Genomic DNA, 57,671 nt, shown 5'->3' on the forward strand with positions numbered 1-57,671 from the left:
GCGAATACCCGAATATTCAGCACAACCTGAAAGCGCTGGAAGATGTCTGGGATTACAGCTATCAGCACGTGCCGTATTACGGGACCAACACGCCAATCGATGAATGCTACGAGTGCGGCTTTACCGGTGAATTTGAGTGCACCAGCAAAGGCTTTACCTGCCCGAAATGTGGTAACCACGACGCCGCCCGCGTATCGGTCACCCGCCGCGTCTGCGGTTATTTAGGCAGCCCGGACGCTCGTCCGTTTAACGCCGGTAAGCAGGAAGAAGTGAAGCGCCGCGTTAAGCATTTAGGTAACGGGCAGATCGGTTAATTTAGACGATTTTATTGCCCGGCGATGCGACGCTTTTCGGGCCATTATTTCCGCAACGCAATTCACGTCATAGCAAGGCAGCAAATGAGTAAGTCCCGGGGAGCTTACATAAGTAAGTGACTCGGGCGCACGAACGCAGCTATGGCGCGAATTGATAAACGGATGAGAAGCGAAAATGAATTACCATCAGTATTACCCTGTCGACATCGTTAACGGTCCCGGCACTCGCTGCACGCTGTTTGTTTCCGGATGCGTGCATGAATGCCCCGGTTGCTATAACAAAAGCACTTGGCGGCTCAATTCCGGCCAGCCGTTTAGCAAAGAGATGGAAGACAAGATCATTGCCGATCTGAACGACACGCGTATTCACCGTCAGGGGATCTCGCTCTCCGGCGGCGATCCGCTGCATCCACAAAACGTGCCGGATATTCTGCAACTGGTGCAGCGCATTCGCGCTGAGTGTCCGGGAAAAGACATCTGGGTGTGGACAGGCTACAAGCTCGATGAACTCGATGCCGTGCAAATGCAGGTGGTGGATCTCATCAACGTGTTGGTCGATGGCAAATACGTGCAGGATCTCAAAGACCCGGCACTGATCTGGCGCGGAAGCAGCAACCAGGTTGTACATCATTTGCGGTAACGCGGTTCATCAGAGATGCTAACTATTTTTATTCCGATGATATATTATAAATTTAGCCACACACCAGATAAAAATACAATTTATAAACGCCGAGCCAAAAATAACTATTTCACTGATGCGATTATCCCAACTCTCACCACCTATGTCACCGAGGTATTCATTGTATTTTTCAAGTAAATCACCGAATGGAAGACAAAAATACAACAAAAACATAAATGCAGCCCAACTCAACATTGGAGCAATCCAGAAAATAACAAAATGATATGCTTTCATTAATATACCTGTATAGTTCCATATGCAGTTAATGATGATGTCACCTTAATTACTGCATTATGTTCGCTTAAGAGAGCATCTCTTAAGATGCATGTAGTGTGATTTACCAGGAAGAGTAATACATCCATTACTTACTCCCTCATATCCTGCAGGATGTAACCTGAATTGTCCACGTGAAACTGATTCGAAAAATGTGATGTCATCGACCTGCCCATCTTCACGAAAAAGAGCAAACCAGACATCACGATCTGAACCGCTTATTTGTGAAGAAAAATAGTCATAAACCATTGTTCTTATTCCACCAAGAGGACGGCTTACGATATAATATTTCCCAGGCGGTAATGGCCCGATATTTTTTACATTTGTCGAATCTGGGTTATTACGATGTAGCCCCGAGTTTCCTGAATAAGCGGGGAAAAAACCCACGCCCGGACAACTTAGCGTTGAAAGGCTACCACCGTTTAAATAGAACGTACATCTGATCATCTATCATTCCATGAATCAGAAAAAATAATATTCCCGTCACAATGCTTCCACGTTATTTTCTCATAACGTAAAGAGACAGCTTCAATATGATTGTGTTTTTCCATAGCTGGATTTTTACAGTCATGCATCACAGGGCAAACAGAAACAACTTTCACACTCTGAAGAAACATATTAAAACATTCAACCTCCTGGCCTGCATCATTAATTTTATACCATTTAAATTCTGCTGATTTCAGCGTCTGGCCTGTTGCTACTGCTTTATAAAGGTATGGACTTGAATAATCGAACTCTTTTTCAAAGGTTATAGCAGAATGAATTCTTGTTCCGGTTATCTTTCCCGTGTTGTTGTCTGTTGGAAGGAAAAGACCATGACCAAAACCTATAACTTCGATACTCCCCTCACGATTATGAACATCAACACTACCTTTTAAATCAGCACCACCATCATCTTTTAGCCAAAGGTAAGCAGGAATAGCCATAACTAATAAATATCCATTTTATATAATCCATATAAATAACTCTGTTAATAATATAGTGATGTTATCAGATTATTTTTTATTATTGGAGGGGTATTACTCTTCTGGTATCGCATTCAGGCTATCTTATCCCGCCAAACCCCTTATAGTGCGAAGGCTCACCCAACGGCGAAAGTGGAATCAGTTCGAAAACAGGCTTTCCATACAATATTTTTCCATATCCAAACTGAACTCTTTTAACGCTCGAGGATCAAAAACCAGCTCATAGCTCAACCAGACGGACGTTAAGCGTGGCCATTATGCCTCCAGAGAAAAAAGACGTGTAATGCATTACAGTGGCATTACTTTCATTTCTGAAAAACGCCTCTCAAAAACGGCTCACACACTCCATTGCAACCGTTTTGAACTCGCTGAAATTGCGGCATGCGCAGAGTCGCGTCATCGCCCGCTCGCGCAGGAAGGTGACGAAAATATCGTAGATCGCCATCGCTTCTTCGTATTCGCTTTTGCTGATGGCGAGCAGGAATATCACATGCGCCGTTTCATCCCCCCAGGCGATACCCTGCGGGGCAAGGATGGTGTAGACCACCGTTTTCTTTGCCAGCAGACCGAGGGCGTGCGGCAGGGCAATGCTGTCACCCAGCATGGTGCTGACGATGGCCTCACGTTCAACCACCGAATCAAGAAACTCCGCATCGACAAAGCCTTCATCCTGCAACTGGCGACATAAAACGTTGAACAACGTTTGTTGATCCATTGGCTCGTCGATCACACGAAAATGGGCGGCATCGAAGAATTTGTTCAACATCCACGGACGGGTTCTGTCGACCAGCACCAGTTTGCCAATTTGCTCCAGTTGGTAATCGGTAGGGAACGGTGCAATCATCACCACAGGCTTATCTTTTTCACCAACCCGCGCGGTAGAGATGACGAAATCTTCGCTGATACTTTCCCGCTGTTCGTAGTCGCGTAGCGTCACGGTATCGACGATTTCTATCTGCGGATACTTACGCGCCAGCACCGCCTCAATCATCCGCACCATCGCATTTCCAGCATCGCATACCAGCAGAACTTTCGGCTGCCTCTGGTAACCGATGTTGTAACTACGCTCCAGCCCGACGCCAATATGCAGCACAAGGAAGCCAATCTCATTTTCACTGATGGTGTACGGCGTATATTTTCCCCATCCCGAGACGGCGGCCAGCGTCATGTCCCACGCCATCGGGTAGTGCTGTTTAATATTTTCCAGTAGCGGATTGGGGATCATTATCTGGTAACGCACCCGGGTGATCATCGTCTTAATATGCGTCAGCAGGTCAGCATGTAACTGTTTGTCATTCAACAGGTTGTAGTTGTACTGGCTGTTGATAAACCGCAGGATGTAATTGACCAGCGCTTCGTCATCATCCGCATTGATGGCGCTGGGGGCGACCTCTTGTACCTGGCGGGCGGCGATATGCACCTGCAGCCAGTTCTCTTCGGAAACGGTAAGCGGTTTATCCGCCAGTCGGTGCAATACCGCTGCGATTTCCCGCGTGGCCAGGCACACCGATTGCTCGGCTTCTTCTGCGGCAAACTCCGGGAGGGGATACCCTTCGCTAATCCGCCGTACCGCCACCGCGCAGTACAACCGCAAAAACAGCTCACCCTCATCGGTCAGGCGAATGTGAAAACGGGCAAAAATATCCTGCAAAACAGGTTGTAGCTGTTCAGGGATCCCGGCATTTAGTGCCTCTTGCGTCACTAGCGGGTGCTGTGGATCCTGCTGTGCCAGCGTCCATAGCAGATCGGTCAAACAGGCGCGGATCGCCATCTCGCTGCCAAACAGCTTCATACCGTGACGGGGGCGCGTTTCCAGCGTCAGATGATAACGTTGCAGATGCTCGCGCACCTCAGCCATATCGTTTTGCAGCGTCGCGCGGCTGATAAACCATTCATCAGCCAAATCCTCTAGCTTCAGCGAAAAGGCCGACGTCAGAAAACGAACCACCAGCCAGTGCACCCGCTCCTGGCTGGTGCGAGGGATGCGCAGCAACGCGTCTGGTCGCTGCGTTTGCAGGGCATGATAACGTGCCGGGTCGTCAATTTTGAGTTGATAACCGTTACCCCGGCTGAGGACAAACTGCGCGCCGTACTGGGTGAGCAGCGCGTTTAGCGCAGTGATATCCGCCCGTACGGTGCGTGTGGAAACCGACAACCGCTGCGCCAGCTCGTCCTGTGGAAGCGCTTCGTTTTGCAGCATGCCAAACAGCTGCGCTAAACGTTGGTTGGGGAATCGCACGTCAGTTTCCTCATCAGTCAGTTAGCCTACGCAGGCCCGGGTCATCGCCATCAGCTGGCGCACGTCGTCCGGGCGGGTGTTACCACTCACCTTATCAATAATCGAACTATAGATGTGAGGAATGATTTTGCTCACTCCGGCATCCAGGGCGATCTGCAAAATTTCAGTGAAATTATCCAGATCGATACCGCCAGTTGGCTCCAGCCAGAAGTCATGACGGGCGCAAGCCTGGGCGACTGCAATGTATTCCTCACGGCACTTCAGGCCACCCATTGGGAAGTATTTAATCGAGCTCCCCCCCATGTCTTTGAGCAACGCAATCGCGGTTTCTACCGGCACAATGCCGTCTGGCGTCTGGCTGCTCAGCGGACCGGTGGAGATTTTCACCCTGCCCGGTGTGCCAGTTGGCGAGACTAGACCGTTGACCACCGTCTCCTGCTGACCCAGCAGCGCGCGACTGGTCGCCACGCCGGTAAAGACCTGATTAACATGCTGTGGCTGCACCTGACGGGAGATTTCACTGACCATCGCCGACTGGTTTGGATCGCCCGCCCCCAGCCCCACGGAGAGGGCATTGTCGATAAGCGCTGCGTATTCACGCATATCCGCGACCGCGCTTGCGACATCCGGGTAATTTTTTGACAACACACCGACCAGCACGTGTCCTTCCGCCGCCGCGTAAATATCCCGGGCATTTTCTTTGGAGCCCGCCAGCACGTTCAGGCAGACGCGGTCGCGATAAAAGTTAGGGGTCAGTTTCATGCTTTTTTCTCCTGCGAAATCACTTCACCAATTCGACGGGCCACAATCTCCAGTTGCGCGCGATCCACGCTGCGCACATCGGCTTCGATAATGCCTTCGTTAGCTTTGTAACCACGGAAGTAAATCGCGTACTCTCCCTGCTTGAGCGCGTCGACCAGTTCACCTGTGGCGATGCCGGTTGCCGCTTCGTCAAACTTAATTTCCGTGCGCGCGATGTCGCGCCCTGCGCTGTCCCACACCACGCGGGCGCTTACGCCGTGAAGCTGGTTTAACGCATTAATGAACGGCGTCATTTTCTCGACCATCTCCGCGCCGCTCTCTTTCTGCGCGTTCAGATACAGTTCGATGGCGCAGGTCAGGCCAAGAATCCCCTCTTTGCCCACCTTCATCGCCCGGCCAATCCCCGCGGTCTGGCGCTTCACCCACTCAACGTATTGGGTTTTGCCAATCACCAGGCCGCTGGTTGGCCCTTCAATCGCTTTCGCACCGCTATAAATCACCAGATCCGCACCAACCCGGTAGTAGCACTGCAAATCCTCTTCCGCCGCCGCATCCACGATTAGCGGCAGATTATGCGTACGCGCCACCACCGCAGCCTGTTCCACGCTGAGCATACTTTTCTGGACGCAGTGGTGAGATTTGATATACAGAATGGCCGCCGTGCGTGGCGTAATGGCCGCCGCCAGCTGAGCGGCGGAACATTCGTTGGCATAACCCGCTTCCACTAGCTTGCCGCCGCCGAGCGCCACCATGGTGCCAACCGGAGCGCCAAAGTTGACGTTGTGGCCTCTGGGCAGCACGATTTCGTTGTTCTCGATCGGCGCGACGTGCAGGTTCTCCAGCAGCCAGTCGCTGTCCTTAACCAGCACTCCAGCCACTGACAGGGCGATTCCGGCCGAAGCGCAGGAGACGACGGTAGCCCCTTCCACCTCCAGCAATTTCGCAATGTAGTCACCGGTCTTATTGACCAGGTCTTTCATCTCAAAATATTGATTCATCCCCGCCATTGCGGCCTGAACCACTTCTGGTCGTGGCGTAGAAACGCCGAGCGCCGTCATGCGGCCTGAGGTGTTAATCACCTGTTTTAAATTGTATTTCTCAAAAATCGAAGGCATGTTCCGCGCTCCCTTGTTCGGTCATATAGCCCTTGCCCGCACGTATTGCGGCAAGCGGCACCAGCAGTTGTTCAGCCTGCAGGCTGTCGTTTTCTGCATCTACCAGCACGGTTGGCTGGCGCTTAAGCGTAAAGAGGGTTAAATCGGCATCCAGACCAACCTGCAGCCGCCCTTTCTGTTTCAGGCGCAGACCATCGGCGGCATTGGCAGTAACGCACTCAATGACCTGCGGGAGCGACATCCCAATGGCGAGAAATTTCGACATCACATTCGCCAGGGAATACACCGGGCCGCTGATACGGTTGCGACAATAAATATCGGAGCTGATGGTGTGCGGCAAAATGCCCAGACCGATAGCGCGTTTTGCCACCGCAAAGCTCAGGCTGGCGGTGCCATGCCCAACGTCCAGACGCACACCGCGTGAAATCGCCCGCGTCACTGACGCCCGCAGCTCGCCTTGCGGCGTCAGAATGCGGTTCGGCTTACCGTTGTAGCAGTGGGTAATGATGTCGCCCGCGGTCAGGCGTTCGGCGATCTCATCCAGATCCGGCGGATTGTTGCCGATGTGCACCATCAGCGGCAGGTCACCGTTCTGCGCTTGCATCGCTTTGGCGCGCTCCAGCGGCGTAATGCCGTTTTCACCGACCACGCTGCTGCTCATGCGCGCCTTCAGGCCGACGATAAAATCAGGATGGCGCTTCACCGCCTGTCGCACCGCATCGGCGTCAATGTTGGCCATATTAGCCAGCTCGTTCTGGGCGATAAGCCCAACGCGGGAGATATTCAGCAGCGCATACACTTCGGTGGTCGCTTCCCGGGTCAGGGTATAAAAATCATCGATATCATCCGCCCCGGTACTACCCGCATCCACCACCGTGGTAACGCCGGTAGCTATACCGACGCTGTCCGGCTGGTCGTGATAAATCGGGGATTTCGGATAGCAGTGAACGTGGGAATCAATCCAACCTGCGCTGACGTAGTACTCGCCGCCAAGTTCGATGGTTTTCAGCGCCGGGCCATCAACGTCGCCCAACGCCGCAATTTTGCCGTCTTTGAGCGCAATATCGCTCACCGTATCATCAACGAGGCGCGCACGGCGCAGGAGTAAATCAAACATCGCTCTCTCCTTTGCCGGATGGCGGCGCAACCGCCTCATCCGGCCTACAAATCAACAGTTAGCTAATGGCAATCGGGAAGATGGACCCGAGGATCATCGCCCCAAGGATCGCCCCGCCGGTGATCGGTTTCTGCCACAGGTAAAACAGCAGCGCGCCCGCCAGTGAACCGATGCCGATAGGGATAGACGCCGTCATCGCGCTGAGGATAATCAATGGTCCGAGGAAGCGGCCGGAGGCGTTACCGGCCCCCATCATGACATCCGCACCGTAGGTCGAGTCGCTCTGATTGATGGTGAACTTACGCGCCAGAATAATGATGTAGCCAATCGCCAGACCAATCACCAGACCGGTGACCAGCGACGCTGCGAAGTTGGCAACCGGGAAGATAATACCTGCGCCCAACAGCAGCGCCGGAACACCTAACCCGACCCCGGTCTGAATCGCCCCGCCAATATCCAGAATCCCCACCAGCGAACCTTCAATGATGCGGGCAAACAGGAAGCTTGCACCAAATGCCGCCACCGCCCCGTAGGAGCCGGTGTCCATTCCCGCCTTCAGCATCGCCACAAAAGCGACTTCGTTAAATGCGCCAATACCGTACAGGTAGTACATGTGCGTTCCGGCAAATACGCCAGAGGAGAGCAGGCCAACGAAGATCGGGAACGACCAGTCAGCGAACCAAAAACCTTTATTCTGTTCCATGATGGCCTCCGTTATTTGCCGCTGAGCGAGTTGTGGATCAGTTCGAGCCAGTTAGGCACAGTCAGATGGAAGGATTCGATCATCTTCATGTCGAAGCCGCGGAAGAAGCCGCTCAGGACAAACAGCGCGACGATAGCCACCATCATCACTTTAGTGACGTGGTTCCAGCCGCTCTCTTCCACGCCTTTACCGATCAGAATGCCAAGGACCAGACCCGGGACGGCGTTGCCCATAATCAGCTGCGCCGCGCCGCCAAAGACGGTCGCCCAGAAGCCTGATTTTTTACCGGCATCGATCGCCGCCAGCCAGAAGATCACTGGCATCACGGTGTTAACCAGCAGGTTAGCCGCAGGCACCAGCACCTTGACGGCGGTCACCTGCAACGCTTCCGGTACGGATGACGCCGTGAGGTTCAGGAAGGTCACGACGATCATCCCGATAACGCCGCAGGCAATCGCCATGCGCTTGGGATCGTGCAGCGTTTCACCGACGTTGCGGTTTTTAACCATCAGCGCAGCAGCGCCCCAGTTGGGGATGATGCGATGGTCGACGTCCTGAGTGAACGCCCCCGCCGCAACGGAGGAAGCCCAGGCGTTAAAGAAGAAGCCCAGGCCGAACGAGAAGTGAGAAGCCGGATCCCCTTCGCAGGAATTCAGTTCTCCCAGAGTACGAAACGCGCCCATCCCTTGAGTGGTAGGCGCATGAAACATGCGTGCAGCCCCAGCGCCGACACCGACGCCAACCAGGCCGCCGATGATGAGCGATTTTATTAATATTATCAGGAACATAATTATGCCTTTTAATAAAGAATCAGCGTTGCGTAACGAAATCCACCTTGTCGAGATTGATGGCAGTCACGTTGACGGTCACGTCCAGCTCCACGCTGAAGGTGCGTCTTTCCCGGCGCAAAAAGAGGAATAAAAATGCCTCTTTGCGCACCGATTCACGCGCTTGAACAACCTGCACATCCTGTGGCTCAATACGCAGTAAGATATGCGGCGACGCTTTCATCACCGCAGCCTGAACGTGGTTCAGGGCATCGGCAAAGGCGCGCGCTTTGGCCTCGCCCTTGCCAGTGACTCTCACCGTGGTGGTGAATTGTTCTTTCATGCTTAAGCGCCGTGTTTCTTTTGCCACGCCTGTACCAGGCGCTCACCGAGTTCTTCTTTGTCCATAAAACCGAACCCCAGCACGTTGCAACCTTCGTTGATGGCAGTGACCCCTTCATCAACCGAGCGCATGCCGTATTTCGCCTTGTAGCCGTATTTGGTCTGCGCGGTAATCGCACCCGCGCCACCACTGCCGCAAAACGAGATACCAAAGGTGGCGTTTTCCGCTTTCATCACGTCACCCAGCTTCATATCTGCCGCAACGCCCGGCACCACAACCGCACGGCCGCCCGCTTTCTCAACGCCTGCCGCCACTTTCTGGCCTTTACCCAGACGATCGCCAATCACTACGGTAATCTGTTCCATCTTTTGCTCCTTAAAGGTTGTCTTTTGCGACTTCGAAGTGCACCGACAGCAGCCAGGCCTCTTCCTCAGGAAGATTGCCAAACTCAGCGACCACGTCACGGGCAAGCGCCATTGATTCGGCAGAAATTTCATCAAACAAGCTGGCATCGACTTCTGGTAAGGGTTCACCCGTTACCGAGCGGTGCGCCATGGCGCGAACATGCGACGTCAGCATCTGTTCCTGTACAGCGTTGGGAATAATGTGGCGTTCACGCAGCAAGGCATACACCTGCGCCAGCATGCGGTCGGCCAGTTCCACCGATTCCCCCATGTCATTCATTACAGCTCCGTTATTCACTCGTCTTACCCCACTAGTGGCTCTGAGGTTAACTTAGCGGTGGGGGTTAAAAGTTTGTAGCGAGTTGTTTTCCACTTCGAAGTGGAAAGGGGCGCAGCGATAGTGATCTGTGCCGCAAAAAGGGCCGGGACCACGATTAATCACTGGAAGAATGTGATTGAGATCGCAAGAGTGAACAGCAAAATGGAAGGAAATGCGAACAATGAATGGACGATAAAAATGAAAAAATGTGATGGGGATAGCGTTTACTTATGGGATGCAGGGGCGCAACGTCTTATCCGGCCTACGGTTATGCAGGCCGGATAGAGTAGATTAGCGGAACTTCTTGTGGTTTTCGTTGCGCGTTTTTTTCAGGTCTTCCGCAACGGCTTTCGCCTCTTTGACTTTACCTTCGTTCGCCAGTTTAAGCGCGCCGTCAATCTGACCGATCAGCGTGTCAAAGCCGTGGCGGAAATCTTTCATCTCCGCACTGTCCGGGGATTTGCTCTCCAGCTTCGGTGGCGTTCCCTTTTGAGCATCCAGCGCGGCTGCACGCATTTTGGTCAACGCGTCTTTTAGTTCAGTCGCATTGTCCGTTTTTTCGACGATCTTCAGGTTGTCGTTGAGGATCCCCATGTCATCTTCGAGATCGGCTGCAAACGCAGAAGAACCAAGAACCAGCGTTGAAGCCGCGACGATCGCTAACAGGTGTTTACGCATTGCTCACTTCCTTTTTTATTATTAAAAAATTAACGCCTTAACGAGTATCATTGCCCGGCGATTTTCATCTCCGGTAACAATACCGAACCACACTGTATATTACTGCGTGTTTCAATATCGTTGCCTACGGTCACAATATTGCGCCACATCTCTTTTAAGTTACCGGCGATGGTAATTTCACTCACCGGATACTGAATTTCGCCGTTTTCGACCCAAAAACCCGCCGCGCCGCGCGAGTAATCGCCGGTAATGCCGCTAACGCCCTGGCCCATCAGCTCGGTAACCACAAGACCTGTGCCCATCTCTTTGAGCAACTGCTCGAAGCTTAGACCCTGTCCCGGAATTCGCCAGTTGTGGATCCCGCCCGCATGACCGGTGCTCTTCAGTCCCAGCTTACGTGCGGAATAGTTGGTCAGCAGCCATTGGGTCAGCACACCGTCTTTAATAATGTCACGGCGTTCGGTCCGTACGCCTTCGCTGTCGAACGGCGACGACGCCAGCCCTTTCAGCAGGTGCGGATGTTCTTCAATAGTCAGCCATTCCGGCAGAATTTGTTTGCCCAGCGAGTCGAGCAGGAAGGTGGATTTACGGTACACCGAACCACCGGCAATCGCGCCGACCAGATGTCCGAACAGCCCAGTCGCCACTTCGTTGGCAAAAATCACTGGTGCTTTCATGGTGGAAAGTTTACGCGGAGAGAGGCGAGATAAGGTGCGGCGAGCACAGTCTGCCCCCACCCATTCCGGCGTTTGCAGATCGCCCATCGCCCGGCCAATGGTGTAGGCGTAATCACGCTCCATATCGCCATTTTCTTCCGCGATGACGCAGCTGGAAAGAGAATGACGCGTGGAGCAGTAGCCCTGCAGCATCCCGTGGCTGTTACCAAACACTTTGATGCCATAGTGGCTGTTAAAACTGCCGCCTTCGGTATTGGTGATACGCTTGTCGGCCTGTAGCGCCGCCTGTTCCGCGCGGGCTGCCAGTTCGATAGCTTCGTCAGGGGAAACTTCCGCCGGGTGGAACAGATCCAAATCGGGCGCATCAAAGGCCAGCAGTTCTTTATCTGCCACGCCCGCGCACGGGTCCGGTGAGGTGTAACGTGCAATATCCAGCGCGGCCTGCACGGTACGTGCAATCGCCTGCGGGCTTAAATCGGTGGACGATGCGCTGCCCTTACGGTTTTGGTGATAAACCGTAATCCCCAGCGCGCCATCGCTATTGAATTCTACGTTCTCCACTTCACCATAACGGGTGCTGACGCTAATACCCGTGGTCTTGCTCACAGCGACTTCCGCGCCATCCGACTTACCTGACGCTAATTCCAGTGCCGTCGAGACCGCTTCTTCCAGAATCTTACGCTGCGCTTCAACTTGTGAGATTACTTTCATCGCAAATGCCATAATGTAGAGAGAGTTTCTCTGAAGTCTAACAGAGAACCGTTTTTCAGTGCGCATCTTAACTGGTAACATTAGCCTCTTTTTTTAAGGAGCCTGACATGACTAAGCAGCCCGAAGACTGGCTCGACGACGTTCCCGGTGATGACATCGAAGACGAAGACGATGAAATTATCTGGGTTAGTAAAAGTGAAATAAAACGTGACGCCGAGGAGTTAAAACACCTGGGTGTGGAACTGGTGAAACTGGGGAAAAACGCGCTGGATAAAATCCCGCTCGACGCGGATTTACGTGCCGCGATTGAGTTGGCCCAGCGTATTAAGATGGAAGGTCGCCGCCGCCAGCTGCAGCTGATTGGCAAAATGTTGCGCCAGCGCGATGTTGATCCTATCCGTCAGGCGCTGGACAAGCTGAAAAACCGTCACAACCAACAGGTTGTACTGTTTCACAAGCTTGAGCAACTGCGCGATCGCCTGATCGCCGAAGGTGATGATGCGGTAGCGGAAGTGCTGAACCTGTGGCCAAACGCCGATCGCCAGCAGCTTCGTTCTCTGGTTCGCAATGCGAAGAAAGAGCAAGAAGGCAACAAGCCGCCGAAATCAGCACGTCAGATTTTCCAGTATCTGCGTGAACTGGCGGAAAACGAAATCTAATCTCTTCGTCTGCAGAAAGTGCCGGATGATGTAAATACTTCATCCGGCCTGGATTCTGTGCCCTTACTGCTGGGGCTGCATTTCGCCCATAGCGTTCTCTGACTGACTCTCTTCATGCAGATACTGCTTATCTAAAATCTTCACGAACGGTGTATAAATCGCGGTGGCGATAACCAGATTCACGGCCTGTAACACAATGCCTGAAATCCCGGTGGTGAGGAAACCAGAAATAAAGATCGGCGTTGTCCAGGGAATGGAGATACCAGAGGTGGGGGGAACCCAGCCGAGTGCGATAACCACATAAGTAACCGTACACAGCACCATTGGGGTAATGATAAACGGGATAAGCATCAGCGGATTAAGCACGATTGGTAAACCAAAAATAACCGGCTCATTAATGTTAAAAATTGCCGCCGGTGCCGCCAGCCGTGAGAGCTGCTTTAATCGCGTACTTTTGGCAACCATAAAGATGCTAATCAACAGCGCCCCGGTAAAGCCCGTACCGCCGGCAATCAAATAGACATCCCTGAACTGCTGAGTAATGATGTTGGTCGCTACCAGCCCGGCCTGAGTTTGCGCCAGGTTCTGCGCACTGAGCGTTTGCCAGATAGGCCCCATTACGGATGTCATGATAGAGTCGCCATGGATCCCAAAGAACCAGAAGAAACTGATCATCATCTCAGCAATCAGTTGCGATAAGAGGGAATTCCCCAGATACAGCAACGGCTGTTGCAGCATGACGCTGATAAATTTCCCCGGCGTACCAAAAGGCGTGTTCTCAAACAGCACCTTGACGATAATCCAGAACAGTAGCACTAAGAAGATAGGTACCAGCGATTTAAACGACCTGGCAATCTCTGGCGGGACACTCGCAGGCATCTTGATGGTAAAAGCCCTGTTTTCCAGAAACTGAACCACCTTGATGGTGACCACAGTAACGATAATCCCTAAGAACATCGATTCAGAGCTAAAGTCGAGCAGCGCGTAAGCATCGGCGACGATTTCTCCCGATCCTGTCGTAATATGACCAGGCGACATTAAGAAGAAGATCGCCACCGGTAAAATAGCGGAACTTTGGCTGAGATTAAGCTTTTCAACTAACTCCTTTGAGAAGGTGATAATCACCAGCAGCGTCATTAATCCGTAGCTGGCGTTAATCCCGTAATTGAGCTTATCCAGCACGCCGTCCCCTAACAGCGAACTCATAAACTCGTGATAGCCGTTAACAGGAAAGTTGGTTAACAATACGAAAAATGAACCGACAATCAAAAAGGGAATCAGGGCAATAAACGCATTTTTTAGTGCGGTCAGGTAGATGTTTGACGAGATTTTCTCGGCCAGTGGCAACATCTTTTGTTCGAGTAGAGAGGTTATGCTCATGCCCGCTTACCCTATAAGGTTTTTTGTCACGTAATAATTAACCTGCGGGAACTGCTTGATATAGATGGCAGGAACCTGAGTGTGGTGCGCATCGCCGTTAACAATCTCCTGATAAATATCTTTTTTCGCATCGTGGTTGATGATAACAATCACCTTTCCAGCCTTGATGATTTTATTCAGCCCGACGGTAATACCCTCGGTGAGGGTGACATCTCCGGAGAAGTATTTATGGCTGGCGACGTTAATTGTTACGTCATCCAGTTGAGTTTGTAGATAATCCTCATCAAACGGCACGCCCGGCTCGTTTAAGCCGATATGCCCGTTCATTCCCACGCCCAGAATTACATAGTCAAACTCTTCACCGTTGAGCGCGGTTTGGTAATGGGCAATATTTTGTGCCGTAGAGGCAAACGGATTGAAATGGACTAACCGCACCGGATAGGCACATTTGTGCACAAAGTCCTGATTAATCATGTTCAGGCAGCTGCCATCTGATTCGCTGGGCACGTTGACCCACTCATCCAGCGCAAAGAAGGTAAGGCGTTCGGCAAACGGTGTCGCTGCCAGTGCTTCGTAAATCCAGTGAGGCGTGCTACCGGAGGGGATCAGCACGCGAGAATGTGGTTTGAGCGCGGATAGCTCACTAACGACCTGTTCAGCCAGCGCGGCATTGGTATCAAACGTTGTACATTTCATCCGTTTCTTCTCGCTATTAAAGTGATTCAATCTTTTTGGCGAATAAAGGAAGATACTTTTTATTGGCCAGCAGCATCTCTTTGACTAACGCCACACCCGAAGTGTCGCTTGAGCATAATGGGTTGAAAATAAAGCCAGAAATAAGCGCTTGATAATCGCCGGTGGCGGCGGCTTTGACGATCTGCGCTTCATAGTCTTTCATCATGGAAACAATCCCTTTCGCAGGAGATGGGATCTCACCAGTACAAATTGGAATCGGACCATTACGGGTAAGCACACAGTTCACTTCAACTACCGCCTCTTCCGGTAAATTAGTGATAGCACCGCCGTTACGAACGTTGACGGTTTGAATGCTCTTATCGTCGAGGTAAATAGCGCGAATAACGTTCAGCGCGGCGGTGGAATAAAGCGCACCGCCGCGGGCTTCCAGCTCTTTAGGCTTATCCTGAAGCGTAACGTCGCTGTATTTTTTAAACAGTTCGGCTTCGATATTTTTGACGATCTCACCCCGTGATTGCTCGGCTGCTTCCTGCTCGGCCAGCATTTCAGTCGTCTTGAGGTAGTATTTTAAATAGGAAGAGGGGATCAGATTGGTGGCGGCCAGCAGCTCTTTATTAAACTGCTCATTGCTGATGTTTTTAAAGCTCAGTGCATCAACGTCGGCGGCGTTGATTATCTCGATGGCTTCGCGGGTACGGTCGACGCCGTTATGCAAAATTTTGGTAATAAAGTTCATATGGTTGGAGCCTTTGAACTCGACGTATAAATCCTCTACGTTGGCATTCAGCAGCCCGGCCACCTGATGGGTCATATTGACAGGACCATTGCACAGGCCGATGACCCGATTGTTGTGGCTGTATTTGAGTACCGCTTCTGTCACCATGGAAGCTGGATTGGTGAAGTTAATCAGCCAGGCGTTTGGACAAATCGCCTTCATTTCATTCGCTATTTCAATGATGACCGGAATGGTGCGCAGAGCTTTGAACATCCCGCCCGCACCGTTGGTTTCCTGGCCAATAAAACCGTATGACTTCGGCAGTTTTTCATCAACGATTCGGGCATCGATACCACCGACGCGCAGTTGAGTCACCACGAAGTCGGCACCCAGCAGCGCTGTTTTGCGGTCAAAAGTTTGGATGACATCAATTGGTAAATTTGCTTTGGCAAGCATTCTTTTGGTGAGATCGAAAATGATGTTCATTTTCTCTTTACCCATTTCAACGTCGACAAAAGCGATGTGAGAGATGGGAAGCTGGTGGTAGTTTTTAATTACCCCTTCAATCAGTTCTGGCGTATAGCTGCTACCCGCACCTATCACCACGAGTTTTAGTTTTTTCATTAGTCTTCTACTTTTGAATTAAATTTCAACGACACTTTTCTGACATTGGATAAATGGAAAAGCATAATATCTACGATGGCTATCTGTATCGGATAGCTTATATTTTCGAAAGCAGTATCTTTAATAATGGCGTTTTTGTAGATCAAGACTGCATCGGCCTTAAGCGCCAGCGTAGAGTTTTCCCGGCTGGTAATCGCGGCCACCTTGATGCCGTTTTTTCTGGCATTAAAAATTATCTCTTCCAGCATTTCTGACTCACCGCTGTTGGAAACAATCAGCATACAATCGTTAGCGGTCAGAAAGCGGCTGCGGACATTACAGTTGGTGTAGTCTGTTTCATTGAGGATATTAAAGCCCAGCACCATCAAATTATAGCTAACATAGTTCGCCACGCTATCTGATGTACCGTATCCCCAGGTGATAATCGTATTGCAGTCGGACAAAAAATCACAAAAGACTTTGACTTTATTCTCAGACACTCTGGTTAAAGCATCCTGCATTTCTTGTATATATTCGCTAACAAACGCGTTATGGTGCTGCGAGTTTTGCGTTCTGGAGAATACGTCCCGAATGTTGACCTTAAACTCCTGGAAATTATTAAAGCCTAATTTCTTTACCAACTTAGAAATAGATGGCGCGGTAGTATAAACGCGATCTGCCAGTTCATGAATTTTCATTTTATAAACATCAGCAGGATTCTCCTGGCAGAATTTATAAACTCGCAGTTCATTATTGGTTAAATTTTTTCGCATGGAGCGCACCTTTTATTATGTGGCACTTACGCCACATTGGCTCTCGAGGGGATATTAGCAAGGGAAAAGCGGAAATAGATTTTATGATTTAGAAATTAATTTCTGCGATCTGAGTTATAAATTTCCATATGGAGGCTTCCCATTCCGTTGAGAAGTATGACGTAACCAGAAAGCCGGATGGCAACGGAGATCGTGCTCCTGAGAAAGTGCCGGATAACGGTGTAAACACCTTATCCGGCCCACAACGGATCGTAAGCCCGGTAAGCGTAGCACCACCGGGCATTTTTTTACTCTTCTTCTGCCTGGGCTTTCTTCGCCAGGCCATCCAGCAGTTTTTGATGGATGCCACCAAACCCGCCGTTACTCATCACCAGGATGTGATCGCCAGGCTGTGCAGTTTTCACCACCATATCTGCCAGTGCATCCACATCGCCGCTCCAGTGCGCAGGCTGAACGCAGGCTTCAGCGACTTCTGCTACCTGCCACGGAATATGCGGGGGTTGCAGCAGGAACACTTCGTCCGCACGCCCTAACGACGGCGCCAGGTCATCTTTGCACAGGCCCATTTTCATGGTGTTCGAGCGTGGTTCCAGCACCGCGATGATGCGCGCCGTGCCACCTACTTTACCGCGCAGCGCCGCAAGCGTTGCCAGAATGGCCGTTGGGTGATGGGCGAAATCGTCATACACCGTCACGCCATTGGCTTCGCCGCGCAGCTCAAGACGACGACGGGCGTTGATAAACGAGCCCAGCGCATTGGCTGCATCCGCAGGCACGACGCCAACATGGCGCGCGGCAGCAATCGCCATCAGACCGTTGTGCATGTTGTGTTCGCCTACCAGGCCCCACTTCACCACGCCAACATTTTCACCGTCCAGCCACACTTCCCATTCGGATGCATCAGTGGTCAGCTTTTTCGCCTGCCAGTGACCTTGTTCGCCAACCAGCTCTTGTTCGCTCCAGCAGCCCATCGCCATCGTCTGTTTCAGATTGATGTCGTTTTCCGGGTAGATAATGCGTCCCTGGCCCGGCACGATACGCACCAGGTGGTGGAACTGTTTCTGGATCGCTTTCAGATCGTCAAAGATATCAGCGTGATCGAACTCAAGGTTGTTGAGGATCAGCGTACGCGGGCAGTAATGTACGAATTTAGAACGCTTATCGAAGAAGGCGCAATCGTACTCATCCGCTTCAATCACGAAGAAGTCGCTCTCACCCAGGCGCGCGGAAACCTCAAAGTTACCCGGTACGCCGCCGATCACAAAGCCAGGCTTATAGCCGCAGGCTTCGAGGATCCAGGTCGCCATTCCGGCGGTGGTGGTTTTGCCGTGCGTCCCCGCAACCGCCAGTACCCAACGATCGCGAAGCACAAAGTCATGCAACCACTGCGGGCCGGACATGTACGGAATGTTCTTTTCCAGCACTGCTTCCACACACGGATTACCCCGGGTCATGGCATTGCCAATGATCACCAGGTCCGGCTGCGGATCGAGCTGGCTGGCATCGTAACCCTGAATCAGATCAATGCCTTGCTTCTCAAGTAAGGTACTCATCGGCGGATACACATTGGCGTCCGAACCGGTTACTTCATGACCGAGTGAGCGCGCCAGCATCGCCAGACCGCCCATAAAAGTGCCACAAATTCCCAAAATATGAATGCGCATACGTCACTATCCTTTTTTAATCTGGGGGCCATTTTACGCACATGTCCGGCAAGTGAGAAACGCATTTCAGGATATTCCGTAGTTTGCTGGCGCGATTCACCTAAGCGCGGCAATGGAAATATTTGTTAATATTGTTGCGGTCGCTTTACTCCACATAAATTGCAGGGAAAGTGTTATGAAAACGTTAGGTGAATTTATTGTCGAAAAGCAGCACGAGTTTTCTCATGCTACCGGTGAGCTCACTGCTTTGTTGTCGGCAATAAAGCTGGGCGCCAAGATCATCCACCGCGATATCAACAAGGCCGGTCTGGTCGATATCCTTGGTGCCAGCGGTGCTGAGAACGTGCAGGGAGAGGTTCAGCAAAAACTCGATCTGTTCGCGAACGAAAAACTGAAAGCTGCACTGAAGGCGCGCGACATTGTGGCGGGCATTGCCTCGGAAGAAGAAGATGAAATCGTCGTCTTTGAAGGCTGTGAACACGCAAAATATGTTGTGCTGATGGATCCTCTGGATGGCTCATCCAACATCGATGTTAACGTCTCTGTCGGTACGATTTTCTCTATTTATCGCCGCGTAACCCCAGTCGGCACGCCGGTCACGGAAGAGGATTTCCTGCAACCAGGCAACAAGCAGGTTGCTGCGGGCTACGTTGTTTATGGTTCTTCCACCATGCTGGTGTATACCACCGGCTGTGGCGTACACGCCTTCACCTACGATCCTTCTCTGGGCGTATTCTGCCTCAGCCAGGAACGTATGCGCTTCCCGGCGAAAGGCAGCACGTACTCCATTAACGAAGGCAACTACATTAAATTCCCGAACGGTGTGAAGAAGTACATTAAATTCTGCCAGGAAGAAGATAAGTCAACTCAGCGCCCGTACACCTCGCGCTACATTGGCTCTCTGGTTGCGGATTTCCATCGTAATCTGCTCAAAGGCGGGATCTACCTGTACCCAAGCACCGCCAGCCACCCGCAAGGGAAGCTGCGTCTGCTGTACGAATGCAATCCGATGGCCTTCCTGGCCGAGCAGGCGGGCGGCAAAGCGAGCGATGGTAAAGATCGCATTCTGGATATCACCCCGGAAAGCCTGCACCAGCGTCGCTCCTTCTTCGTAGGTAACGACCATATGGTTGAAGATGTAGAACGCTTTATCCGCGAATTCCCGGACGCGTAATACGCTTTGCCGGATGAGACGTGTTAACGCCATCATCCGGCAAATTTATCCCCTACGCCGTTTGTACTTTAAACGCCGCCATTGCTTCGAGCAGCGCATGTGACTGCTCTTCCAGCGAGCGGGTAGCCGCTGAAGATTGCTGTACCAGCGCCGCATTTTGCTGCGCCGTTTCATCCATCTGAATCACCGCGATATTCACCTGCTCAATGCCGCGACTCTGTTCCTGCGACGCGCTGGCAATTTCACGCATCAGTTTGGTCATGCGCATCACTTCATTGGCAATCTCATCCATGGTTTCGCCCGCCTGCTGCGCCAGCTCGCTGCCTTCTCCCACGTGGGTGTGTGAATCGCTGATTAACGTGCGGATCTCTTTTGCCGCCTCGGCGCTGCGGCTGGCCAGATTACGCACTTCACCCGCAACGACCGCAAAGCCCCGCCCTTGCTCACCGGCACGCGCCGCTTCAACAGAAGCATTGAGCGCCAGGATATTGGTCTGGAAAGCAATACCGTCGATTACGCTGAGGATGTCGGCGATTCGGCTGGAACTGCCGGAAATATCGCGCATTTTCTCAATCACATAGCACACCATCTCACTGCCGCGATCGGCGGTATCCGACACCGATTTTGCCAACTGGTGTGCCTGTTCCGCGTTCTGCGCATTCTGTTTCACGGTCGCCGTGAGTTCTTCCATACTGGCGGCGGTCTGCTCCAGCGAAGTGGCTGTCGATTCAGTACGTTGTGCCAGATGCTGGTTCCCGGCCGTCAGCTCACGGCTACCAATATCAATTTGTAAACTGGCATCGCGGACACGCTGTACCGAGTCGCCCAGCGCATGGCGCATTTCATCCATTGCCGCGTTCAGACGGTTGAATTCGGCGCTGGCCGACAGCGCGGCAACCGGCGACAAATCCCCCGTCGCCAAGCGTTCCAGTTGCTCAACCATATTATCCAGCGGCTTGAGAAACTTATTTCGCAGCATGAACCAAATCACCGCCAGCAATGCGAGGGCAGCCAACATCGAGGCGCTCATAATACCGTGGTAAATCAACGAAGTAATGATACGGGTAGAGGCATACAGCCCCATACCGCCGGTCAGCAACAGAAGGAACGTCAGCAGAGACAATAACACCAACAAACTTGATCGAATTGAAAGGGATTTTGGCATCGTTATATTTCCGGTTGTAGGGTTAAAACAGACCTGTACAGAACCTATCGACTACAACCGGAAAAAGTTTAGGTATTTAAATGTTTATTGAAAAATCAGGATGTTACTTTGGTGTTGCCGCCGTCCCCACTCTGGTTACTGGCGAGCTTTGACGATTTTCCCAAAGTACCGTCAGACCGCGCTGTAAGGCAATAAAAATAAACAATAAAATGCCAATCGCGATCTTCGTCCACCAGGAACTTAATGTGCCGTCAAAATTAATGTAGGTCTGGATCAACCCCTGAATGGCGACACCAAACAACGTTCCTAACACCGTACCGACCCCGCCGCTCAACAGGGTTCCGCCAATCACGACTGAGGCAATCGCATCCAGCTCAACGCCGACGCCCGCCAGCGCATAACCCGCCTGGGTGTAAATTGAAAAGACAATGCCGGCAAGCGTCGCAAGCCCGGTCGACAGCATATAGATACGGATGGTCGTGCTGCGGGTTGAGATCCCCATCAGGTTGGCAGAGGTGGCGTTGCCGCCAATCGCGTAAACCTGATTACCAAAGCGCGTACGGTGCGCCAGGAATATGCCAATGACGACTACCGCCAGCATCAGCAATCCCATTGCACTCAGGCGGCCGCCGCCGGGAATTTTCCATGCCAGGCTTGAGAGCATGTCATAAACCGGATGGTTAATTGGGATCGACTCTTCAGACACCAGATAGCTGACGCCGCGCAGGAAGAACATTCCCGCCAGGGTAATAATGAATGCTGGGATCTTCAGCGCATCAATCAGTAACCCCATAAACGCGCCAAACGCGCAGCCCATCAGCAGAATCAGGGGAAACGCCAGCAGCGGAGATATACCCCAGTAGCCAATGGCCTTCGCCAGAAATACGCCGGTAAACGCGATCACCGAGCCAACGGACAGGTCGATCCCGCCAGAGAGAATCACGAAGGTCATGCCCACGGCGATGATGCCCAGAAAAGCGTTATCGGTCAAGATATTGCAGATAACTCTGGTTGAAGCAAAAGCCGGAAACTGTGTCAGGCAGTAGAGGTAACCCAGCACAAACACGCCGAGGGTGATCATCAGCGGTAAATTACGTTTTATCATGACCACGCACTCCTTTTATCAGGCTGATAAAGCGTTGTGATTGCACGACCAGCACACACAACACCACCACGGCTTTGACCACTTGATTTAGTTCTGGCGGGAAGCCCGACAGTAAAATCCCGGTGTTCATGCCCTGAATAATCAATGCCCCGACCACCGACAGCAGCAGATTAAAGCGCCCGCCCATCAGCGAGCCGCCGCCGATGACTACCGCCAGGATGGCATCCAGTTCCAGCCACAATCCGGCGTTATTGGCATCTGCCCCGCGGATATCCGCCGTGACGATAATGCCGGCGATAGCCGCACACAGACCGCTCAGCACATAGGTGAGCATCACGATAATGCGCGTGTTCACCCCGGCGTTTTTTGCCGCACGAATGTTGATGCCTACCGCTTCAATAAACATCCCCAGCGCCGTTTTACGCGTCAGTAGCCAGAACACCACCAGCGTTAGCAGGGCAATGATCACTGGCGTGGGGAACAGTAAGAGCGAGCCGCTGCCAAACCACGACAGTTCGGGCGAATTGAAGGTGACGATTTGCCCGGAGGTGATAAGCTGCGCCACTCCGCGCCCGGCCACCATCAGGATTAGCGTGGCAACGAACGGTTGGATCTTGAGGATTGCCACCAGAATCCCGTTCCATAACCCTGCCAGAATGCCGGAGCCTAAGGCGGCAAGCAGCACCACCGGCAAACTGTGCCCGGCCACCGTCATCGCCGCGGTGGTGGCACCGGCAATGGCCATGACGGCGCCTACGGAAAGGTCGATGCCGCCGGTGGCAATCACCAGCGTCATGCCAATCGCTAACAGCGCCACGGGGGCGGCACGGTTGAGAATATCAATCGGGCTACCGAACAGCCGACCATCTTGCAAAATCACCTGATAAAAGTGCGGCGCGACCAGGCTATCCACCAGCAGCACCAGCAGTAGCGCCACCAGTTGTGGCATGCCCTTTGGCCAGCGGAATCGCCGTTGCGGCGGAGTGGATTGAGGGAGAGATTGAGGCATCACCATAGTCTCCTTAGGCCGCAATGGCGTTCATGATCGCCGGCACGGACAGTTCAGCCAGCGGGATCTCGGCCACCTGTTTGCGATCGCGCATAATAATGACCCGATCGGCATAGCCCACTAACTCTTCCAGTTCGGATGAAATCACCAGCAGCGCCAGACCATCCGCGCACAGCGTTTCGATCAGGCGGATGATCTCGGCATGCGCGCCGACGTCGATCCCACGCGTGGGTTCATCGAGGATCAGGAATTGCGGTTTGGTCAGTAACCAGCGCGAGAGCAATACTTTTTGCTGATTGCCGCCGGAGAGGAATTCGATCGGCTGTTCAGCGTTGGGGGTGCGAATTCCGAGCTGGCGGATAAAACGCTCGGCAATCTCATTTTGTTCTTTCCGCGGAATAGGCCGCAGCCAGCCACGCTGCGCCTGTAATGCCAGAATGATGTTTTCACGCACCGAGGCGGCGGCGATAATGCCATCCGTTTTGCGATCCTCCGGACAGAAGCCGATCCCCAGACACGAAGCCTGATGCGGCGATCGCAAGGTCTGCGCTTTGCCCTTGATCAGCGCACTGCCGCTGTCGGCGGGTTTAATACCGAAGATCACCTCCGCCGTTTCCGTTCGCCCGGATCCCAGCAGTCCAGCGAGACCGACGATCTCACCAGGACGCACCTGTAGATCAAACGGCGCGATGGTGCCTTTCTTGCCAAAGTCGCTAAAGGCCGCCACTGGTTTATCACTCAGCAACGTACGGCCCGCACGCTGTAGTGCATGGGTATCCAGTTCGCGACCCAGCATCATTTTGACCAGTTCGATCTGTGGCAGTTCGCGGGTTTCACGGCAGCCAACGAAGCCGCCGTTACGCAGAACGGTAATGCGATCGCTGACCTGATAGACCTGATCGAGGAAGTGGGTAACGAAGATCAGACTGACGCCCCGATCGCGCAGATGCCGCATCAGGCCGAACAGCATTTCTACCTCCTGGGTATCAAGACTGGCGGTGGGCTCATCGAGGATCAGCACTTTCGCGGAGAGATCGATCGCCCGACAGATGGCGACGATCTGCTGCATCGCCACGGAAAAGCGGTTCAGCGGCTCGCGCACGTCGAGGGAAAAACCGTATGACGCCATCAACTCCGTCGCGCGTTTTTCCATCTGCTTGCGCAGCAGCAGGCCAAAACGCCGCGGTTCACGGCCAATAAACAAGTTATCCGCTACCGACATATTGGGCAGCAGGTTCACTTCCTGATACACGGTACCGATCCCCAACTGCTGGGCATGGGCAGTATTTTTGGGGGAGATAGGCTGGCCTTCGAGCCAGATCGTGCCGCGATCTGCATGGTAAACACCGGTCAGCGCTTTGATTAGCGTCGATTTACCGGCTCCGTTTTCTCCCAGCAGCGCCATAATCTCACCGCGACGCAAGCTGAAATCCACGTTATCCAGCGCTTTGACGCCGGGAAAGAATTTGCTTAATCCTTCGGTGCGGAGGATTTCCTGATGGGGGTCGGTGGTCATGGCATTCCTCCGGTACGAAATCACGGCCTTTTCGTAGGCCTGATAAGCGCAACGCCATCAGGCCTACGGAAGACCGGCAGCAAAACTAGTAGCCCATGTTTTTCTTCTTCTCTAACTCTTCTTTCGCCGTATCCGGCAGATAGAGGATCGACTTGGTAATGGTCAGCTTCTCAGGCATCGTGCCGTCTTTTTTGAATTTCTCCAGCGCGTCGAATGCCGGGCCTGCCATATTCGGCGTCAGCTCGACGCTGGCGTTGGCTTCACCGTCAATCATTGCTTTGTAGATATCCGGTACGCCGTCGATGGAACCGGTCAGAATATCTTTGCCGGGTTTCAGGCCCGCTTCTTTAATCGCCTGGATTGCCCCGATCACCATGTCATCGTTATGGGCGTAAACCATGCAGATGTTCTTGCCATTGTTTTCCGCTTTGATAAAGCTCTCCATCACTTCTTTCCCTTTACTGCGGGTGAAGTCGCCGGACTGTGAGCGGATAATCTTAATGTTTGGTGCGCTGGCGATGGCTTCAGCAAACCCTTTTTTACGATCGATGGCCACGCTGGCCCCGACAGTCCCTTGCAGCTCAACGACGTTACACGGCTTGCCGTTCACTTGTTTAATCAACCAGTCGCCGATCAATTTACCTTCCAGCACGTTGTCGGCGGTGACCGTGGTCATATAGAGAGATTTGTCTTTTACATCGATGGAACGATCGAGCAAAAAGACCGGAATGTCGGCATCTTTAGCTTCTTTTAAAACCGGTTCCCAACCCGTTGCCACGACCGGCGCAATAAAGATGGCGTCAACGCCCTGCGCAACAAATGAGCGAACTGCTTTAATCTGGTTTTCCTGCTTTTGCTGGCCGTCAGCGATTTTCAGCGTAATACCACGCTTTTCAGCCTCGCTTTTCGCAACGTTGGTTTCTGCGGCGCGCCAGCCGGATTCAGAGCCAACTTGCGAAAATCCTACGGTTAAAGGGGCTGCCATTGCCATAGACGACATGGCTGCCGAAACTGCTGTGACTAAAAGTAAGCGCTTCCACATAAGTGCGTCCTCGTAGGGTGATTATTGTTGGTTAATAAACCGTCGCGAAAAAACTATAGACAATTGAGCATGTAACGAATTGCGTTACATCACACTTCAAAAAAGTAAATAAAACGTTAATCACAACTTTGTAATCGCTTTCATCTCGCTATGAAAAATGCGGCTGAAGATATGGATTTTTCTGTCACGAGAGAGGGGTAAAAAGAAGAAAATGAGCGCAGAGAAAGCGAAAACAAGCGGAGACATTCAGCGCGAGTTGGCTATAATACCCGCCACTTGTTTGCCATAGCTTATTTAAAGGAAACAGACATGAGCTTACTCAACGTCCCTGCCGGTAAAGACCTGCCGGAAGATATCTACGTTGTTATCGAGATCCCTGCCAACGCAGATCCGATCAAATACGAAGTTGACAAAGAGAGCGGCGCCCTGTTCGTTGACCGCTTCATGTCCACCGCGATGTTCTATCCGTGCAACTACGGTTACATCAACCACACCCTGTCTCTGGACGGTGACCCGGTAGACGTTCTTGTCCCGACTCCGTACCCGCTGGAGCCAGGTTCAGTGATCCGCTGCCGTCCGGTTGGCGTGCTGAAAATGACTGACGAATCCGGTGAAGATGCGAAACTGGTTGCGGTTCCGCACACTAAGCTGAGCAAAGAATACGATCACATCAAAGATGTGACCGACCTGCCGGAACTGCTGAAAGCGCAGATCACCCACTTCTTCGAACACTACAAAGATCTCGAAGCGGGCAAATGGGTGAAAGTTGACGGTTGGGACAACGCTGAAGCCGCTAAAGCTGAAATCGTTGCTTCTTTCGAGCGCGCGAAGAAGTAAGTTCGCGTTAGCTTAAAACCCTGAACGCCAGTCTCTGGTTAGTAAGGGTTTTTAAATTTCTACGTTCTACCACCTCTCCCCTTCGCTGTTTTCTTTTTGACCTACCAGAATGGGTAGTCACATTTCATTTATCTTAATTGAGAATGATATTAGATCTCATTATCATTCTCAGCATGTAAATAAATGTGAATAAAAGTCAATGAACCTCCACAATGTGAAGTCCCTGAAACGCTATTCCTGCGTGGCACTCGCCACAGCGCTGTTATTTACCAGCCTGTCCAGCGTGGCGCAGACGCTACCTGAGAAAGATTTTCTGACTCGCGATGTCGGTAACGGCGTGTATGAGCTGGCGGTTGATAGCCAGCAGAATGCGCTTTTTGTCGCCTCGTCGCCGTCGTTTGATAAAGATAAAACCAGCGGGCTTATCTATAAACTCGATCTGGAGAAACTCACGACGACTGAAGTCATCGACACCAGCCGTCGTGCCTTTGCCACCGCTCTGGATGAAGAAAACCAGGTGCTGTATGTCGGCAACACGCTGGAAGGTTCAGTAACGCTAGTCGATACCCGCAGCGGTAAAGAGCTGGCGATACTGCAACTGAGCGAAGCCAAAAACTCGAAAGATATTGTTCATACGCGTGAAATGGTGCTCGATAAACAGCACCACCGTCTGTACGTTTCCGGCGTGGCTGAAAAAGGCATAGTCTGGGTGGTGGACACACAAAAGCGCGAGAAAATCGCCACCCTCGAGAACATGGGCCAGTACCCGACCGGCATGGCCGTGGATGCAAATAAGAACCGCCTGTATGTTGTGAATGGCCGAAACGAGCTTATTACGCTGGATACCACCAACCATCAAATTATTAATCGCTTTACCATTGAGCCAGATAAAAAACATTTTTTCCTGAATATTGCCCTGGATGCAAAAAATAACCGCGCATTCCTGACCGATCCGGATTTAGCGGACGTACTGGTTGTTGATCTTAATACCGGTAAGGTTATTGCACCAATTAAGGTTATTAACTCGCTGGCAGTGATATATAACGAAAAACGCCAGGAAGTTTATATCACCCACCGTAATGCTAAACGCATCAGCATTGTGAACAGCAAGACCTATCAGGTAAAACAAAGCATTGAAACCAATGCCTTACCTAACAGTCTGGCGCTCTCGGCAGATGCTAACACCCTGTACGTCAGCGTCAAACAGTCGGAAAAAATGACAGGTGTGAAGCCCGACTACGTGCTGAAAATCGATCTCTCTAAATATTAATAATTAAAAAACTATCTGCACCTTGCAGCTTTTTTGAGCTGCAAGGTGATGTTTTTATTTTTTACTTTTCAGGTGTCTATATTATGAAAACGCGTCAACTTATTACGCTGACAGGGATCGTTGCATTCTCAGGCGGTGTTATTTTCCCCACCCAGGCAGAAGAACTCACCGAGACCTCACGCACTAGCGAAGATGAAATGGTGATCACCGCATCCGGATTCTCGCAGCAAAAACGCGAAGCGCCGGCCACTATTTCAGTTATCGATCGTAACACGCTGGATATTCAGCCGGACCGTAGCATCGGTGAAGCAATTAAAAACCTGCCCGGCGTCTCGGTCACCAACAGCAGCGGCATGAACGCCGGCAGCATTATGATCCGCGGCATGGACCCGTCCTATACCGCTTTTATGGTCAACAGCGTCAAACAAAATACCGGTGAATCTCGCCCTTACGGACATGATATTGGTACTGAAGCCAACTTCTTACCGCCAATGGAGGCCATTGAGCGTATTGAAGTTATCCGTGGGCCGATGTCCTCGCTGTACGGTTCAGACGCCATCGGCGGTGTGGTTAACGTCATTACCAAAAAACCGTACGGCGCAAAAGAGTGGACCACGGCAATTGCTGCCAATACCTGGCTGCAGGAGCACCAGTATTTAGGTAATACCAGCCAGATGAATTTGTTTACCATGGGGCCGATTGTGCCCGATGTTCTCGGCCTTAGCGTGGCGGCCGACTGGCTTGACCGTCGCGATGACGATCGCAATAACTATTTTGGCAAACACAATCGTAAATCCGTTGATATGACATTGGGCCTGGCCGCCAGCGAGAATAACCTGTTCGATCTCAACGTGGTCACCGGTGAGCAGGAAAAAAACCGTACCCAGAAACGCGGTGCGCCGTGGTCATGGCTGTTCGATCGTAACGCCGCCACCCTGACGCATACCGGCTGGTATGCAGACGACACCATCGCGACGACCAACTACATAAACTATGAAAAAGGCCGTTCGAAGTATGTTTATGACGGACAGTCCCCGCAGTATGTGCAGATGGAGAACTACGTCGCCAATTCGCAAACCACTTTCACGCTCGACACCCATAAACTGACCGTTGGGGCGAATTTCACGCGCGAAGAGCTGAATGACCGCTTTGATGTAGCCAACAAAACGCTGCCCGGATCTGACCCGGTGACCAAAATCAGCCGTAACGGTTGGGCATTGTTTGCTGAAGACGGCTGGAGCATTGGCGATTTCATCCTGACCACGTCAGCGAGGATGGACCAGGATGACAATTTTGGCACACATATTACGCCGAAAATGTACGGTAACTGGGCCTTTAGCAATGACTGGGCGCTGAAAGGCGGCGTTTCCGCAGGCTATAAAAAACCGGAGCTGCGCGCGACGTCCAGCAACTTCGTAACCCCTTACGGCTCAACCGTACCTTATCCCTTCCTCACCGTTGGTAACGACGACCTGAAACCTGAACAAAGCGTTAACTCTGAACTGGGCCTCTACTGGACGGGAGATGCGCTATCGCTCGACAGCACCGTCTTCTATACGCAGTTCAAAGACAAAATTGCTGAACAAACGATTTGTGAAACCACGTCGACGAACCAGTGCTCCGTCAACGGCTACAACGCGGATTCCGTCAGTAAATACTTCAACGTCAGCGAGGCGGATGTATACGGTATAGAACTGAATGCCGACTGGCAGATTACCGCCGATGTAAAAGCCAACGCTAACTACACCTGGAACCACAGCGAACAAAAAAGCGGCGTTAACAAAGGCTACGCGCTAAACGATTATCCGCGCCATATGGCGAATCTGTCGCTGAACTGGACGGCAACGCAAAGCCTGGACGTATGGAGTACGGTGAATTATCGCAGCAGTAACCGCAACAGCGGCAATAACTATAAATATGATGACTACACGATGGTGGACGTAGGCCTACGTTATCAGCTCAATAAGCACACGCAACTGATGGCTGGGGTCTACAACGTGCTGGATGAGGATCCGAAACTGACAACCGCGTGGAACGAATCCGCACAGGTGGAAGGACGCCGCTATAACCTCGACGCGCGCGTGGAGTTTTAAATCCAGAATAAAACAACGCCACCCAAGGGTGGCGTGTTCATATCAGTACTGGTCTCGGTCTAACCAGTTACCGCTTTCAATCAGCGTTAAGCCATCAACCGGACGTTGGTACACGTACATCCATGCACTTCCGTACGGCGTTTGAATTAACTGGCGTGCGTATTCACCGCCGCGGGTACGCAGAGCGTCAAGCTCTGCCAGCGTGGCGTTATCAATACGATAAACTTCCCCGTGTACTGTTCCCTCTCCTGGAACGGCGCCTGGATAGTGGCCCAGGCTATACAACTGGTAGTTGTCGATACTGAAATTTCCCAGCAACAGGGCATTGGTCATCCAGTGGCTGTTGCCTTGTTTGGTTCGTAAACTGCCGTAGACAAATATTCGCATTGCTAAAACTCGAACTGATAGAGCAAATCAAGTGCCTGATCTACGCCAGACACTGCTTCCAGATATAGCTTAGGCATCAGACGATAACGTAGCGTGAGTGTCGCTAAGGAGTCAAATATACCCACACCATATTTCACCTGCAGACCTGGCAGTACGTATCCGCTGACAACCACCTGAGATGAATCACCCACCCCTTGTGTGTCCAGTGCCAGATTGCTTACGCCAAATGTCTCCCCGATTTTACCCACAACCTGACCACTTTGTGCAACCCCCAGACCAATAAGCATTGAAGTCATTGCCGCGCTGTCGCTCTGTTCGCTATCCAGTCCTTGTCCGCGTAGCAGGTAGGAAAGCGCCATTTGCTGCGACATCGCCGGGTCGGAGAAGATTTCCGCCTTCGGTTCATCGGCGGAGCCCGTGACGCGAACCCCGGCGATCACGTCGTCTTCGGTGGCTTCCGGGTTACGAATTGCTTCGATGTTGAGTAACGGCTGATCCGGCGGGCCGGAGAACAACAGCTCGCCCTTACGCACAATCAGATCCTGACCATAGGCATGGAAACGCCCGCTCGGAATATTAATTTGTCCGTTCAGCCCCAGCCCCTGCTTATCCTGCACCACTTTCAGATCGCCCGTCAGACGCGCTTTCAAACCAAAGGCGTCAATACGCACGTTGTTACCAACATGGATGTTCAGGTTGCTGTTGATCGGAATACCTGCTGTCTGCGGTTTCTCCGGTTGCAGATTGTTGTTAAGCATGACCATATCGCTGGAAACCCCTACCGCGCTCTCCGGCAGATCGTGTACCACGATACGCGCCCACGGCACATCCACGTTGCCATCGAGGGTAAACAGGCTCGGCGTGGCTTCAAAGACCACGTCCGGCGATACGTCCAGGCGGACCATCGGCGGCACGGTAATACGAACCCTGCTGCCTTTAGCCGCAACGCGCGCCCGCCAGTTGTCTATCTGACTCCAGTCGGCATCGCCGCTCAGGTTAATTTCGCCCTGCTGCGTACGCACCACGCCCGCCAGCGTTGAGCGTGTTCCGGTGAAGTTAACGGCTAACTGGCTTGGCTGCATGTCAAACGGCATAAAGTTACCGTCGATATCCAGACCGCTCAGCTGCAGCTGTCCGAGCAGTTGCGGGCTTTGCACATCGCCGCCCAGACGTAGGTTGGCGTTGATCACCCCTGCCGCTTTTTCACCGCGCGAGAAAATGGGGTTCACCATCGCCAGATTGAAGTTGCGGATGTTGACGTTGCCGCCGAGACTGCGGCGTCCTTGCGGATCCGTCACCTGCACCTGGCCGTCAAACTGCCCGTTGTTGGTCAGGCGAATCAGCCAGCCCAGCTCGGCACGGTTATTGTGCAGGTCGGCGGTCAGATTCAGCGTTTCAAACGCTACAGGGAGCGGCGCATCGTTCACGCTTTGCGTGACCTTCACGTTACGTCCGCTCAGCGTAACCTGCCCCTGCGGCAGCCCCTCTTTGGTGGTGTCCCAGCTCACATCTGCTTTGCCAGTGAAAACGCCGCTGGCCTGGGTTGTATCCGGCATAAACGGTTTTAGCATCGCCAGGTCAAAGCGGTTAAGGTTCACCACCGCGCGTCCTTGTGCACCGGCATCAATGGTTTGCGGTACGCACAGTTCCGCATTCGGGTTGTTCCAGCAGTGCGGCCCAATGCTGATTTTCTGTTCCTGATTGCGATAATCCAGCGCGACAGGGCGGTTAAGGGACCACGGACCGACCGGCGTCTGGAAGCGGGTATCGCTTAACGCACCTTTCCAGCGCTGCTCTTTGCGATCAAAGCTACCTGCCAGGGAGAGCTGCCCGGAGACCGGTTCCCCCTGAATGCGCAGCTGCAGCTCATGCTGCTTTTCGCTACCTTTGGCATTGAGCGTCACCAGGCCAATATTCACGTCAGGCTGTACAATCCGCTCTACGCGAACGTTGAGATTACCAGCGATTTGCTCTGCCGATTTCACGTCGCCTTCGACGCGCACCTGAGCGACGGACAGCTCCTGCCAGCGCAGCCCCCGGGCGGTGATATCCGCCAGCAGTTGTGGCGCTTCAACCGTACCGCGAACTTTTACCAGCCCTTTCGCCGTACCGCCCAGTCCCGGCAGCGCGTTATCCAGGCTCGGGGCATCAATCGTCGCGTCGAGATTGAGGTCTTTGACCCCCAGTTCCCCTTTCACATCCGCGCTGTTGCGTCCCAGTTCCAGATGCAGGCCCGGGATCGTCCACTGCAGGTAGCTGTTACCCTTCAGCGAACCGTGCACATTAACCTTGTTCTGCTTCACGTTGCCGGCCAGCTTCAGCTCGGGCACCTCCATCTGCCAGCTTCCGCCGTACAGACTGCCGCGAGTTTTCACCAGGCCATTCAGTTTTGATGGCCACTCCGGGATCGCTTTCGCCGTGTTGATGCCATCCAGCGTTAGCTCCCCGCGCCAGCTGATCGCCTGCTGCCAGTCCACCAGCGCTTTCAGCTCAGTTTTCCCTTCCAGCGCCGCAACGCTGAGTTTGTCGAGATTGATCTGCTGTTCGTTGCCTTTGGCGTCCAGCGTGATGGTAGCCGGAGGAATATCCTGTCCTTTCACAGCGGTACGCATCGACAGCGTATAGTCGGTCATCTTACCGGTCAGTTTGAGCTTGATGTCATCAGCCTGGAACTGCTTGTCGCCGGTAAACGGCCAGTAAACCTGCTTACTCACCACCTCAAGGTTGAGCGGCAATCCGGCTTCCGCCAGACGCGCCTGCGCCCGCAGGTCCATATCCACCGGACCAGACAGATTTACGCCGACTTCCAGCTGTTCACGCAGCGCGCCGCCGACCTTCAGCTTCACCTTTTCGCCTTTTAACGGATCGACGTTGAGCGTGCTGTTTAACGTAATATCGACCGGCCACGTGTCGGTCAGTTGCGCCGTGCCGCTGGCTTTTACCGTCCCCTGATTCGAGTCGATATCCAGTGCATCGAGTTTCATGTTGCCGTCAATGCTGCTCACTTTCAGCAGCATGTTATGTACCGTTAAATCCGTATCCCCGGTCACGCGCAGCTGCTCGCCGCGAAACGCTTCAATGTTGAGATTGAGCGGCAGATGGACATCGGTCATTTCCGGCAGCACCGGCTTTGAGAACAGATCTTTTAGCGTTTCGCCGAGCGGTTTTTCATCCGGTTGCGGATTTTGAATCTTTGGTTCGACAACCTCTTCCTGCGCCACTTCCGCCACTTTAGGCAGGGCAATCAGCAGCCCCTGTAATGTCGTTGGCTTCAGGGTTAGCGTTTTTTCCTGCCAGTTCAGGCCGGAGGTAAATTCCAGCACCGAAACCGTGGTGTCATCGATTTTGATATTGATGTTGTTCAGCGCCACGCGCGAAAGCGTGATTGGGTAAGGTGTGGAAAGGTTAAGCGGACCGCTCTCTTCCTCTTCAACCGGCGCTGATGGCGGCATCTTTTTGCTGTCGATCGCCACGTTGATATTTTTCAGCGACAGATCGTTGACGCACAGGCTGCTGTCCCACAGGCAGTTAAGCCCCACGGCCAGATGCACTTCGCCAGCATTCACCGCCACGCCAGGTTGGTCATAACGAATATTTTTGAGCGATAAATCCCGCCAGCCGCCGGTGACCTGACCAATCTCCAGCCCCGGAACCCAACGATTCGCCGCTTTGAAGATCAGATGCAGGCCCGAAGTGGTGCCGACGAGGAACGCCACCGTGCCTAACAACAGCAGGATAAAAATCAGCACGCCGAGGCTTATCTTCTTCCATAAACTCATAATTCAGGCCCCAGACCGATGTAAAACTGTAAACCATGTTCATCTTTGTCGCCCACAGGGACAGCAAAGTCGAGCTTGATGGGTCCCACTGGCGATTGCCAGCGTACGCCGACCCCGGCACCGGTTTTGAAATCGCTTCTGCGGATATCGCTGACCGCTTCGCCGCTATCGACAAACATCGCGCCCCACCATTTTCCGGTCACGTTGTACTGATATTCCAGCGAGCCGGTCGCCAGCTTCGAGGCCCCTTTCAGCTTGCCGTCGCTGCCTTCAGGCGAAATAGATTTGTATTTGTAGCCGCGAATGCTGCGATCGCCCCCGGCGAAGAAACGCAGATCCGGCGGTACTTTGTCGAAGTCCCCGGTTTCGATCCAGCCGAGGTTGCCGCGCATCACAAAGCGATGACGATCGTACAGCGTGCGGATCCAGACGTTTTGCGCCTGGAAGACGGAGAAATCAACGTCTGAACCCCAGGCCGTGTTGGAGTAATCGATGGAATAACGTTGGGAGTCGCCCCAGACTGGCATCAGACCGCCGCGCGAGCGCGTCCGGCTGATCATCACGCCCGGATAGAGCAGCATGGTGGTGTTAGTGACGTTACCCTGGGTAAAGTGATCGAGGCTCCAGCGCAGGTTAATCGCGCGCTGCCAGCCGCTGGAAAGATCCCAGTAGCGGGAAACCGCAAGCGTAGTGGAGTCCTGCTCGGTATCGTTTAAATCGGTACGCTTAAAGCCCCCCTGCACCAGGTAATACTGCTCCAGCGGGTTCTTTAATAGCGGCATTTTATAACTGAAATCAAGAACCTGCTCTGGCGCAGAGATGCTGGCGCTGGTGGTCAGGCTGTGGCCATAGGAGTTCATCCACGGCTTTTTCCACGAGGTCTTCACCCGTGGACCGACGTCAGTTGAGTAACCGACCCCGGTTTCGATGGTATTTTCAGTTCGCGGCGACACCACGCCTTTCAGCGGCAGCACTTTGGTTTCACGGGCTTTATCAAATTCCGGTGCGACGACCACGGAATTAAACCATCCGGTCGCCGACAGACGACGGTTCAGTTCGCCCAGATCTTTCGACTCGTACTCTTCACCCTCTTTAAAGGGCACCAGATTTTGCAGGTACTCATCGCGAATTTGCGAGCCTTCAAAAGTGACATGCCCAAAGCGATAGCGTTCACCGCTGTTGTAATCGATATCCCAGAATGCCTGGCGGCGTTCGAGCGCTATTCCAAGCTGGCTTTTATTAAATTCACTGTCGAAATAGCCTTTGCGCAGCGCCACGCTGGTGAGTGATTTTTTGAAGTTATCATAGTCCCCCTGATTCAGCACGGTGCCGATTGCCGGTCGCGTTTTCAGCAGATCCAGGTAATCTTTATCCGTACGTGCGCCACCGCGCAGAATCACTTCGGTGCCGCCAATCAGCACCGGCTCACCAGGGGTCACTTTGGCAATCAACACCTGGCGTCCTTTCGCCGGCGGCGGACGCAGCTCAAAATCAATGGTGGGCTCAAAGTAGCCCAGCGCTTTTAGCCCTTCGCGGATGGCATCATCAACGCGCGCACGAAAGCGTCGGTCTGGAGTGACTTCATCACTTTGAATCGTGGATAGCTGCGCACGGACGTTTTTCTCCAGCGGTCCTGATAATCCCTCGACCTGTAAGCGAACATTCGCTGCGGCGGCGGAGCCACTTAAGCACAGTAATCCCACCCAACATAACTGACGGATATGTGGCACATTTTCTCCTGAATATCCTTTTTTCCCACCCCTGGAAAAAAATACTATGCCGTTCCTCGGCTTAACAAAAAATCAACAATAAGAGTTGAAAAACAGACGACAACCCAAATATTTCTTATGTTTAACTCTAGACGTATTCACGCCGTTTATTGTGGGCAAAGACGCGTCTCGTTACAACCTTAACCCAAATGACTGATTTCGGGAGAACGGCCATGAGTTTATTTGATAGAAAGCATCTTGTTACTCAAGCAGATGCCCTACCTGGACGCAACACCCCGATGCCAGTGGCAACGCTGCATGCGGTTAACCAACATTCGATGACCAACGTGCCCGACGGTATGGAGATAGCATTTTTCGCCATGGGATGTTTCTGGGGCGTTGAACGTTTATTCTGGTCATTACCCGGGGTATACAGCACAGCGGCCGGATATACCGGCGGCTACACCCCTAACCCAACCTATCGGGAAGTGTGTTCCGGCGACACCGGACACGCCGAAGCGGTACGCGTCGTCTATGACCCGCATGTTATCAGCTACGAGCAACTGCTGCAGGTGTTCTGGGAAAATCACGACCCGGCGCAGGGCATGCGTCAGGGGAACGACCAGGGGACGCAGTATCGCTCCGCCATTTACCCGTTAACGCCGGAGCAAACCGTCGCGGCACGGGCAAGCCTTGAGCGTTTTCAGGCAGCAATGACCGCCGCTGGCGACGAGCGCACCATTACAACGGAAATCACTACCGCAACCCCGTTCTACTATGCCGAGGACGACCACCAGCAGTATCTGCATAAAAATCCTTATGGGTACTGTGGCATTGGCGGGATTGGCGTTTGTCTGCCGCCAGAACGTTGATCCGCGATTAGCGCGCTACCGTCACCCGCGCGGCATGGCGCGTTGCGTGGGTAACGGTTCCCCGATCCGTCACCTTTCCCTTCAACAACAGGTTAAACACGGGCGCAGAGGGGCGATTAAGACGGTTCTGCAGCAAATGCACCGCCTCCACGCCCAGTGCCCGACAGGGGATAGTGATACTGGTTACCGCGGCGACGATATGCGCATCCAACTCCTGAACATCCGTCGTCATCAGCGACATCTCACCGGGTATCTCCACGCCACCGTTTTCCAGCACCCGCTGGATGCCCGTCGACATTGATGCCCCGGCGCAGAAAATGACCTCTGGCCACGCTTCACGCGGCGTCTCACGTAGCCAGTGGTCCATCGCACGTTCTGATTCATCCTCAGAAAACCCTTCCGTCACCAGCAGATCACGCCCGGTATCAAACGGTATCTGATATTGTCGGTAGACCTCCTTAATGCCCTCCAGACGCCAGTACAAGGTTTCCCGGCGCAGGCTGGTGACATGGAGAATACGCCGATGCCCCTGATCAAAAAGATATTGCACAGCACGGTTGCCAATTGCCCGGTGATCGGGGGATACCGCATCCAGTAACCCTTCTTTGTCCTGCGAGTTAATCAACACGCAGGGTTTATCCAGCAGTAGCGCCAGTTTATGCACGGTCGGGTCATCAATGCCGATGAGAATAATGGCATTGATATTTTTACTGTTGGCCTTTTCCTGAAAGACCTTTATGTCCGCGCGTTGCTCATCCAGCCCGCAGTAACTCAGATAGACATCATGCGGCGCTATCGCCTCAGCAATTCCGCGCGTCACTTCGAGGTAAAATGCATCGCCACGGGCGGTAAAGGTACGCAACGGGGCGAAAATGGCGATGCCGTTGATCAATAGCCGTCCACTGGACAGCGAGTCCAGAACGCCCAGCCTGCGCGCGCAGCTGACAATCGCATCGCGCGCGTTATCGCTGGTATATGACTTTCCGCTAAGTACTCTCGACACCGTACTCACCGAGTACCCTGTCAGGGCAGCAATTTCGTCCATTTTTAGCTTGCCAGACATTCTGTGACCTCACTCGCAATCAATCTTTGCAATTTTTTGCAAACGTAGTTCATTGACTCTAAAACACTTTTTCAATGACTGGATGAACTTCTTTTTCATCCTGCAACCGTTCTCACAAAATCACATTGTCGATATTCCAGGCGTTTCATATGTTCCGCATATCCCTTCTTTCTCATGAAAAAGGCACGACATGAAAAAAATACGCTTTGGCATTATTGGGGTTGGCAACATTGGTACCGTCCACGCGCGCTACCTGCTGGCCGGAACGGTACAAGAAGCAGCGCTCGCCGCAGTATGCGATAACAATCCTGATCAGCATGCGGCGATCCAACGGCTGGTCGGTGAAGAGGTGACACTGTTCAGCGATGCGCGTGAGATGCTGGAAAGTGGGCTGATCGACGCCGTTATCGTCGCCACACCGCACTATGACCATCCAGGTTTATCGATGATGGCCATGCGTCTTGGCATCCATACGCTGTGCGAGAAGCCTGCTGGGGTCTACACCGCGCAGGTACAAGAGATGAACGCCTGTGCGCGCGAATGCGATGTGGTGTTCGGCTTGATGTACAACCAGCGCCCCAATCCGCTGTATCAGAAAGTTAAAGATCTGATCGACAGTGGCGAACTCGGCGAGCTGCGTCGCTCTAACTGGATCATTACCAACTGGTATCGTTCGCAGAGCTATTACAACTCCGGCGGCTGGCGCGCGACCTGGAAAGGTGAAGGCGGCGGCGTGCTGCTTAATCAGGATCCGCACCAACTCGATTTATGGCAATGGCTGGTCGGCATGCCGGTACGCTTGCGTGCCTTTTGCCAGTTTGGCAAACACCGCCAGATTGAAGTTGAAGATGACGTCACGGCCTACGCGGAATACGCCAACGGCGCGACCGGCGTGTTCATCACCACCGTCGCCGAAACACCCGGCACAAATCGCCTGGAAATTGTCGGCAGCCGGGGAAAAGTGGTAGTGGAAGAAGGCCGCCTGCGCTTCTGGAAACTACGGGAATCCGAAACCGACTTTAACGCCCGCTGGCAAAACGGTTTTGGTGAGCCGGAATGCTGGGAGGTGACTATCCCTACCGAACCAGAATGCAGCGAGCACTATGTCATTACCCGCAATTTCACCGCCGCGATTCTGCACGGCGAGCCGCTGATTGCCCCCGGTCTGGAAGGCATTCGCGGCCTGACGCTTTCCAATGCGATGCACCTCTCTACCTGGACCGATGACTGGGTCGAGCTACCGATCGATGAACAGCGTTACTTCCAGTTGCTCCAACAACGTATCGCCTCTTCAGTGGAAAAAACCACGGCCAGCCGCACGCTGGACGCTTCCGGTAGCTGGTAACGCGCAGGAGAAAATCATGCTGAATATTGCCATTGTTGGAACCGGGAATATCTCCCACAACCACATTCAGGGGTATTTACAGTTCACCGATCGTTGCCGGATTGTCGCCCTGGTTGATATCTACCCGGAGAAAGCCGAAGAGAAGAAATCACGCTATGGCCTGGGCGAAGCGCGGGTCTACCACAGTCATCAGGCGATGCTGGACGCGGGCATCGAAGTAGATGTGGTCGATGTCTGCACTCCGCCGTACGTGCACGCAGCTATCAGCATTGATGCGCTGCAGGCCGGAAAACATGTGCTGTGCGAAAAACCGATGGCCGCCTCACTCGAAGAGTGCGATGCGATGATCGCCGCGCAAAAGGCCAGCGGGAAAACCTTATCGGTCATCGCGCAAAACCGCTTTACCGATGCCTTCTGGCGTCTGAAAACCGTTGTTGATTCCGGGCTGGCGGGCAAGATTTGCCATGCGCAGGTGGATTCATTCTGGTGGCGCGGACACTGCTATTACGACTTATGGTGGCGCGGCACGTGGCAGAAAGAAGGCGGCGCCTGCACGCTGAATCACGCAGTGCACCACATTGACGCCATTCAATGGATGCTGGGTTTCCCGGCCGAAGTGGTGGCGATGATGACCAACGTTGCTCATGACAATGCGGAAGTCGAAGACCTTAGCGCGGCTATCTTCAAATACCCCAACGGGGCACTGACACAGGTGACCGCCTCCGTGGTGCATCACGGCGAAGACCAAAAGATTGTCATTCAAGGCGAAAAGGCGCGTATTTCTGCGCCGTGGCAGGTTCATGCCAGCCAGTCGGCGGATAACGGCTTCCCGCAACCAAACAATAACGGCGAACTGGAACAGCATCTGGAGACACTTTTTCGCGCTACGCCAGCACTGCAATGGACGCTACATACCGGACAAATCGATAACCTGCTTAACGCCATCGACAAACGGACATGTCCCCTGGTCGATGGCGAACAAGGCAAGCGCTCGCTGGAGCTGATTACCGCTATCTATAAATCCGCCATCAACCGCACGGTGGTAACACTGCCCATCCACCACACCGATGCGTTTTATCGCACCAGCGGGCTGATTGAAATCGCACCACATTTTTATGAGAAATCCGCCTCCGTGAGCAATTTCACGGAGGTGGGCGCTATCCCCCTGGGTAAAGACTTAGATTCAGGAGTTAAAAAATGAACAAGCAAGATGGAATGCACTACGCCCCTACCGGGAAGCCTCAGCCGGTCGTGGAGCCTGGCGAGTTTGTCATTGCCGCGTCCTCACTCGATCACGGCCATATCTACGGCATGTGCAACGGGTTGATTGAAGCAGGTGCCACGCTGAAATGGGTTTACGATCCCGACCCGCTCAAAATAGATCAATTTCTGCAGCATTATCCGCAAGCGCAGGTTGCCGATTCGCTCGAGACTATCCTGAACGATCGCGAGGTCCGGCTGGTTGCCGGGGCGGCAATTCCCTCTGAACGCTGCCCGCTGGGGCTGAAGGTAATGGCGGCTGGTAAAGACTACTTCACCGACAAGGCTCCGTTAACCACCCTCGCACAGTTGGAAGACGCCAAAGCAATGGTGGCGAAGACCGGACGTAAATACGCGGTCTATTACAGCGAGCGTCTGCACGTTGAAAGCGCCGTGTTTGCCGGCCAGCTAATCCATCAAGGGGCTATTGGGCGCGTGATGCAAACTCTGGGCACCGGTCCGCACCGCGAAGGCAACGGTCGCCCGAACTGGTTTTACGACAAACGCTATTTTGGCGGCATTCTGTGCGACATCGGCAGCCATCAAATCGAACAATTTCTCTTTTATACCGGCAATAGCGAGGCGCATATCGTCGCCAGCCATGTGCGTAACGTCAATCATCCGCAGTATCCGCAGTTCGAAGACTTTGGCGATGCCATGCTGGCGGGCGACAACGGGGCGACCGGCTACTTCCGCTGCGACTGGTTCACGCCGCAGGGGCTCAGTAGCTGGGGGGATGGACGCCTGACCTTGCTGGGTACCGAAGGTTACATTGAGATCCGCAAGTATGTGGATATCACCCGAGGTGAACAGGATGTGGTGTATCTGGTGAATAAAGAAGGGGAATTCCGCTACCCAGTCGCGGGCAAAGTTGGTTTTCCTTTCTTCGGCGAATTCATTCTCGATTGTCTGAATCGCACGGAAAACGCCATGACTCAGGCCCACGCCTTTAAAGCCGCAGAACTGTGCGTGAAGGCACAAATGCTGGCGAATGCCCGCACATAACCGGAGGTGACATGACAACGCTAAATGCCGCCATCATCGGCGCGGGGGCTATCCACAGCAGCCACGTAAACGCCCTCCGGCTTTTGCCGGGGGTCACGCTGCGCGCGCTGGTCGATATTGATAGCGCCAACGGTTTGCAACAGGCCATCGCGTATAACTGCCGCTATTACCAGAATTACCGGGAAATGCTGCTGGATAATGACATTGACGTCGTCCATATCTGTACGCCTCACTTCGAGCACAAAAACATGATTACGGCCGCGCTTGCCGCCGGGAAACATGTGTTTTGCGAAAAACCGGTAGGGTTGAATTGCACAGAGGTAGCAGACATAGCTTACGCGGCGGCGTCTGCCCAAGGCTTACTGGGCGTGTGCTATCAAAACCGCCTTAATCCAACCAGTTTACGTATCCGCGACGAACTGGCGAAAAATACGCTCGGCAGAATGCTAAGCATTAAAGCGGTTTTGACCTGGTCGCGCTCCCGGGCTTATTACAGCGAAAGTCCGTGGCGTGGGCGTTTTGCCAGCGAAGGCGGCAGTTTACTAATCAACCAGGCTATTCATACCCTCGATCTGATGCAGTGGTTCGCAGGCGGCGTGACGCGTTTGAAAGGCGTAGTGGATAGCAGTGAACTGGCGGACGTCACTGAAGCCGAAGACAGCGCGATGGCGACCCTGCACTTTGCCAACGGCGCCCGCGGTCTGTTTTACGCCAGCAACTGTAACACCCTCGATTCACCGCTGCTGCTGGAGATCCATTGCGAGCAAGGCATGCTCCAGCTCACCGATAACACCCTGTGGCGCGTTACAGCGGACCGACGCCTGAAGCTGGATTGCGATGGTTCGCCGGACGGCTACGTCAAAAGTTACTGGGGCCTGGGCCACCAACAGGCTATTCGTCAGTTTTATCATGCTATTACTCATGGAGGTCAGACAGAATATATCAATATTAATGAAGCCCGAAAATCACTGGCGATAGTCGATGCTATTTATCATTCATCTAAAACACGACAATGGATAACCATTAATAATTAAAATTAACTCAGCGCTGAAGAATTAAATAACAACAGCCGGATAATACCGGATTACGCATACCCTACATACTGGAAAATATTATGGTCAAACCAACTGAACGCAGAGTCAGTTATGGTGTAGCGATCGGCTATGGCATTACTGATTTATTTGGCGGCGGTGCTTTCGCCATTATCGGAACATGGCTTTTATTTTTTTACACAACCTACTGCGGTTTAAGCGTGCTGGAAGCAGGATCAATATTTGCCATTGCCCGCGTGATTGATGCTGTACTTAGCCCAATTATGGGTTATATCACCGATAACTTTGGCAACACCTGGCTAGGTCGAAGATTTGGCCGTCGCCGCTTCTTTTTATTACTCAGTTGTCCTTTAATGTTTCTCTATGCCCTGCTATGGCTGACCGACATGGGTTACTGGTACTACCTGGGAACCTATCTGTCGATTGAGCTGCTGTCAGCGATGGTGCTAGTGCCGTGGGAAACCCTGGCCGCAGAAATGACTAACCGCTACGAAGAACGCAGCCGCCTCTCCGGTATGCGCATGATCTGCTCGCAGCTGGGCGGATTCCTTGCCGTATCGGTACCCGGTATCCTGATGCAGTTTACGGGCAAAGATAACCCATTTACCTATACACTAACCGGGCTGATATTTTCCGTCGTGTTCTGCCTCGCCGTGTTCATAACCTGGCGCTGCACGTGGGAGGCCAAAGACGTTCAGGAAGAGACATTTCAAACTAACCTGCAGCGCAATAGCGGGATACTGAATCACCTTAAATATTTGATACTCGATCTGTTTTCTTCTTTCAGGATCCGGGCATTTCGCCTGCATATTATTATTTATATTTTCTCATTTACCGCTATGGATGTATTCGGGTCAGTATTTACCTATTACGTAGTTTATTGCTTGAGTCAGGATGTAGCCTCCGTTTCTGGCTGGTTAAGTATTGCCGCCTTCGCTTCAGTTTTTGGCACCTATGGGTTTATGCTATTACTGAACAAACTCAATATAACCCCATCAGCAGCACTACGCCTCGCTTACACCTGTATATTTAGCGTATTGGTATTTTTATTTGTTATTTATTACACCGAAACCCAGGTGTCCAATATTCTGTTCTCTGCGATATTTATTCTGCTTGGTATGGCACGTTCCGGTCTTTACTATATCCCGTGGAATATCTACAGCTTTATTCCTGATATCGATGAGATGGTGACCCAACAGCGCCGCGAAGGGATTTTTGCGGGTGTTATGGTACTCACCCGTAAAAGTACGGTGGCAATCGCTATTTTGCTTATCGGCATGGTGCTGGAAGAGGCAGGCTTTGTAAAAGGCAGCGGCGCGCAGCCGGAAAGCGCATTACACGCCATTATCGGATTGATGATCTTTGCTACTGCGGCGCTGCTGGCGGTGAGTTTCTACGCCACCTACAAATTTAAACTTACCCGCGAAACCCACAAAGTTCTGCTCAAAGAGATCGCCCGCCGCAAGCTGGGTGGCAACTATCGCGACTGCGATGAAGAAACCCGGGTGGTGATAAAACAGCTTACCGGCTATGAATACGATGAAGTTTGGGGTGGCAGCGCCACGCAGCGTACGGCAGGACGCGTCAGTCTCTCAGATGCCGAATAAGGAGCGCATCATGTATAACCCATGGAGCAAAACACGAGCGCAAAGCTGGTATCAAGATCAACCCTGGGGCTGCGGTTTTAACTACTTGCCGCGCACCGCGGTTAACTGGCTCGAAATGTGGCAGGCAGAGAGTTTCGATAGCAGCACTATCGATCAGGAACTCGGATGGGCCAGCCAGTATGGCTATAACCAGCTACGAACAAATTTACCGTTTACCGTCTGGCAGCATGACCGCGATGGGCTGCTCGAGCGCATTGATCTCTTCCTGAACATTGCCCGTAGCCACGGCATAAAAGTGATGCTGACGCTGCTCGACGACTGCGCTTTTTCCGGTGATGAGCCCGTTATCGGCCAGCAAAAGGCCCCAGTTCCCGGCGTTCACAATAGCCAGGCAGCGGGTAGCCCAGGCCGCGCCTGCGTGCTGGACCGACGCTGTTGGCCGCAAATTGAAGCCTACGTCAGAGATATCATCCGTTACTTTCGCCATGACTCACGTATCAGCGTCTGGGATTTATATAATGAGCCAGGCAACGGCGGGATTTTTTGTCATACTGGCGAATTTACCCACTATGACGATAGGCTGGAAATTTACGCCTTAACCTTGATGACCCATCTGTTTGGCTGGGCACGGCAGGAGTCACCGTCTCAACCGTTGACCGTAGCGGCCTGGCATATTGACGATCGCACTGCGTGCGGGAATGCGTTTACGCATCCTGTTGATATCGCCGCGCTGCGGCTTTCCGATGTGATTAGCTACCATGCCTACGTCGATACCCCAGGTCAGTTGTCTCTTCTGTCGCAGTTGGCCGAATTTGGCAGGCCGCTCTTTTGTACCGAGTGGCTGGCACGCCATGTTGATAGCCGAATAGAAGAGCAGCTACCGCTGTTTAGCGCCCAGCGCGTTTCCAGCTTTCACTGGGGGTTGGTACAAGGGAAAACGCAAACCTGGTTGCCGTGGCCGGATATCCCGCTTGACGAAGCGACGGCATCGCTATGGTTTCATGATGTGCTGAAGCCGGATGGTTCGCCTTATAGCGAAAGTGAGATGCAGATGGTACATAGGCTTAACCCCGCAGAATAAGGCCAAAAAAGCTCCTCTGGCGACTTTACAGTACCTTACGCTATACTAGCTTCTGAATTTACCGGCTCAACGCCACGAGCCGGTTTTCACATGGATTTATCAACTTCTCCCTTCCGAGGATCTGGCCTTAACGGTCGGATAAGATATGTTAAACAGTATTTTAGTCATTCTCTGCCTGATCGCCGTGAGTGCGTTTTTCTCGATATCCGAGATCTCGCTTGCTGCATCACGCAAAATAAAACTTAAACTGCTTGCCGATGAAGGCAACGTAAACGCACAACGTGTTTTGAAGATGCAGGAAAACCCCGGCATGTTTTTTACCGTCGTGCAAATTGGCCTTAACGCGGTCGCTATTCTCGGTGGTATTGTCGGTGATGCGGCATTCTCCCCGGCGTTTTACAGCCTTTTCTCGAAGTACTTCACTCCAGAGCTGTCCGAACAGTTAAGCTTTATTCTGTCGTTCTCGCTGGTTACTGGCCTGTTCATCCTGTTCGCGGATTTAACTCCGAAACGCATCGGTATGATTGCGCCAGAAGCTGTGGCTTTGCGTATCATCAACCCGATGCGCTTCTGCCTGCTCGTCTTCCGCCCGCTGGTGTGGTTCTTTAACGGTCTGGCAAATAACATCTTCCGTCTGTTTAAGATCCCGATGGTGCGTAAAGACGACATCACCTCGGACGATATTTACGCCGTGGTCGAAGCGGGTGCGTTGGCAGGGGTTCTGCGTAAGCAGGAACATGAGCTGATTGAAAATGTGTTCGAACTGGAATCCCGTACCGTACCGTCTTCCATGACCTCGCGCGAGAATATTATCTGGTTCGATCTCCACGAAGATGAGCAAAGCCTGAAGAACAAGGTGGCGGAACACCCACACTCCAAATTTCTGGTGTGTAACGAAGATATCGACCACATCATTGGCTATGTCGATTCAAAGGATCTCCTCAACCGCGTACTGGCGAACCAAAGCATGGCGTTGAACAGTGGCGTACAGATCCGCAATACGCTGATTGTGCCGGATACGCTAACGCTCTCTGAAGCGCTGGAAAGCTTCAAAACCGCAGGCGAAGACTTTGCCGTCATCATGAACGAGTACGCGCTGGTGGTGGGGATTATCACGCTCAACGACGTTATGACTACGCTGATGGGCGATTTAGTCGGTCAGGGTCTGGAAGAGCAGATCGTGGCGCGCGATGAAAACTCATGGTTAGTCGATGGCGGTACGCCGATTGATGACGTTATGCGCGTCCTGGATATCGATGAGTTCCCGCAGTCCGGCAACTATGAAACCATCGGCGGCTTTATGATGTTCATGCTGCGTAAAATCCCGAAACGCACCGACTCGGTGAAGTATTCAGGCTACAAATTTGAAGTGGTGGATATCGATAACTACAAGATCGATCAGCTGCTGGTGACGCGTCTGGACAGTAAACCTACCGTACTGGTACCGAAACTGCCGGATGCAAAAGAAGAGGCAAAGGCGTCTTAACGTCCTGCAGAAACATCAACGGCTCCCATCCAGGAGCCGTTTTTTTAACTACCGCATAGCACTTTGATCAAGCCATCTCAGTTTGCAGACGCAAGACCTGACGGTTAACTTCGGACATCACGGAAAAATGCAGTTTGTCCTTCACTTTTGGGATAAGAATCTTACCCTTATCAAATTCAAAAGCGCCTACATCCTTGATATATAACCGTCCACGAAACAGGATCTTCACGTACTTCGCCACCTGCAGCGGGTTGTATCGTTGGAAAATTTTCATTGTTGTCTCCTGCTGAGCATTACGCCTTTGCGGTACCACAATCGGTCCGACAATCCTCAGGCGCAAATTTTAATGCCCTATGACTATAGACTATCTCGCTCATGTTTCCAGCGTGTATAAGTTTATTTACCTTCAGGTTACAAATATTCAGAATTATCTTTTCAACGCTTCGCTGTCTTCAGTATAAGCCTTCATTTTTCGCAGGATTTGTGCGCCCGTCCGCAAACTGGCATCGCGCTTGCGGGAAAAAGCATCAATCGCACATATGATTAAATTCCAGACCCAAGTGGTCGGATCACCTGCAAAATAAAGAAAGAAGGAAAACCTATGACCTTACAAAAACTGCTGGCGCTGTCGTGCCTGCTGCTGCCGATGATTGCCTGTGCGCATTCGTTTGAGACTAACCAGCGCGTACCGCCGGTGGGGATCGCCGATCGCGGCGAACTGATTCTCGATAACGATAAGTTTAGCTACAAAAGCTGGAATAGCGCGCAGCTGCCAGGGAAAGTGCGAATTGTGCAACACATTGCCGGACGCACCTCCGCCAAAGAGAAAAATGCTACGCTGATCGAGGCAATCAAAGCGGCCAACCTGCCGCACGACAAATACCAGACCACCACGATCGTCAACACCGATGACGCCATTCCTGGCTCCGGTATGTTTGTGCGCAGCAGTCTGGAGAGCAATAAGAAGCTCTACCCGTGGTCACAATTTATTGTCGACAGCAATGGCATTGCGCGTAAAGCCTGGCAACTGGATGAAGAGAGCTCCGCTATCGCCGTACTTGAAAAGGACGGACGCGTTCAGTGGGCAAAAGATGGTGCGTTGACGCAGGAAGAGGTGCAGCAGGTTATTGCCCTGCTGCACAAATTACTCAGTAAATAGCGACGCGGAAGCCGGGGTTGAGGAATGATTCACGTGGGGTGTAATCCAGAGATTTCCCCTGCCAGTCGTGAACGTGCGCCCCGGCTGCGGCGGCAACAGCGTGGCCAGCGGCGGTGTCCCATACGTTAGTTGGCCCAAAACGTGGGTACAGCTGTGCCTGCCCTTCCGCCACCAGGCAGAACTTCAGCGATGAGCCAATCGACGTGGTCTGGTGCTCACCCAACTGTTGCAGATACTCTTTTAACTCATTGTCAGCATGCGAGCGGCTAATCACCACCAACGGCGGACGCGCGTCACGAACATGGATTTGTTTGCGCACGCCGCACTCTTCTTTCCACGCTTTACCTTCTGCCGCGCTGTACATCACTTTCATCACCGGCGCGTAAACCACGCCCAGTACCGGCTTTCCTTGCTCGATAAGCGCAATATTGACGGTGAATTCACCGTTACGCTTAATGAACTCTTTGGTACCGTCCAGCGGGTCTACCAGCCAGTAGCGCTGCCAGTGCTGGCGAACATCCCAGCCAGGAGGCGCTTCTTCAGACAGGACCGGAATATCCGGCGTCAGCGCCAGTAATCCTTCGAGGATCACCGTATGCGCGGCGATATCCGCCGCCGTGACCGGAGAATCGTCCTGCTTGCTGGTAATCTCCATCGGTTTGATTCCATCGTAGACCTGCATAATGGCATCGCCCGCATTCCGTGCAAGCTGGCATACATGTTCTAACATTCTCCACCTCGTTTCTGTCGTGGTGTTAACTCGTTGTTTTACTTATACCCGATCGCCAAAGGATCCGCCAACTGTGATAGCGTCTGCGGTTTTAAACGCTATATTCATGTCATGATTCACAGTTCTGTAAGCAAGAAGATTTATATACATTTTCTTTTGTGGCTTAGATCTTAAAAGGATGCCCCTGATGATTAAGTTTAGTGCAACGTTTCTGGCCACGCTGATTGCAGCCAGCGTCAATGCCGCGACCGTCGATCTGCGCATAATGGAAACCACTGATTTACATAGCAATATGATGGATTTCGATTATTACAAAGATACGCCGACTGAAAAATTTGGCCTGGTTCGTACGGCAAGCCTGATCAACGCAGCACGTGGTGAAGTCAAAAACAGCGTGCTGGTTGATAACGGTGATCTGATTCAGGGCAGCCCGCTCGGGGATTATATGGCGGCCAAGGGGCTGAAAGCGGGCGAAACGCATCCGGTATATAAGGCACTGAATACGCTGGATTACGCAGTGGGTAACCTTGGCAACCATGAATTTAACTACGGTCTTGAGTATCTGCACAACGCGCTAGCCGGGGCGAAGTTCCCTTACGTTAACGCCAATATCATCGACGTTAAGACCAAAAAGCCGCTGTTTACTCCTTATCTGATCAAAGAGACTGAGGTTGTCGATCAGGAAGGAAACAAGCAGACGCTGAAAATTGGCTATATCGGTTTTGTGCCGCCGCAGATCATGACCTGGGATAAAGCCAACCTCAGCGGCAAAGTGACCGTGAATGACATTACGGAAACCGCACGTAAATACGTGCCGGAAATGCGAGCCAAAGGTGCCGATGTCGTGGTGGTGGTTGCTCACTCCGGGCTTTCTGCCGACCCATACCAGGCGATGGCGGAAAACTCCGTTTACTACCTCAGTGAAGTTCCGGGCGTGGATGCCATTATGTTTGGTCACGCTCACGCCGTTTTCCCGGGGAAAGACTTTGCCAACATCAAAGGCGCAGATATCACAACAGGTACGCTCAATGGCGTTCCTGCGGTGATGCCGGGCATGTGGGGCGATCACCTGGGCGTGGTGGATTTAGTACTGAATAACGACAGCGGTAAATGGCAGGTTACGCAGGGGAAAGCGCAGGCGCGCCCGATTTATGACGCCGCGGCCAAAAAATCACTGGCTGGCGAAGACCAAAAAATTGTTGAGATCCTAAAAGCCGATCACGATGCCACGCGTGAGTTTGTCAGCAAGCCAATCGGTAAATCTGCCGACAACATGTACAGCTATCTGGCGCTGGTTCAGGACGACCCGACCGTGCAGGTGGTGAATAATGCGCAGAAAGCCTATGTGGAACATTTTATCCAGGGCGATCCGGACCTGGCAAAACTACCGGTACTTTCCGCCGCTGCACCGTTTAAAGTCGGTGGACGCAAGAACGATCCGGCCAGCTTTGTCGAAGTCGAAAAAGGTCAGCTTACCTTCCGTAACGCCGCTGATTTGTATCTCTATCCCAATACCTTGGTCGTGGTGAAAGCCAGCGGTAAAGAGGTGAAAGAGTGGCTGGAATGTTCTGCCGGGCAGTTTAATCAGATTGATATCCACAGCAGCAAACCACAGTCGTTAATTAACTGGGATGGCTTCCGTACCTATAACTTCGACGTGATTGACGGCGTGAATTATCAGATTGATGTTTCACAACCCGCTCGCTATGACGGTGAATGCCAGACGATTAACCCGCAAGCGGAGCGTATTAAAAATCTGACCTTTAACGGTAAACCGATCGATCCGAACGCAACCTTCCTCGTCGCGACCAACAACTACCGCGCCTACGGCGGTAAGTTTGCCGGGACCGGCGACAGCCACATCGCGTTTGCATCACCAGATGAAAACCGCTCGGTGCTGGCAGCATGGATAGGTTCCCAGACAAAGAGCGCAGGCGAAATTCATCCAGCGGCAGATAACAACTGGCGTCTGGCGCCGATTCACAGCGAGACACAACTGGATATTCGCTTTGAAACATCACCGTCTGATAAAGCCGCTGCGTTTATCAAAGAGAAAGGCCAGTATCCACTGAAGAAAGTCGCTACCGATGACATCGGCTTCGCCATTTATCAGTTGGATTTGAGTAAGTAAGACCACGCCGGATGGCGCTGCGCCATCCGGCAAGCCCGACCGGGTCGTTTACGCTGATGCCGGGACGTCTTCGTTCTTAACGGTATGATTTGCCAAAACCTGCGGCAAATTCACCTCTATCCAGTCCGCCAGCGCTGCGACTTTTTCGCTCACCTGCTCACCCAACGGTGTCAGGCTATACTCCACATGCGGCGGTACCACCGGATATGACACCCGATTGATAAACCCGTCCTGTTCTAACGCCTGCAGGGATTGCGCCAGCATTTTTTCACTGACGCCGCCCATCTTACGGCGCAAATCGCTGAAGCGGTGCGTACCGTCGCGCAGCGCCACCAGAATCAATACACCCCAGCGGCTGGTGACGTGTTTTAACACCTCGCGGGAGGGACACTGCTCGGCAAACAAATTGCCATCACGTAATTGCTGGGAGAGCGTCAAAGCTGTCATTTTCATACTAACCTTTTTGTACGTACTTACTAAAAGTAAGTTTAGGTGTTAATGTGATTAAACACAAGACCAATACCAAAGGAGTTATCCTATGATCGCGATTACTGGTGCCACTGGCCAACTGGGCCAACACGTTATTGAAACGCTACTGAAAACCGTTCCTGCCAGCCAGATTGTGGCTATTGTGCGTAATCCTGCTAAAGCGACGGCGCTTAGCCAGCAGGGCATTACCGTTCGTCAGGCGGATTACAGCGATGAAGCTGCCTTTACCACGGCCTTACAGGGGATAGACAAGTTACTGCTAATCTCCTCCAGCGAAGTGGGACAACGTGCCCCGCAGCATCGCAACGTGATTAACGCGGCGAAAGCGGCCCACGTGAAATTTATCGCCTACACCAGCCTGCTGCACGCCGATCGCTCCCCGCTGGGGCTGGCTGATGAGCATGTCGCAACCGAGAAGATGCTGGCTGAATCCGGTATCGCGTACGCGCTGCTGCGTAACGGTTGGTACACCGAAAACTATCTCGCCAGCGCACCAGCCGCGCTGGAACACGGCGTGTTTATTGGGGCGGCGGGAGAAGGCAAAATCGCCTCGGCGACCCGTGCCGACTATGCCGCTGCCGCCGCGCGCGTCATCAGTGAAGACGGTCATGCCGGTAAAATCTATGAACTGGCGGGCGACGCAGGTTGGACCCTGAGCCAGCTGGCGGCCGAACTGGCAAAACAGAGCGGTAAAAAAGTGGTGTATCAAAACCTGAGCGAAGCTGATTTTGCCGCCGCGCTGAAAAGTGTAGGTCTGCCTGCCGGACTGGCGGACATGCTGGCTGACTCAGACGTTGGTGCCTCTAAAGGTGGCCTCTTCGACGACAGCCATACGCTGAGCAAACTGATTGGTCGCCCAACCACGTCGCTGGCAGACAGCGTCAAAGGCATCGTGTAAGTGTTAAAAATTAGTTAATTGTGGTGGCATCCCCGCGCATCCTCTCTGATAATGACATGATGATGCGTGGGGAGAGAAGACGTGCAAGGTGTACCTGAGCAGTTTATTGATGAGAAAGACAGCGCTCGCTTTCGCCATCTGGCACAGGTGCCGGGCGTTGAGCTATATCATGCGCACATCTCGCGTTACGCCTTTGAACCCCACACCCATGAAGCGTTTGGTATTGGCGCGATAGAAGCCGGAGCCGAACGTTTTCGCTATCGCGGCACGCAGTACGTGGCCCCCGCCCATTCTGTCGTCACCATGAATCCCGATGAGCTACATACCGGCGAAGCGGAAACCGCCGACGGCTGGCGCTATCGGATGATCTATCTTGAGCCCGATCTCCTGGAAGAAGTCACCGGGATTCGCCACTGGTGGTTTCATGACGTAACGCGTCACGATCCGCTACGCTCGCGCCAGATCTGCTCGCTGATCCATGGCCTGTGGAACACTGAGGATCCGCTGGCGCAAAAAGGGCTATTACTCGATCTGATCGACACGTTCCAGCCGCTGGCCCGCCATGCGCCGGTATTACCGGAGGGATCGCATCGCTTTGAGCGGGTACGCGAGTATTTGCACGATAATTATATGCACCCGGTCACGCTCGACGAACTGGCGCGGGTTGCAGCGCTGAGTCCCTGGCATTTTCAGCGCCAGTTTAAATCTCATTTCCACGTCACGCCGCACCAGATGCTGATGGCGATCCGCCTGTGGCGAGCCAAAGGTTTTCTCACTCACGGAATGCCCGCCGCGGAGGTCGCTGCCGCAACCGGCCTCACCGACCAGTCGCATCTCACCCGCGCGTTTACCCATCGCTATGGTATTACGCCGGTACGTTATCAGAAACAAGTCGTCCGGCGTTGAACAGCAATCTCATACAATACGGCTGCATTTTTCCTGCCTACACTCGACTTATTGTTAAGCGATGTGGATGTCAAAAATGATTAGCGGCGTGTTGTATGCCCTGCTGGCTGGGCTGATGTGGGGATTAATTTTTGTTGGGCCGCTGATCGTACCGGAATATCCGGCGGTATTGCAGTCGATGGGGCGCTATCTGGCGCTGGGGCTAATAGCGTTGCCGATTGCCTGGCTGGGGCGTGTGCGCTTGCGTCAGTTGACGCGCAAAGACTGGGTCACTGCGCTGGCGCTAACGATGATGGGTAATCTGATTTATTACGTTTGCCTGGCAAGCGCTATCCAGCGCACTGGCGCGCCGGTTTCAACGATGATTATTGGTACATTGCCGGTTGTGATCCCAGTCTTCGCTAACCTGCTCTACAGCCAGCGCGACGGCAAATTATCATGGTGGCGTCTGTCGCCTGCGCTGGTGCTGATTGGTATCGGTCTGCTGTGCGTGAATATCTCGGAGCTGAATCAAGGCTTACCCTACTTTAGCGGCTGGCGTTATGGTTCTGGAATCGCGCTGGCGCTGATCTCGGTAGTGTGTTGGGCGTGGTATGCGCTGCGTAATGCCCGCTGGCTGCGCGAGAATCCAGATAAGCACCCGATGATGTGGGCGACGGCCCAGGCACTGGTAACGTTGCCTGTTTCTCTGCTCGGTTATATTGCAGCCTGCCTGTGGCTGAACGGGCAAACGCCGGACTTTGCCCTGCCCTTCGGCCCGCGTCCGGGCGTGTTTATCGGCCTGATGATAGCGATTGCGGTATTGTGTTCGTGGGTTGGCGCACTGTGCTGGAACGTCGCCAGCCAAAAATTGCCGACGGTGATCCTCGGCCCGCTGATTGTCTTCGAAACGCTGGCTGGCCTGGTGTACACCTTTATCCTGCGCCAGGAATTTCCGCCACTGCTGACGGTAAGCGGCATTGCGCTGCTGATTGTTGGGGTGGTGATAGCCGTCAGAGCCAAACCACAGAAACCAAGCGTCGTCGTGGTTCCACAATCATAATGGCCCGGACGGCGCTGCGCTAATCCGACCTACAAGGTATTATTTTGTAGGCCGGAGTAGACGTTAAACTTTAAACACCGCTACGGTCTGATTCAGTCGTGCTGCCTGCTCTTCGAGCGCGGCGGCGGCGGAAGCGGACTCCTCCACCAGCGAGGCGTTTTGCTGCGTCACGCGATCCATCTCGGCAACCGCCTGACCTACCTGATCGATACCCCGGCTCTGTTCATCAGAAGCCGAGGCTATCTCGCCCATGATGTCGGTCACACGGGTCACGGCGCTCACAATTTCCGCCATCGTTTCACCCGCTTCATGCACCAGCGCCGTACCGGCACTCACCCGATTCCCCGAGTCATCAATCAGCGCCTTAATCTCTTTCGCCGCCTGAGCGCTACGCTGTGCCAGTGTACGGACCTCGCCAGCGACCACGGCAAACCCACGCCCCTGCTCGCCCGCACGCGCCGCTTCTACTGCCGCGTTCAGCGCCAGAATATTGGTCTGGAAGGCAATGCCGTCGATAACATTGGTAATTTGCGCGATTTTGCTGGAACTGGTGGCGATTTCATCCATCGTACGCACCACGCCATCAACCACGGTTCCGCCTTTCTGCGCCGTCTGTGAGGCATTTTTTGCCAGACTGGTCGCCTGACGCGCGTTATCCGCGTTCTGTTTCACGGTAGCGGTGAGTTGTTCCATACTGGCAGCAGTCTCTTCCAGAGAGGCGGCCTGCTGCTCGGTACGTGAAGAGAGATCGTTACTGCCGGCGGCAATTTCACCTGCGCCGGTATAGATGGTGTCAGCCCCGTCACGCACCACGCTGACTGTGTTCGCCAGCGCCTGCTGCATGTCGCGAACGTTGACTGCCAGCAGCGCCATCTCATTGCTGCCATCGGCGTTGATGCTGTGCGTCAAATCACCCGCAGCAATGTGGCGAATATGCCCCATCACTTCGTGGAGAGGCTTGAGCAGCACTCGCTGCATCGCCAGCCAGCTCGCGATAATCACGGTGACAACAATCAGCATCACGGCAGACAGCAGCCAGATTATCTTCTGGTAATCACTCTCATTGTCCTGCACCCCGGCAGTGGCCAGCGCCGTTTGCGCGCTACGCCATTCCCGATAGACTTCCTGCATGGCCGTTTGCTTTTGCTCGGCATTCTGCTTGAACATCTCTTCCAGCTTACCTTCAGCCAGCAGCGCGTTCATTTTAGCCAGCGTCGCAGAATAGATGCCGTACTGCTCTTCCAGTCGATCGGCCAGATGTTCATCAAGCCCCGGCGTTTCCGGCAGGGCGTAGTATTTATCGTAATGCTCTTTCGATTCGGCTAACAGGCGATTTGCCGTGTTCACCAGTTCCTTCAACTGACCGCCGTTAATCTCGCTGGCCATCGTTCCCTGTAAACGCAACATGCCCCGGTTGAGCGTGACGCGAGCCTGGTTCAGGCTAATCCACGCATCGGTAAACTCGGCCACGTTCTGGCTGGAAAGCTGAGAGACGTTAAAGTTTTGCTTATCGTTATTGAGCGCGCCAATAAAGACGCCCGCGGAGATGAGCTGCATCGCGCCCAGGGCGAGTAACACGGTGATAAGTAGGGTTATCACTTTGATTCGTTTAAACATCTGTAGCCTTTTATTATGCAGGTATTGTCTGAGGTCTAACTATCGGCAGCGGCGTGCGCTTATTTAATCCTGTCGCGCGGCTTTTTTCGCCATCCCTCTCCTTTCTAATAAGATTCAGCACCTTAACGAAACAAGAAATTTTCGTGACATTCCTCACAAAACACCCCACCCCGAAAGGGTTATATCCTTCGCCATAAGTTGCATTTAAAATACATCTTATATTATTGAGAATGAGGTAACGGCAATGTCTTATCGCGATCAACCTTTAGGTGAACTGGCGCTCTCTATTCCTCGCGCTTCGGCCCTGTTTCGTAAATACGATATGGATTACTGCTGCGGCGGTAAGCAAACGCTAGCACGCGCTGCTGCGCGTAAAGAGCTGGATTTAGACGTTATTGAGGCACAGCTCGCGCAGTTGGCTGAACAGCCGCTGGAGAAAGATTGGCGTACCGTGGCACTGGCAGAAATCATCGATCATATCATCGTGCGTTATCACGACAGACACCGCGAACAGCTACCGGAACTGATCCTGCAGGCCACGAAAGTTGAACGCGTTCACGCAGATAAACCGAACGTACCACGCGGTCTGGCGAAAAACCTGACCATGCTGCATGAAGAGCTGTCCAGCCATATGATGAAAGAAGAGCAGATCCTGTTCCCGATGATCAAACAGGGCATGGGTAGCCAGGCGATGGGACCAATCAGCGTGATGGAAAGCGAACATGACGATGCCGGTGAACTGGTCGAAGTGATCAAACACATCACCCATAACGTGACGCCGCCGCCAGAAGCCTGCACCACCTGGAAAGCCATGTATAACGGCATTAACGAGATGATCGACGACTTGATGGAACACATCAGTCTGGAAAATAATGTGTTGTTCCCGCGAGCTCTCGCCGGGGAGTAAAGATATCGCCGGATAGCGCTAACGCGTTTCCGGCCTACGGAATTCAGGCCCGGTAAGCACCGCGCTACCGGGCACTAAAATTAACGCATACCTGCCATACGTTTCTTACCGATAAACAACCAACCCAGACCCAGCGCGATGAACCACAGCGGCGTCACGATCAGCGCCTGACGGGTATCATCTTCCAGCGTCAGCAGTACCAGTACGAAGACGAAGAACGCCATACATACCCAGCACATCAGCTTGCCTAGCGGCATCTTGTAGATTGATTTTTCATGCAGGTGCGGACGCTGCTTGCGGTACACCAGGTACGAGCAAAGAATGATGGTCCAGACGAACATGAACAAAATCGCCGACACGGTGGTGATCATGGTGAACGCGCCAATCACGCTCGGGTTCACGTAAAGCATCACCACGCCGCCCAGCAGACAGATACAGGAGAAGGTTAAACCTTTCGCCGGAACTGCGCGTTTAGACAGTTTGGCAAATGCTTTAGGCGCTACGCCTTCCTGTGCCAGGCCGAACAGCATACGGCTGGTAGAGAACACGCCACTGTTTGCGGAAGAGGCAGCTGAAGTCAGCACCACAAAGTTGATCAGGCTCGCCGCGGCAGGCAGACCGACCAGCACAAACAGTTCAACGAATGGGCTCTTGGTTGGCACTACCGAGCTCCACGGTGTTACGGACATAATCACGATCAGCGCAAAAACGTAGAACATGATGATACGGATCGGAATCGAGTTAATGGCGCGCGGCAGAGATTTCTCTGGGTCCTTGGTTTCCGCTGCGGTCGTTCCCACCAGCTCAATACCCACAAACGCGAACACGGCTATCTGGAAGCCAGCAAAGAAGCCGCTCAGACCTTTCGGGAACCAGCCACCGTCATTCCACAGATGCGTGAACGATGCCTGAACGCCGGTTGGCGACTGGAAGTGCGTCAACACCATCACCAGACCAACGACAATCAGGCCGATGATGGCGACGATTTTGATCATCGCAAACCAGAACTCCATCTCACCGAACATTTTTACAGTGGCAAGGTTGAGGCTCAGCAGCAGCACGATCACCGCCAGCGAGGCGACCCAGTCTGAAAGTTCGGGGAACCAGAATTGCGCATACGCCGTAATGGCGACAACGTCTGCCATCCCGGTAACAACCCAGCAGAACCAGTAAGTCCAGCCGGTAAAATACCCGGCCCATGGCCCGAGCAGGTCAGAGGCGAAATCACTAAAAGATTTGTACTCCAGATTCGAGAGCAGCAATTCACCCATTGCACGCATCACGAAAAACAGCATAAAACCGATGATCATATACACAAAGATGATCGACGGTCCGGCGAGGCTGATGGTTTTACCAGAGCCCATAAACAGGCCGGTACC

At 52.9% G+C, this 57,671-nt stretch carries 53 protein-coding genes and 1 pseudogene (2 of these 54 cut by a window edge); 21 read left to right on the forward strand and 33 right to left on the reverse strand.

The window, feature by feature from the left end:
* Positions 1 to 314, forward strand: the final stretch of a protein-coding gene (gene nrdD, locus OGV65_RS19370; protein WP_016151477.1) for an anaerobic ribonucleoside-triphosphate reductase. It extends 1,825 nt beyond the left edge of the window; the window shows 314 of its 2,139 coding nt (coding positions 1,826-2,139); its start codon lies off the left edge, out of view; it ends in the stop codon at positions 312 to 314.
* A gap of 175 nt (positions 315 to 489) precedes the next feature.
* Positions 490 to 954, forward strand: a complete 465-nt coding sequence (nrdG, locus tag OGV65_RS19375; RefSeq protein WP_286455347.1) for an anaerobic ribonucleoside-triphosphate reductase-activating protein — start codon at positions 490 to 492, stop codon at positions 952 to 954.
* Between the two features lie 18 nt (positions 955 to 972).
* Here nrdG and OGV65_RS19380 read toward each other — a convergent pair whose 3' ends face one another.
* The 14 genes and pseudogenes from OGV65_RS19380 to pmbA all read right to left on the reverse strand — a co-directional run bounded on the left by OGV65_RS19380 (position 973) and on the right by pmbA (position 12,078).
* A complete protein-coding gene (locus OGV65_RS19380) occupies positions 973 to 1,227 on the reverse strand; it encodes a hypothetical protein (protein ID WP_016151475.1) in 255 nt (84 codons plus the stop codon).
* Positions 1,227 to 1,713, reverse strand: a pseudogene (locus OGV65_RS19385) (DUF2778 domain-containing protein). The gene OGV65_RS19380 and the pseudogene OGV65_RS19385 overlap by 1 nt, the downstream one beginning before the upstream one ends.
* Positions 1,710 to 2,192 carry an Hcp family type VI secretion system effector gene (locus OGV65_RS19390; RefSeq protein ID WP_200108339.1) on the reverse strand — a complete coding sequence of 161 codons (483 nt, stop codon included), beginning with the start codon at positions 2,190 to 2,192 and terminating at the stop codon, positions 1,710 to 1,712. Before OGV65_RS19390 ends, OGV65_RS19385 begins: the two are co-directional and overlap by 4 nt.
* Positions 2,193 to 2,556: 364 nt before the next feature.
* Positions 2,557 to 4,470, reverse strand: coding sequence for a BglG family transcription antiterminator (locus OGV65_RS19395; RefSeq protein WP_286455348.1), 1,914 nt, complete (start codon positions 4,468 to 4,470; stop codon positions 2,557 to 2,559).
* A 21-nt stretch (positions 4,471 to 4,491) separates the two neighbouring features.
* Positions 4,492 to 5,232 carry a 2-dehydro-3-deoxy-phosphogluconate aldolase gene (gene dagF, locus OGV65_RS19400; RefSeq protein WP_016151471.1) on the reverse strand — a complete coding sequence of 247 codons (741 nt, stop codon included), beginning with the start codon at positions 5,230 to 5,232 and terminating at the stop codon, positions 4,492 to 4,494.
* Positions 5,229 to 6,347 (reverse strand): DgaE family pyridoxal phosphate-dependent ammonia lyase, encoded by a 1,119-nt coding sequence (locus OGV65_RS19405; protein ID WP_279265332.1) that lies wholly within the window; start codon positions 6,345 to 6,347, stop codon positions 5,229 to 5,231. The genes dagF and OGV65_RS19405 overlap by 4 nt, the downstream gene beginning before the upstream one ends.
* On the reverse strand, positions 6,331 to 7,464 hold the full coding sequence (locus tag OGV65_RS19410) for an amidohydrolase/deacetylase family metallohydrolase (RefSeq protein WP_047358560.1): 1,134 nt from the start codon (positions 7,462 to 7,464) through the stop codon (positions 6,331 to 6,333). The genes OGV65_RS19405 and OGV65_RS19410 overlap by 17 nt, the downstream gene beginning before the upstream one ends.
* A gap of 58 nt (positions 7,465 to 7,522) precedes the next feature.
* On the reverse strand, positions 7,523 to 8,167 hold the full coding sequence (locus tag OGV65_RS19415; RefSeq protein WP_003830379.1) for a DUF4310 family protein: 645 nt from the start codon (positions 8,165 to 8,167) through the stop codon (positions 7,523 to 7,525).
* Positions 8,168 to 8,178: 11 nt separating this feature from the next.
* Positions 8,179 to 8,955, reverse strand: coding sequence for a DUF4311 domain-containing protein (locus OGV65_RS19420; RefSeq protein WP_005134210.1), 777 nt, complete (start codon positions 8,953 to 8,955; stop codon positions 8,179 to 8,181).
* A 22-nt stretch (positions 8,956 to 8,977) separates the two neighbouring features.
* Positions 8,978 to 9,277 carry a DUF4312 family protein gene (locus tag OGV65_RS19425; protein ID WP_016151468.1) on the reverse strand — a complete coding sequence of 100 codons (300 nt, stop codon included), beginning with the start codon at positions 9,275 to 9,277 and terminating at the stop codon, positions 8,978 to 8,980.
* 2 nt (positions 9,278 to 9,279) lie between these two features.
* Entirely contained in the window at positions 9,280 to 9,642 is a 363-nt protein-coding gene (locus OGV65_RS19430) for an SFCGS family glycine-rich protein (RefSeq protein ID WP_003830384.1), read from the reverse strand.
* A 10-nt stretch (positions 9,643 to 9,652) separates the two neighbouring features.
* Positions 9,653 to 9,961, reverse strand: a complete 309-nt coding sequence (locus OGV65_RS19435; protein ID WP_016151467.1) for a PRD domain-containing protein — start codon at positions 9,959 to 9,961, stop codon at positions 9,653 to 9,655.
* Between the two features lie 330 nt (positions 9,962 to 10,291).
* Positions 10,292 to 10,678, reverse strand: a complete 387-nt coding sequence (gene cybC / locus OGV65_RS19440; protein WP_016155540.1) for a cytochrome b562 — start codon at positions 10,676 to 10,678, stop codon at positions 10,292 to 10,294.
* A 47-nt stretch (positions 10,679 to 10,725) separates the two neighbouring features.
* Entirely contained in the window at positions 10,726 to 12,078 is a 1,353-nt protein-coding gene (pmbA, locus tag OGV65_RS19445) for a metalloprotease PmbA (protein ID WP_003830385.1), read from the reverse strand.
* A 95-nt stretch (positions 12,079 to 12,173) separates the two neighbouring features.
* Here pmbA and yjgA point away from each other — a divergent pair, with 95 nt between their 5' ends.
* Positions 12,174 to 12,725, forward strand: coding sequence for a ribosome biogenesis factor YjgA (gene yjgA / locus OGV65_RS19450; protein WP_016151465.1), 552 nt, complete (start codon positions 12,174 to 12,176; stop codon positions 12,723 to 12,725).
* A 63-nt stretch (positions 12,726 to 12,788) separates the two neighbouring features.
* Here the strand turns inward: yjgA and OGV65_RS19455 are convergent, their stop codons facing one another.
* The 5 genes from OGV65_RS19455 to mpl form a co-directional block, all read right to left on the reverse strand.
* A complete protein-coding gene (locus tag OGV65_RS19455) occupies positions 12,789 to 14,105 on the reverse strand; it encodes a PTS sugar transporter subunit IIC (RefSeq protein WP_200049769.1) in 1,317 nt (438 codons plus the stop codon).
* A 6-nt stretch (positions 14,106 to 14,111) separates the two neighbouring features.
* On the reverse strand, positions 14,112 to 14,801 hold the full coding sequence (locus tag OGV65_RS19460; protein WP_019078227.1) for a 6-phosphogluconolactonase: 690 nt from the start codon (positions 14,799 to 14,801) through the stop codon (positions 14,112 to 14,114).
* Positions 14,802 to 14,817: 16 nt separating this feature from the next.
* Positions 14,818 to 16,140: a 6-phospho-beta-glucosidase gene (locus OGV65_RS19465; RefSeq protein ID WP_200051834.1), complete on the reverse strand. Its 1,323-nt coding sequence runs from the start codon at positions 16,138 to 16,140 to the stop codon at positions 14,818 to 14,820.
* Positions 16,140 to 16,892: a MurR/RpiR family transcriptional regulator gene (locus OGV65_RS19470; protein WP_049283031.1), complete on the reverse strand. Its 753-nt coding sequence runs from the start codon at positions 16,890 to 16,892 to the stop codon at positions 16,140 to 16,142. The genes OGV65_RS19465 and OGV65_RS19470 overlap by 1 nt, the downstream gene beginning before the upstream one ends.
* Positions 16,893 to 17,179: 287 nt before the next feature.
* Entirely contained in the window at positions 17,180 to 18,556 is a 1,377-nt protein-coding gene (mpl, locus tag OGV65_RS19475; RefSeq protein WP_016151460.1) for a UDP-N-acetylmuramate:L-alanyl-gamma-D-glutamyl-meso-diaminopimelate ligase, read from the reverse strand.
* A 175-nt stretch (positions 18,557 to 18,731) separates the two neighbouring features.
* Between mpl and fbp the strand changes: the two genes are divergently transcribed.
* The gene (fbp, locus tag OGV65_RS19480) at positions 18,732 to 19,730 is read left to right on the forward strand and encodes a class 1 fructose-bisphosphatase (protein ID WP_016151459.1); all 999 of its coding nucleotides are present in this window, start codon (positions 18,732 to 18,734) and stop codon (positions 19,728 to 19,730) included.
* Between the two features lie 52 nt (positions 19,731 to 19,782).
* On the opposite strand, the gene OGV65_RS19485 is transcribed toward fbp, so the two are convergent.
* From OGV65_RS19485 to ytfQ, 5 genes are all read right to left on the reverse strand, one after another.
* Entirely contained in the window at positions 19,783 to 20,895 is a 1,113-nt protein-coding gene (locus OGV65_RS19485; RefSeq protein WP_075208928.1) for a methyl-accepting chemotaxis protein, read from the reverse strand.
* A gap of 103 nt (positions 20,896 to 20,998) precedes the next feature.
* Positions 20,999 to 22,000 carry a galactofuranose ABC transporter, permease protein YjfF gene (gene yjfF / locus OGV65_RS19490; RefSeq protein WP_016151457.1) on the reverse strand — a complete coding sequence of 334 codons (1,002 nt, stop codon included), beginning with the start codon at positions 21,998 to 22,000 and terminating at the stop codon, positions 20,999 to 21,001.
* Entirely contained in the window at positions 21,987 to 23,009 is a 1,023-nt protein-coding gene (gene ytfT / locus OGV65_RS19495) for a galactofuranose ABC transporter, ATP-binding protein YtfT (protein WP_016155534.1), read from the reverse strand. Before ytfT ends, yjfF begins: the two co-directional genes overlap by 14 nt.
* Before the next feature lie 13 nt (positions 23,010 to 23,022).
* The gene (gene ytfR, locus OGV65_RS19500) at positions 23,023 to 24,525 is read right to left on the reverse strand and encodes a galactofuranose ABC transporter, ATP-binding protein YtfR (protein WP_046275826.1); all 1,503 of its coding nucleotides are present in this window, start codon (positions 24,523 to 24,525) and stop codon (positions 23,023 to 23,025) included.
* A gap of 85 nt (positions 24,526 to 24,610) precedes the next feature.
* A complete protein-coding gene (gene ytfQ, locus OGV65_RS19505; RefSeq protein ID WP_016155532.1) occupies positions 24,611 to 25,567 on the reverse strand; it encodes a galactofuranose ABC transporter substrate-binding protein YtfQ in 957 nt (318 codons plus the stop codon).
* Between the two features lie 309 nt (positions 25,568 to 25,876).
* Between ytfQ and ppa the strand changes: the two genes are divergently transcribed.
* The 3 genes from ppa (at position 25,877) to OGV65_RS19520 (ending at position 29,767) form a co-directional block, all read left to right on the forward strand.
* A complete protein-coding gene (ppa, locus tag OGV65_RS19510) occupies positions 25,877 to 26,404 on the forward strand; it encodes an inorganic diphosphatase (protein WP_003025726.1) in 528 nt (175 codons plus the stop codon).
* A gap of 199 nt (positions 26,405 to 26,603) precedes the next feature.
* Positions 26,604 to 27,674: a 7-bladed beta-propeller protein YncE gene (gene yncE / locus OGV65_RS19515; RefSeq protein WP_049283032.1), complete on the forward strand. Its 1,071-nt coding sequence runs from the start codon at positions 26,604 to 26,606 to the stop codon at positions 27,672 to 27,674.
* 83 nt (positions 27,675 to 27,757) lie between these two features.
* Entirely contained in the window at positions 27,758 to 29,767 is a 2,010-nt protein-coding gene (locus tag OGV65_RS19520; protein WP_286455349.1) for a TonB-dependent receptor domain-containing protein, read from the forward strand.
* Positions 29,768 to 29,809: 42 nt separating this feature from the next.
* On the opposite strand, the gene OGV65_RS19525 is transcribed toward OGV65_RS19520, so the two are convergent.
* From OGV65_RS19525 to tamA, 3 genes are read right to left on the reverse strand one after another with little or no spacing between them, the layout of a single operon-like run.
* On the reverse strand, positions 29,810 to 30,154 hold the full coding sequence (locus tag OGV65_RS19525; protein ID WP_016151451.1) for a gamma-glutamylcyclotransferase family protein: 345 nt from the start codon (positions 30,152 to 30,154) through the stop codon (positions 29,810 to 29,812).
* Between the two features lie 2 nt (positions 30,155 to 30,156).
* Positions 30,157 to 33,933, reverse strand: a complete 3,777-nt coding sequence (tamB, locus tag OGV65_RS19530; RefSeq protein ID WP_286455350.1) for an autotransporter assembly complex protein TamB — start codon at positions 33,931 to 33,933, stop codon at positions 30,157 to 30,159.
* Positions 33,930 to 35,663: an autotransporter assembly complex protein TamA gene (gene tamA / locus OGV65_RS19535; RefSeq protein ID WP_016155528.1), complete on the reverse strand. Its 1,734-nt coding sequence runs from the start codon at positions 35,661 to 35,663 to the stop codon at positions 33,930 to 33,932. The genes tamB and tamA overlap by 4 nt, the downstream gene beginning before the upstream one ends.
* Before the next feature lie 212 nt (positions 35,664 to 35,875).
* Between tamA and msrA the strand changes: the two genes are divergently transcribed.
* Complete coding sequence (gene msrA, locus OGV65_RS19540) at positions 35,876 to 36,514, forward strand: peptide-methionine (S)-S-oxide reductase MsrA (RefSeq protein ID WP_049283035.1); 639 nt, start codon at positions 35,876 to 35,878, stop codon at positions 36,512 to 36,514.
* A gap of 7 nt (positions 36,515 to 36,521) precedes the next feature.
* Here the strand turns inward: msrA and OGV65_RS19545 are convergent, their stop codons facing one another.
* Complete coding sequence (locus tag OGV65_RS19545; protein WP_047499954.1) at positions 36,522 to 37,577, reverse strand: LacI family DNA-binding transcriptional regulator; 1,056 nt, start codon at positions 37,575 to 37,577, stop codon at positions 36,522 to 36,524.
* 190 nt (positions 37,578 to 37,767) lie between these two features.
* On the opposite strand from OGV65_RS19545, the gene OGV65_RS19550 reads away from it, so the two are divergent.
* The 7 genes from OGV65_RS19550 to paeA all read left to right on the forward strand — a co-directional run bounded on the left by OGV65_RS19550 (position 37,768) and on the right by paeA (position 46,413).
* Positions 37,768 to 38,922: a Gfo/Idh/MocA family protein gene (locus OGV65_RS19550; RefSeq protein WP_141876178.1), complete on the forward strand. Its 1,155-nt coding sequence runs from the start codon at positions 37,768 to 37,770 to the stop codon at positions 38,920 to 38,922.
* Between the two features lie 16 nt (positions 38,923 to 38,938).
* Positions 38,939 to 40,123, forward strand: a complete 1,185-nt coding sequence (locus tag OGV65_RS19555) for a Gfo/Idh/MocA family protein (RefSeq protein ID WP_286455351.1) — start codon at positions 38,939 to 38,941, stop codon at positions 40,121 to 40,123.
* Positions 40,120 to 41,187 carry a Gfo/Idh/MocA family protein gene (locus OGV65_RS19560; protein ID WP_049283038.1) on the forward strand — a complete coding sequence of 356 codons (1,068 nt, stop codon included), beginning with the start codon at positions 40,120 to 40,122 and terminating at the stop codon, positions 41,185 to 41,187. Before OGV65_RS19555 ends, OGV65_RS19560 begins: the two co-directional genes overlap by 4 nt.
* 11 nt (positions 41,188 to 41,198) lie before the next feature.
* Positions 41,199 to 42,221 carry a Gfo/Idh/MocA family protein gene (locus tag OGV65_RS19565; protein ID WP_286455352.1) on the forward strand — a complete coding sequence of 341 codons (1,023 nt, stop codon included), beginning with the start codon at positions 41,199 to 41,201 and terminating at the stop codon, positions 42,219 to 42,221.
* 80 nt (positions 42,222 to 42,301) lie between these two features.
* The gene (locus tag OGV65_RS19570) at positions 42,302 to 43,846 is read left to right on the forward strand and encodes an MFS transporter (RefSeq protein WP_049283040.1); all 1,545 of its coding nucleotides are present in this window, start codon (positions 42,302 to 42,304) and stop codon (positions 43,844 to 43,846) included.
* Positions 43,847 to 43,856: 10 nt separating this feature from the next.
* Complete coding sequence (locus OGV65_RS19575) at positions 43,857 to 44,927, forward strand: glycoside hydrolase 5 family protein (protein WP_286455353.1); 1,071 nt, start codon at positions 43,857 to 43,859, stop codon at positions 44,925 to 44,927.
* Positions 44,928 to 45,072: 145 nt separating this feature from the next.
* A complete protein-coding gene (gene paeA / locus OGV65_RS19580) occupies positions 45,073 to 46,413 on the forward strand; it encodes a polyamine export protein PaeA (protein WP_003830418.1) in 1,341 nt (446 codons plus the stop codon).
* 67 nt (positions 46,414 to 46,480) lie between these two features.
* Here the strand turns inward: paeA and OGV65_RS19585 are convergent, their stop codons facing one another.
* The gene (locus OGV65_RS19585; RefSeq protein ID WP_003025710.1) at positions 46,481 to 46,687 is read right to left on the reverse strand and encodes a DUF1107 domain-containing protein; all 207 of its coding nucleotides are present in this window, start codon (positions 46,685 to 46,687) and stop codon (positions 46,481 to 46,483) included.
* Positions 46,688 to 47,014: 327 nt separating this feature from the next.
* On the opposite strand from OGV65_RS19585, the gene OGV65_RS19590 reads away from it, so the two are divergent.
* Positions 47,015 to 47,572 carry a YtfJ family protein gene (locus OGV65_RS19590; protein ID WP_286455354.1) on the forward strand — a complete coding sequence of 186 codons (558 nt, stop codon included), beginning with the start codon at positions 47,015 to 47,017 and terminating at the stop codon, positions 47,570 to 47,572.
* On the opposite strand, the gene cysQ is transcribed toward OGV65_RS19590, so the two are convergent.
* Positions 47,562 to 48,302 (reverse strand): 3'(2'),5'-bisphosphate nucleotidase CysQ, encoded by a 741-nt coding sequence (gene cysQ, locus OGV65_RS19595; protein WP_016151445.1) that lies wholly within the window; start codon positions 48,300 to 48,302, stop codon positions 47,562 to 47,564. The genes OGV65_RS19590 and cysQ overlap by 11 nt on opposite strands.
* A 187-nt stretch (positions 48,303 to 48,489) precedes the next feature.
* Here cysQ and cpdB point away from each other — a divergent pair, with 187 nt between their 5' ends.
* Entirely contained in the window at positions 48,490 to 50,433 is a 1,944-nt protein-coding gene (cpdB, locus tag OGV65_RS19600) for a 2',3'-cyclic-nucleotide 2'-phosphodiesterase (RefSeq protein ID WP_016155525.1), read from the forward strand.
* Between the two features lie 48 nt (positions 50,434 to 50,481).
* Here the strand turns inward: cpdB and OGV65_RS19605 are convergent, their stop codons facing one another.
* Positions 50,482 to 50,886 (reverse strand): winged helix-turn-helix transcriptional regulator, encoded by a 405-nt coding sequence (locus tag OGV65_RS19605; RefSeq protein ID WP_016151443.1) that lies wholly within the window; start codon positions 50,884 to 50,886, stop codon positions 50,482 to 50,484.
* Positions 50,887 to 50,971: 85 nt separating this feature from the next.
* Between OGV65_RS19605 and OGV65_RS19610 the strand changes: the two genes are divergently transcribed.
* From OGV65_RS19610 to OGV65_RS19620, 3 genes are all read left to right on the forward strand, one after another.
* Positions 50,972 to 51,820: an SDR family oxidoreductase gene (locus OGV65_RS19610; RefSeq protein WP_016155524.1), complete on the forward strand. Its 849-nt coding sequence runs from the start codon at positions 50,972 to 50,974 to the stop codon at positions 51,818 to 51,820.
* Between the two features lie 81 nt (positions 51,821 to 51,901).
* The gene (locus tag OGV65_RS19615) at positions 51,902 to 52,726 is read left to right on the forward strand and encodes an AraC family transcriptional regulator (RefSeq protein WP_047414772.1); all 825 of its coding nucleotides are present in this window, start codon (positions 51,902 to 51,904) and stop codon (positions 52,724 to 52,726) included.
* A gap of 76 nt (positions 52,727 to 52,802) precedes the next feature.
* Positions 52,803 to 53,768, forward strand: coding sequence for a DMT family transporter (locus OGV65_RS19620; RefSeq protein ID WP_286455364.1), 966 nt, complete (start codon positions 52,803 to 52,805; stop codon positions 53,766 to 53,768).
* Between the two features lie 63 nt (positions 53,769 to 53,831).
* On the opposite strand, the gene OGV65_RS19625 is transcribed toward OGV65_RS19620, so the two are convergent.
* Positions 53,832 to 55,385, reverse strand: a complete 1,554-nt coding sequence (locus OGV65_RS19625; RefSeq protein ID WP_286455355.1) for a methyl-accepting chemotaxis protein — start codon at positions 55,383 to 55,385, stop codon at positions 53,832 to 53,834.
* A gap of 244 nt (positions 55,386 to 55,629) precedes the next feature.
* Between OGV65_RS19625 and ytfE the strand changes: the two genes are divergently transcribed.
* Positions 55,630 to 56,292, forward strand: a complete 663-nt coding sequence (gene ytfE / locus OGV65_RS19630) for an iron-sulfur cluster repair protein YtfE (protein ID WP_003025690.1) — start codon at positions 55,630 to 55,632, stop codon at positions 56,290 to 56,292.
* A gap of 80 nt (positions 56,293 to 56,372) precedes the next feature.
* Here ytfE and cycA read toward each other — a convergent pair whose 3' ends face one another.
* Positions 56,373 to 57,671, reverse strand: partial view of a D-serine/D-alanine/glycine transporter gene (gene cycA, locus OGV65_RS19635; protein ID WP_259687546.1) — the 3' portion only. The gene runs 111 nt beyond the window's last position; 1,299 of the gene's 1,410 nt are visible here — the last part of the coding sequence; its start codon lies off the right edge, out of view — the gene reads right to left on this strand; the stop codon is at positions 56,373 to 56,375.

This window comes from Citrobacter sp. Cb004 (assembly GCF_030337065.1).
Classification (GTDB): domain Bacteria; phylum Pseudomonadota; class Gammaproteobacteria; order Enterobacterales; family Enterobacteriaceae; genus Citrobacter; species Citrobacter braakii.

Coding starts and splice junctions, on each gene's coding strand:
- OGV65_RS19565 (WP_286455352.1), top strand. CDS start 41,199: ATGACAACGCTAAATGCCGCCATCATCGGCGCGGGGGCTATCCACAGC.
- OGV65_RS19545 (WP_047499954.1), bottom strand. CDS start 37,577: ATGTCTGGCAAGCTAAAAATGGACGAAATTGCTGCCCTGACAGGGTAC.
- dagF (WP_016151471.1), bottom strand. CDS start 5,232: ATGAAACTGACCCCTAACTTTTATCGCGACCGCGTCTGCCTGAACGTG.
- msrA (WP_049283035.1), top strand. CDS start 35,876: ATGAGTTTATTTGATAGAAAGCATCTTGTTACTCAAGCAGATGCCCTA.
- mpl (WP_016151460.1), bottom strand. CDS start 18,556: ATGCGCATTCATATTTTGGGAATTTGTGGCACTTTTATGGGCGGTCTG.
- OGV65_RS19570 (WP_049283040.1), top strand. CDS start 42,302: ATGGTCAAACCAACTGAACGCAGAGTCAGTTATGGTGTAGCGATCGGC.
- OGV65_RS19425 (WP_016151468.1), bottom strand. CDS start 9,277: ATGAAAGAACAATTCACCACCACGGTGAGAGTCACTGGCAAGGGCGAG.
- OGV65_RS19525 (WP_016151451.1), bottom strand. CDS start 30,154: ATGCGAATATTTGTCTACGGCAGTTTACGAACCAAACAAGGCAACAGC.
- OGV65_RS19390 (WP_200108339.1), bottom strand. CDS start 2,192: ATGGCTATTCCTGCTTACCTTTGGCTAAAAGATGATGGTGGTGCTGAT.
- OGV65_RS19575 (WP_286455353.1), top strand. CDS start 43,857: ATGTATAACCCATGGAGCAAAACACGAGCGCAAAGCTGGTATCAAGAT.
- paeA (WP_003830418.1), top strand. CDS start 45,073: ATGTTAAACAGTATTTTAGTCATTCTCTGCCTGATCGCCGTGAGTGCG.
- OGV65_RS19415 (WP_003830379.1), bottom strand. CDS start 8,167: ATGGAACAGAATAAAGGTTTTTGGTTCGCTGACTGGTCGTTCCCGATC.
- OGV65_RS19560 (WP_049283038.1), top strand. CDS start 40,120: ATGAACAAGCAAGATGGAATGCACTACGCCCCTACCGGGAAGCCTCAG.
- OGV65_RS19465 (WP_200051834.1), bottom strand. CDS start 16,140: ATGAAAAAACTAAAACTCGTGGTGATAGGTGCGGGTAGCAGCTATACG.
- yjfF (WP_016151457.1), bottom strand. CDS start 22,000: ATGATAAAACGTAATTTACCGCTGATGATCACCCTCGGCGTGTTTGTG.
- OGV65_RS19430 (WP_003830384.1), bottom strand. CDS start 9,642: ATGGAACAGATTACCGTAGTGATTGGCGATCGTCTGGGTAAAGGCCAG.
- OGV65_RS19625 (WP_286455355.1), bottom strand. CDS start 55,385: ATGTTTAAACGAATCAAAGTGATAACCCTACTTATCACCGTGTTACTC.
- cybC (WP_016155540.1), bottom strand. CDS start 10,678: ATGCGTAAACACCTGTTAGCGATCGTCGCGGCTTCAACGCTGGTTCTT.
- OGV65_RS19590 (WP_286455354.1), top strand. CDS start 47,015: ATGACCTTACAAAAACTGCTGGCGCTGTCGTGCCTGCTGCTGCCGATG.
- OGV65_RS19405 (WP_279265332.1), bottom strand. CDS start 6,347: ATGCCTTCGATTTTTGAGAAATACAATTTAAAACAGGTGATTAACACC.
- ytfQ (WP_016155532.1), bottom strand. CDS start 25,567: ATGTGGAAGCGCTTACTTTTAGTCACAGCAGTTTCGGCAGCCATGTCG.
- OGV65_RS19455 (WP_200049769.1), bottom strand. CDS start 14,105: ATGAGCATAACCTCTCTACTCGAACAAAAGATGTTGCCACTGGCCGAG.
- cysQ (WP_016151445.1), bottom strand. CDS start 48,302: ATGTTAGAACATGTATGCCAGCTTGCACGGAATGCGGGCGATGCCATT.
- yjgA (WP_016151465.1), top strand. CDS start 12,174: ATGACTAAGCAGCCCGAAGACTGGCTCGACGACGTTCCCGGTGATGAC.
- yncE (WP_049283032.1), top strand. CDS start 26,604: ATGAACCTCCACAATGTGAAGTCCCTGAAACGCTATTCCTGCGTGGCA.
- OGV65_RS19485 (WP_075208928.1), bottom strand. CDS start 20,895: ATGCCAAAATCCCTTTCAATTCGATCAAGTTTGTTGGTGTTATTGTCT.
- OGV65_RS19520 (WP_286455349.1), top strand. CDS start 27,758: ATGAAAACGCGTCAACTTATTACGCTGACAGGGATCGTTGCATTCTCA.
- pmbA (WP_003830385.1), bottom strand. CDS start 12,078: ATGGCATTTGCGATGAAAGTAATCTCACAAGTTGAAGCGCAGCGTAAG.
- OGV65_RS19620 (WP_286455364.1), top strand. CDS start 52,803: ATGATTAGCGGCGTGTTGTATGCCCTGCTGGCTGGGCTGATGTGGGGA.
- OGV65_RS19435 (WP_016151467.1), bottom strand. CDS start 9,961: ATGAATGACATGGGGGAATCGGTGGAACTGGCCGACCGCATGCTGGCG.
- fbp (WP_016151459.1), top strand. CDS start 18,732: ATGAAAACGTTAGGTGAATTTATTGTCGAAAAGCAGCACGAGTTTTCT.
- ytfE (WP_003025690.1), top strand. CDS start 55,630: ATGTCTTATCGCGATCAACCTTTAGGTGAACTGGCGCTCTCTATTCCT.
- ppa (WP_003025726.1), top strand. CDS start 25,877: ATGAGCTTACTCAACGTCCCTGCCGGTAAAGACCTGCCGGAAGATATC.
- OGV65_RS19605 (WP_016151443.1), bottom strand. CDS start 50,886: ATGAAAATGACAGCTTTGACGCTCTCCCAGCAATTACGTGATGGCAAT.
- OGV65_RS19420 (WP_005134210.1), bottom strand. CDS start 8,955: ATGTTCCTGATAATATTAATAAAATCGCTCATCATCGGCGGCCTGGTT.
- ytfT (WP_016155534.1), bottom strand. CDS start 23,009: ATGCCTCAATCTCTCCCTCAATCCACTCCGCCGCAACGGCGATTCCGC.
- OGV65_RS19460 (WP_019078227.1), bottom strand. CDS start 14,801: ATGAAATGTACAACGTTTGATACCAATGCCGCGCTGGCTGAACAGGTC.
- OGV65_RS19470 (WP_049283031.1), bottom strand. CDS start 16,892: ATGCGAAAAAATTTAACCAATAATGAACTGCGAGTTTATAAATTCTGC.
- OGV65_RS19410 (WP_047358560.1), bottom strand. CDS start 7,464: ATGTTTGATTTACTCCTGCGCCGTGCGCGCCTCGTTGATGATACGGTG.
- OGV65_RS19585 (WP_003025710.1), bottom strand. CDS start 46,687: ATGAAAATTTTCCAACGATACAACCCGCTGCAGGTGGCGAAGTACGTG.
- cpdB (WP_016155525.1), top strand. CDS start 48,490: ATGATTAAGTTTAGTGCAACGTTTCTGGCCACGCTGATTGCAGCCAGC.
- OGV65_RS19610 (WP_016155524.1), top strand. CDS start 50,972: ATGATCGCGATTACTGGTGCCACTGGCCAACTGGGCCAACACGTTATT.
- tamB (WP_286455350.1), bottom strand. CDS start 33,933: ATGAGTTTATGGAAGAAGATAAGCCTCGGCGTGCTGATTTTTATCCTG.
- OGV65_RS19380 (WP_016151475.1), bottom strand. CDS start 1,227: ATGAAAGCATATCATTTTGTTATTTTCTGGATTGCTCCAATGTTGAGT.
- ytfR (WP_046275826.1), bottom strand. CDS start 24,525: ATGACCACCGACCCCCATCAGGAAATCCTCCGCACCGAAGGATTAAGC.
- OGV65_RS19550 (WP_141876178.1), top strand. CDS start 37,768: ATGAAAAAAATACGCTTTGGCATTATTGGGGTTGGCAACATTGGTACC.
- OGV65_RS19555 (WP_286455351.1), top strand. CDS start 38,939: ATGCTGAATATTGCCATTGTTGGAACCGGGAATATCTCCCACAACCAC.
- nrdG (WP_286455347.1), top strand. CDS start 490: ATGAATTACCATCAGTATTACCCTGTCGACATCGTTAACGGTCCCGGC.